Below are 57671 nucleotides of genomic sequence, written 5' to 3'. Positions count from 1 at the left end.
CTTCGTCGCGCCCTTTTCGGAAGAGGCGATGGTGCCGCTCGCAAACCTGGTGGCGCTCGAAGCGATCGAGGATATGGATGAGCGGCTCGCCGCCCTCGATGCGCTGCTGATCGACACCTGCGAAGCATTGTCGGCCCTGCCCCATCTCGTCATCAACGACGACCAGGCGCACCGGCTGAAGATGGGCAATCCGATCCTGGTGCGCGGCCGCGATGCGCCCATTGCCGAAAGCGAAGCCTATGCGACGGCACGCGGCAGGCTGATCGCGATCGGCGAAATCGGCCAGGGCGAGTTTCGACCGAAGCGGGTTTTCGCCTGAGTCCATACCACTGACGATTGTCAAGCGGTATCGATGCGATATCCTTGCCCTTGGGCCATGGCGGCCCGAGGGGAAAACCATGCGTAGAATTGCGAAAGTACTGACGTTCTTTTCGTTGTTCCTGATCGTTGCCGGCGCCCAAGCCACCGAACGATGGGCCGAGCTTCCCGCCTTTCCTTCAATGCCCACGCCGAAGACGAGCGGCATGGCCGATGTCAACGACATCAAGATGTATTACGCCGAATATGGTGAAGGCGATCCGATCCTCTTCATCCATGGCGGTCTTGGAAATGCCGACGTCTGGGGCCATCAGGTGACAGAGTTTGCCAGGGATCATCGGGTCATCGTCGCCGACAGCCGCGGTCATGGCCGTTCGACACGGGGCGGGCGGCCCTTCGGCTACGATCTGATGACCTCGGATTACGTCGCTCTTCTCGACTATCTGAAGGTCGACAAGGTGACGCTTGTGGGATGGTCCGACGGCGGTATCATCGGTATCGACATGGCAATGAACCATCCGGAGAAACTGACCCGCGTCATCGCCCAGGCGGCCAACGTCACGACTGATGGCGTCAAAGCCGACGTCTTGAAGAACAAGACCTTTAGCCACTACATCGACGTCGCAGGCGACCAGTACAGAAAGCTTTCGCCGACGCCGACCGAATACAAAGCATTCTTCAGACAGATCTCCAAGATGTGGGAGACCCAGCCAGCCTGGACAGCCGCCGATCTTGCGAAGATCTCGGTTCCGGTCACGCTTGCGATCGGCGATCACGATGAAGCCGTCAAGCTTGACCATACGGAAATGATGGCAAAGGAGATTCCCGGCGCCAAACTCGTGATTCTGAAAGATGCGAGCCATTTCGCCATGCTGCAGGATCCCGAGGGTTATGATGCGATGATCCGGGACGCCATGGCCAGCCGTTGAAAGCGGCTGCGGGAGTCCCCTCTTTCCATCGCCGCATATTTGGTTTATAGGCAGCGCCAGCGTCAGGTCCGCCTGATCGCATTCACGGCCAAAGCTGGACGGCATCCCGGCTTTTGGCGACTTCTTCTCCTCTCATAGAAAGGAACATCCGATGTCGATCACTGCTGAGCGCAAGGCTGCGCTGATCAAGGAATATGCAACCGCCGAAGGCGATACCGGTTCTCCGGAAGTCCAGGTCGCGATCCTGACCGAACGCATCAACAACCTGACCGAACACTTCAAGGACCACAAGAAGGATAATCATTCCCGCCGTGGCCTGCTGACGATGGTTTCGAGCCGCCGCTCGCTTCTTGACTATCTCAAGAAGAAGGATGAAGGCCGCTATTCCAAGCTGATCACCAGCCTGGGTATCCGCCGCTAAGATTGTCCGGCGGGCGCTTCAAGCGTCCGCCGGCTCTGTTTCGGGACGACGTTCCCGATGAAATGTTCCGCCCGCGCCCTATCTTATGCGGTGGAACGACCGGCAGGCCCGGATGGGCCGGTTCTGCCAAACCAACCGCTGACCTGTCATGGGGCAGGATTGCCGGATGCTTTCGGCCAAAGCTCTCCAAGGCTTTGGCCCAAGTTTCTCAGGAACTCTCACGTTCGGGAAACTGCCGATGAAAAGCCTCCCGTTGTCTTGCCCGTGATACGTCACATTGATTGCGGTCGACTGTGCGCTGCGCCCTGATATCGGCGATGGCGCGTGCTCCCGCATTGAAGGACAAGATATGTTTGATACACACACAGTGGAAATCGAGTGGGCCGGCCGCCCGCTGAAGCTTGAAACCGGCAAGATCGCCCGTCAGGCCGACGGCGCGGTTCTCGCCACCTACGGCGAAACCGTCGTTCTCGCCACCGTTGTCTCGGCCAAGGCGCCGAAGCCCGGCCAGGACTTCTTCCCGCTGACCGTCAACTACCAGGAAAAGACCTACGCGGCCGGCAAGATCCCCGGCGGCTATTTCAAGCGCGAGGGACGTCCGAGCGAAAACGAAACGCTCGTTTCCCGCCTGATCGACCGCCCGATCCGCCCGCTCTTCCCGGAAGGCTACAAGAACGACACGCAGGTCGTCGTCACCGTTATCCAGCACGACCTCGAGAACAATCCTGATATCCTGTCCATGATCGCCTCGTCGGCGGCGCTGACGCTTTCCGGCGTTCCCTTCATGGGCCCGGTCGGCGGCGCACGCGTCGGTTACATCAATGGCGAATATGTTCTCAACCCGCATCTCGACGAGATGGATGAGTCGAGCCTCGACCTCGTCGTCGCCGGCACCTACGACGCCGTGCTGATGGTTGAATCCGAAGCCAAGGAACTGCCCGAAGACGTCATGCTCGGCGCCGTCATGTTCGGCCACAAGGGCTTCCAGCCGGTTCTCGACGCGATCATCAAGCTCGCTGAAGTCGCCGCCAAGGAGCCGCGCGACTTCCAACCGGAAGACTATTCCGCGCTCGAAAGCGAAATGCTCGGGCTTGCCGAAGCCGAACTGCGCGAAGCCTACAAGATCACCCTGAAGGCCGACCGCTACGCCGCCGTCGACGCCGTCAAAACCAAGGTAAAGGCGCATTTCCTCCCCGAGGAAGGCGAAGCCAAGTATACGGCCGAAGAAGTCGGCGCGATCTTCAAGCACCTGCAGGCCAAGATCGTGCGCTGGAACATCCTCGACACCAAGAGCCGCATCGACGGCCGCGACCTTGAAACCGTTCGTCCGATCGTTTCGGAAGTCGGCCTTCTGCCGCGCACGCACGGTTCGGCGCTCTTCACGCGCGGCGAAACGCAGGCAATCGTGGTTGCCACGCTCGGCACCGGCGAAGACGAGCAGTATGTCGACAGTCTGACCGGCATGTACAAGGAGCGCTTCCTGCTCCACTACAACTTCCCTCCCTTCTCGGTTGGTGAGACCGGCCGCATGGGCTCGCCGGGTCGCCGCGAGATCGGCCACGGCAAGCTCGCATGGCGTGCGATCCGTCCGATGCTGCCGTCGGCTGAGCAGTTCCCCTACACGCTGCGCGTCGTTTCCGAGATCACCGAATCCAACGGCTCGTCCTCGATGGCAACCGTCTGCGGCACGTCGCTGGCACTGATGGATGCAGGTGTCCCGCTTGCAAAGCCGGTTGCCGGTATCGCCATGGGCCTGATCCTCGAAGGCGATCGCTTCGCCGTCCTCTCCGACATTCTCGGTGACGAAGATCATCTCGGCGACATGGACTTCAAGGTTGCCGGTACGGCCGATGGCATCACCTCGCTGCAGATGGACATCAAGATCGCCGGCATCACCGAAGAGATCATGAAGGTCGCTCTCGGACAGGCCAAGGGCGGTCGCGCCCACATCCTCGGCGAAATGGCCAAGGCCATCACCGAAAGCCGCGGCCAGCTCGGCGAATTCGCTCCGCGCATCGAAGTCATGAACATTCCGGTCGACAAGATCCGCGAAGTCATCGGCTCCGGCGGCAAGGTCATCCGCGAAATCGTCGAAAAGACCGGCGCGAAGATCAACATCGAGGACGACGGCACCGTCAAGATCGCCTCCTCTTCCGGCAAGGAGATCGAAGCGGCCCGCAAGTGGATCCACTCGATCGTCGCCGAGCCTGAAATCGGCCAGATCTACGAAGGCACTGTTGTCAAGACCGCCGATTTCGGCGCCTTCGTCAACTTCTTCGGTGCCCGCGACGGCCTCGTCCATATCTCGCAGCTCGCTTCCGAACGCGTCGCCAAGACGCAGGACGTCGTCAAGGAAGGCGACAAGGTCTGGGTCAAGCTGCTCGGTTTCGACGAACGCGGCAAGGTTCGCCTGTCGATGAAGGTCGTCGACCAGGCCACCGGCCAGGAGATCCCGAACGAGAAGAAGAAGGAAGAAGCGGCCGAATAAGCCGCGGCTACCAGATTTCATTCCGGGCGCGGGAATCTTCCGCGCCCTTTTTCTATTCTAAATGAGACGAGATCCATGAGCCGCGAGACGCTGAAGACCCTGTTCCACCCCTTTGCCAGCGGCACAGTCCAGACGCCCGGCGAGGGCGAGCGTGTGCTCTTTCTCGGCGCCGAGGCCGGCTTTGCGCTGCCGGAAGGTTTTGCCGCCTCGCTCAGCGCCGTCCAGGGCTTCCGTCCGCTCTATCGGCAGCTGCTGGCGCAGCGGATCGAAGCGACGCCTGAGATTGACGGCGAGGATTATGACGCCACCCTGGTGCTCTGCACCAAGCACAAGGGCGAGAACGAAGCCAATCTGGCCGCCGCGATCGCCCGCACGCGGGCCGGCGGCCTGATCGTCGTGGCCGGTGCCAAGGAAGACGGCATTCAGCCCTTGCGCAAGCGTCTGGAAGGTTTCGGCCTCGCCATCGACCACATGCCAAAATATCACGGCGTCGCCTTCTGGTTCGGCCGGCCAGCCGATGCCGGCGACATCATCTCCAAATTGGCAAAGTCGCCGGTGCGAGTCGACGGTCGCTTCCATGCGGCCGCCGGCATGTTCTCGCACGACCGGATCGATGCCGGATCGGAACTGCTCGCTTCGCGGCTGCCGCAGGACTTTACCGGCGACGCTGCCGATTTCGGCGCCGGATGGGGCTATCTCTCGGTCGAGATGGCGCAGAGATCGCGCGGATTGGCCCGTCTTGACCTCTACGAGGGCAACCACGCCGCTTTGGAGGCAGCGCGGGGTAATCTGGCGGAGAACTGCCCGGACGCGCCGGTGCGCTTTTTCTGGCACGATCTGGCGGGCGAGCCGGTCAAGGACAAATACGATCTCGTCATCATGAACCCGCCCTTCCACGAAGGACATGCCGCAGAGCCGTCGCTCGGCCAGGCGATGATCAAGACCGCCGCCTCTGCCCTTCGCAGCGGCGGCCGGCTGATGCTCGTCGCCAATCGCGGTCTGCCTTATGAGCCGGTTCTGGCAGCGAACTTCAGGGAAAGCGGTGAAACCTGCCGCAATGCCCGTTTCAAGGTACTGTGGGCGAAGAAATAAGGCTCAAGCGGCCTCGATCTCCTTGCGGGCAGCGCTTGCAAGGAAAGCCGAACGGGTAAGGCCGCGCTCCTTTGCGGCTTTGTCGATCGCATCGAGCATGCCTTTGTCGAAAGTGACATTGGCTCTAACGGTGCGCGTCGTATCTTCGATAAAGGGGACCCGCGTCAGAAAAGCGCCTTCAGCCAGCTGCTCGCGGATATCCGGTCTCGAACTGATCTCGTCGTAGGAGGACGGTACCGGCAAGGTTTCATCTTCCGCCCAGAGACGAAGTGCTTCGATGGCGTTTGCGGTAAGATCCTCTTCCTCATCTGCCGCGGAGAATACCGACGGCAGGTCCGGAAAGCTGACGCCGAAGGCGCTATTCCTGTCCTTATGCACGAGCGCAATGAAATACTTCATGATGCCTCACTCATTCCATCCGGCCTGCTTCGCAATCGCAAGCGCAGTGCCGATCGGCAGATCCTTTTTGGGATGCGGAACGATGATGGTCTGATTGCCTCTTCGAAGCTTGTGGTGCGAGCCCTTGATCGAAACCACTTCGAAGCCCTCCCGCTTCAACCTGGCGATAATCTTGTGACTGTTTCGCTCCACACCCTGTCCCCTACCAGTATAGTTCGTCCGGATAAAACAACAAGGCCATGCGTATTAAAATACGCATGGCCTTGTGACATCACCGGGAGTGGGCCTTATTCCACGTCGGCGTTGCGCAAGGTATCCAGCGTCGGCATCGAGGTGATGTTGAAGCCGGCATCGACGAAATGGATTTCGCCGGTGACGCCGGCGGAGAGGTCGGAGAGCAGATAGAGCGCCGAGCTGCCGACCTGATCGATGGTCACGGTCTTGCGCAGCGGCGCATTGCGCTGGTTCCAGGAGAGAATCGCGCGTGCGTCCGAAATGCCGGCGCCGGCAAGCGTGCGGATCGGGCCGGCGGAAATGCCGTTGACGCGGATGCCGCGCGGGCCGTAATCGGCGGCGAGATAACGCACCGAAGCCTCGAGCGCCGCCTTGGCGACACCCATGACATTGTAATTCGGAATGACGCGCGTCGAGCCGTTATAGGTCAGCGTCAGCATCGCGCCACTGCCTTCCATCAGCGGAGCGCAGCGCTTGGCGATCTCGGTGAAGGAGAAGCAGGAGATGACCATGGTGCGGCTGAAATTCTCCCGCGTCGTATCGGCGTAGAGGCCCTTCAGCTCGTTCTTGTCGGAGAAGCCGATGGCATGGACGATAAAATCGAGTTTGCCCCAGCGCTCGCCGAGCGAGTCGACCACAGCATCGACGGACGCAATGTCCTCGACGTCGCAAGGCAGCACGAAATCCGAGCCGACTTCTGCGGCCAGCGGCCTGACGCGCTTGCCGAGCGCATCGCCCTGATAGGTGAAGGCGAGGTCCGCACCCTGTGCGGCGAGAGCTTTTGAAATCCCCCAGGCAATCGAATGGTTGTTTGCGACGCCCATGATGAGGCCGCGCTTACCCTGCATGATTCCAGTCATGTTGTTATCCGTTATAGCGCTGGAAGACGAGCGTGGCGTTCGTCCCGCCGAAGCCGAAGGAATTGGAGAGAGCGATATCGATCTTCGCATCGTCGATACGCTTGCGCACGATCGGCACGCCTTCGAATTCGGGATCGAGCTCGGTGATATGGGCGCTTTCGCCGATGAACCCTTGCTGCATCATCAGCAGGGAATAGATCGATTCCTGCACGCCGGCCGCACCGAGCGAATGGCCGGTCAGCGACTTGGTCGATTGGATATGCGGGATGTTGGTGCCGAATACCTCGCGGATGGCGCCGATTTCCTTGCTGTCGCCGACCGGCGTCGACGTGCCGTGGGTGTTGATATAATCGACATCGCCTTTGACCGTGGAAAGCGCCTGGCGCATGCAGCGGATAGCGCCCTCGCCCGAGGGAGCGACCATGTCGTAACCATCAGAGGTGGCGCCGTAGCCGACGATTTCGGCGTAGATTTTGGCGCCGCGGGCCTTGGCGTGCTCCAGCTCCTCCAGCACCAGCACGCCGGCGCCGCCGGCGATGACGAAACCGTCGCGGTTGACGTCATAGGCGCGCGAGGCGGTATCGGGCGTGTCGTTATATTTGGAGGACATGGCGCCCATGGCGTCGAAGAGATTGGACATCGTCCAGTCGAGATCTTCGTGGCCGCCGGCAAACATCATGTCCTGCTTGCCCCACTGGATCATTTCGGCGGCATTGCCGATGCAATGGGCAGAAGTCGAGCAGGCCGACGAGATCGAATAGTTGACGCCATGGATCTTGAACCAGGTGGCGAGCGTGGCCGAAGCAGTGGAGGACATCGCTTTCGGCACGGCGAAGGGACCGATGCGCTTCGGGCTATTGTTCTTGACGGTGATCTCGGCCGCCTCGATGAGCGTGCGGGTGGACGGTCCGCCGGATCCCATGATGATGCCGGCGCGTTCGTTCTGAGCGTAGTCCTTCTCTTCAAGACCGGAATCGGCGATCGCCTGCTTCATGGCGACATGGTTCCAGGCGCCGCCCTGCGACAGGAAGCGCATGGCACGGCGGTCGACCAGTTCGGCAAGCTCCGCCGGGCCGAGCTTCGGGCTGCCCCAGACCTGGCACTTGAAGCCGTGTTCGGCGAAATCGTTGGAAAAGGAAATGCCCGACTTTGCCTGGCGCAAGGATTCGGTGACTTCGGCCGCGTCGCTTCCGATCGAGGAAACGATACCCAGACCCGTGACAACTACCCGTCTCATCTGATCAAACCTTTGTTGTTTTCGTCAGCCGCTCGAAATGCGGTTTCAGGCGGTCTTGTCTTTCGATAGACCGACGCGAAGGTCGGACGCCTGGTATATGGTCTCGCCGTCCGCCTTCAGCCAGCCGTCGGCCGTGCCGAGCACAAGGCGACCGCGCATCACGCGCTTGAAATCGATGCCGTATTCGATCAGCTTCGTATGCGGCCGGACCATGCCCTTGAATTTCACTTCGCCGGTTGAAAGCGCCATGCCGCGACCTTCCTCGCCGAGCCAACCCAGGAAGAAACCGGTCAACTGCCACATGCCGTCGAGGCCGAGGCAGCCCGGCATGATCGGATTGCCTTCGAAATGGCAGGGAAAGTACCAGTCGTCGGGGCGTACGTCGTATTCGGCCCTGAGATAGCCCTTGTCGAAGGCGCCGCCCGTTTCGGAAATGTCCGTGATGCGGTGAACCATCAGCATGGGCGGCAGCGGCAGCTGCGCATTACCGGGTCCGAACAGCTCGCCATGGGCGCAAGCGATGAGTTCTTCATACGAGAAGCTGGACTGTCTGGTGGTCATAAAATTTCTTTTTCCCCCCGCGTGAAGCCGATGGATGTGAACGTGTAGTCCAAGTTCTTCAGAAAATGAAGCACAAGCAAGGCAGCTTCATTCATCGGTTTGGACCAGGCTTACGCCATTATTTGGTGGTCGCATACAGGAAGGCCAGAGCTGCGACCAGACCTATTTGCATCAAAAGCCCGTTTTTGCCGCGTTTATCAGGCTCTTGTCCCCACTGAACTATTGAAAGGCTCCGATGCAAAAGTTATACCGCTTGAAGAAACATGATTGCTTTATGCAGGAATAATCGGAGTTCGTGTTGATGACGGGTGCACTCCCGATCGCAATAGAGGTAAGGCTGCGCGGCGCGGGCCTGCGCCCCACACGCCAGCGCGTCGCGCTCGGCGACCTCCTGTTTGCCAAGGGCGACCGGCATTTGACCGTCGAGGAACTGCATGAGGAGGCGGTTGCCGCTGGCGTGCCGGTTTCGTTGGCGACCGTCTACAACACGCTGCACCAGTTCACCGAAGCCGGTCTCATCCGCGTTCTCGCCGTCGAGAGCGCCAAGACCTATTTCGACACCAATGTTTCCGACCACCACCATTTCTTCATCGAAGGCCACAACAAGGTGCTCGACATTCCCGTCAGCAACCTGACGATCGGCAATCTGCCGGAGCCGCCCGAAGGTATGGAGATCGCTCACGTCGACGTGGTGATCCGGCTGCGGGCCAAGCAGGGCTGACAGCGCCCAAAAGGCTCACATCACATCGTCGGGATGCCGCCCGGGTTTGTGCTTGTAGATCGGGAAGGTCCAGCCGAACCACAGGGCGCCGCCGCGAACGGCAAAGGCCGCCACGACGCCGCAGCCCGAGGCGAGATAGAGCGGCATTCCCAACGCATTGGCGAGTGTGAACACGCCGGCCCCGATCAGCGCCGCCGTCACATAGATTTCCGGCCGCAACAGCACCGAAGGCTCGTTTGCCATCAGATCGCGCAGGATGCCGCCGAAGGTCGCCGTCAATGTGCCGGTGACGATCGCGATGGTCGGCGAGCCGGTGGCGGCAAGACCCTTGGCGGCACCGAGAACGCAATAGGCGGCAAGACCGATCGCATCCAGCCAGATCAGCAGGCGATAGCGCGATTCCAGCAGATGGGCGGTGAAGAAGACAATGACGCCCATGATGCAGCAGACGAGGATATAGGCAGGGTTCAGCACCCAGAAGACCGGCACACGGCCGAGCACGATGTCACGCACGGTGCCGCCGCCGGTTCCCGTCACCATGGCGAAAAACAGAAAACCGATCAGATCGAGCTGCTTGCGCGAGGCGGCGAGCGCGCCTGTCGCGGCAAACAGCGCAATGCCGGCATAATCGAGATAGACGAGCAAGGACATGCGGACCCCGGAACCGGCGAACAGTTTCCGGAAAGAACCATGGCGGCAAGGGCGGCGCAAGGCGGCGCGGCCATAAAGCATCCGTCTTTATTCGATGCATGTCGTTATCCAAGAACCGCTGCGCGGTTTTGGGTGACACGCATTGGTGCAGAGCCTTTGTCCAAAAGAGGAAAGCCCGTGAAAACGCTGGTGCTCGCCGTTCTCAATATCGTCCTGCTGCTCGCCATGCCGGTTGCCGCGCTTGCCCAGCAATCGCTGATCTCGGACCCCGAGATCTACGAGAAGAAGCATTTCCAGGAACAGTGCAAGGCGGCCGAATTCGCCGACGGCTTCGTTATCAGGCAGGACATCAACAATGACGGACTGATCGACGCCGTGGTCAATGAGGGCCAGCTGACCTGCGACGGGCAGAAGGGGCCGCAATGCAACGACGACGGCTGCACCTATAATTTCTATCTGCAGGTCGCCGAAGGCGGTTATTTCATGATCGCGACGGCACAGATCTACGGCTACGACTTCGTTCGGCGCTTCGGCAACATGGTGCTGGCGATGAAGATGCATCCGCGTTTCTGCGACCGCACCGAAGGCGATCCCTGCATCGTGACCGCGCGTGTGCGCGGCGCGAAATTCGTCACCATCTCGAAGAAATAACTTAGCGCGGATAAAGCTCCGACGTCCGGCCGGCGAGATAGTAGCCGATGAGGCCGTACCATTCGCGGATCGCCGTCGCCATATTCTGGGCATTAAGATTCGGCTGAGTGAAATCCAGGCTCAGCCGAACCTGCCCGTCGGTACGATAGTCGGTCGGCCAGGGCACGATGTCGATGCCGAGCTTGCGGAAGATGCCGACGGAACGCGGCATATGGAAGCCGGAGGTGATCAGCAGGCAACGGGAAAGACCCTGGCCGGCGAGGAATTCCCTGGTGTTGACGGCATTTTCGAAGGTCGTTCGCGATTGCCGCTCCTCGATCAGGCGATCCTTGCCGATGCCGAAGAGCGGGAAGAAACGCTCGGAGGCCGCCGCATCGCCTTCGTAAATGCCCGAGAGTGAGCCGTCGCCGCCCGAGATCAGGATGCGCGACTGCGGAAATTTCTGCGCGAGCCGCAGGGCTTCGATGAAGCGGTCGGCGGCAGGGTTGAATTCAATGCCGTGACGCGCCGTATTCACCTCGTTTTCGAAGGCGCCGCCGAGCACGATCATGCATTGCAGGCTATCAGGGTCGGCTGCGGGTTTGGCGAAGCGCTCCTCGAGATCCTGCATCAGAAGGTTGCCGGCCGTGGTGTAGAGCGTGACGAAGAGGATGACGGCTGAAGCCATCGCGCCGAGGATGCTCAAGGTGCGCCAGCGCAGGAGGCCGGCGGCAAAGGCGAAGAAGACGAAAAAGAATGCCAGCGATAGCGGCTGGGCAAAAATCCAGACAAGCTTCGAAATGATGAACAAGACCTACTCCTTGAGGATGGGCGGCGGTCCTTCCTATCCGATTCGACCGTAACAGGAATGCGACGGGTCTTATCTCTAGCGCAGGGCGCCCGTGTGGTGCGGCGCGAGCTTCTGGTTGAAGCGCCGCTGAAGCGGCCGGGGAATGAACTTGGCGACAAGCGCCAGCGCCATGGCAAAGATGGAGACCAGCCACAAGGCATGGGCACCGGTCAGCCGCGTCAGGACCGCACCGGCGATCGCGCCGAGCATCATGCCGCCCCAGGGCACGAGCTGGATGGTCCATTCGACACGGCGATCGCCGATGATCCAGCGGCCGATGCCGCGGCCGAAACGCGACAGCGCGCCAGTCACATAGGTCAGGCCGATTGGCAGGCCTTCGATATGTTCAACGGCGGCGTTCACCATGCCCATGGAACAAACGATCATATAGAACCGCACCAGCATCAGGCTCTCAGCCGTCGTCATCGAAGCAAGCGCCAGAACGAAGCCGACGCAGCCGAGCACGACGAAGATGCGCCGCTCGGAGACATGGGCGATGACGATGCCGGCCGCATTGCCGAGCACGAAAACCAAAATGGCGGAGATCAGCACCGCCGCGTGATAAAGATTGCCTTGGCTGAGGGCGAGTGCGGCCCGCGTCGTATTCCCCGTCATGAAGGAGACGAAATCGCCGGTCAGCAGCAGCCCGGTCGCATCGGTCATGCCGGCAAGAAATGAAATCGAACCGACAAGGGCGAGCCCGGTCAGGGTTCGTCGTGTACGAATGATACGGCGGCGTCGTGCTCTGGTCATTGGTCGAAGGGTCCTGAAGGCGAATCACTGCGATTCTAAATCCTCTTCGTTGAGGAACTGGCAAAGAGGATTTCACCGAGACGGGGCTTGTACGGCAGGATTTTTTCGATCATAAAACGGCGTCGCTTCAGACCGAAGCTCCGTAAGCGTTTACGTCAATCAACGCGCAACCCGCCGGTCGGCGCTGCGCGATTGTTTCGATCGGCATCTTACGGAGATCAAAATGCCCAAAGGCAAACTCCCCAAACGTTACAACACGATCGTCACGCCGCTCATCCTCTCGCTGCTGATGACCTCAGTCGTCTCGGCGATCAGCATCGTCAGAGCACAAGGCCTGACCGCAGCTGCACTTGCCATGTGGCCATCCGCCTGGGCCCTCTCCTGGGCAATCGCCTTTCCGGTGCTGTTATTGGTGCTGCCGGTGGTGAAACGGGTGACGGCAGCGATCGTGGAGATGTGAGGCGGAAGGTTCCGGCGGGCCGTGGGAGCGGCCTGCCGGAGTTGGCTGAGGTGGTCAGAGTCTTTCGAATGCACAAGCCCATCACGTGATCGAGCTGTTCGGCTTTAACGCGCGCCGGCGCTTATTCGGAATCGGTCTTCCGGTTGGCGAGGCGATTGGGATCCAGGTGCGGCTGGACCAATCTCTTGCGGGCAAAAGCCCTGCCGGAATGCGATTTCAGATATTTTTCGAATTCAAGAGCTATGTGCTTGTCGGGGAAGGCGCAATACCAGAGCAACTTCCACGGTGCGAACTTGGCGGTATGGGCGGATTTGCCGGCGTTGTGAGCCGAAAGGCGCTGTTTCAGATCGGCGGTAGACCCGGTGTATTCCTGATCGGGAAAATCAACGCTGCGGAGAATATAAACGTACCACATCAGCGTTTCAGCCCGTCGTCGCCCTTCGGGCTGTGCCGGGCACTGCTTCGGCCTAACGGTTTCTCGCGGCTGCGCCACGCGAAGCCCGTAAGGGCGAAGCGTGGTGGAGCTAAGCGGGATCGAACCGCTGACCTCTTGCATGCCATGCAAGCGCTCTCCCAGCTGAGCTATAGCCCCATCAAGATGGTCCGGCTCAGGGCCGGTCCTGGGATGCTCCGAAGGCGCGTGCCCTGCGGAGTGGCGGCTTATTACTTCCGGTTTTCGGAGATAGCAAGCCTAAAAAATTCGGCCCGGAGAATTTTTTCCTCGCCGGGCCGAAATGCAGTCGTCAGACTTCGTCTTCGTCGCCGGTGACGCCGATGATGTCGCTCATGTCGTCATCGTCGTCGTCTTCGTCGGGCGTGAGGAAGGTGTCGTCATCGTCGTCGCCTTCGATTTCGACGTCGTCGTCGCCCATATCGGGGATGTCGTCGCCGCCGGCGGCGTCATCGGCATCCTCGAGCGAAACCAGTTCGACTTCGGTGTTTTCGGTATCGACTTCCGCGACCTCGTCTTCTTCGGCAACATCGGCGATCGCCGAGGTTTCCTCGAAAAAGGACAGGGGATAGGACTTGCCGGTATAAGGGGAAACGATCGGATCCCGGTTCAGATCATAAAACTTCTTGCCGGTTTCCGGATCGGTGCGCTTGGTTCCAAGTTCCGCTTTCGCCACTATAAGCCTCGTGAGAATGGCCGAATCCGCGATTCGGCAAAATGCCGTGCAAGCCGGCGTTCCATCGGAATTTATAAGCCGGTCCCCTTAATCGCTGTGGCTTCCCATGTCAAAGCCAAACTTTATCATCTCCGTGCGGCCGTTTTCGCCGGCTGACGGATGACCGCTGACGGCGTTTGTGGTAACGAGCCGCGGCAGTAGAAGAAGCGCGCGAAGGCAGCAGCCGGCAAAACCGAAGCTTCGGAAGAAATGTGCTGCAGTTACAGGGGATTACGCGATGCACGGGTCTGCGCCGCAGGCTGCCGTCAACTTCGAGATCTTCCGGCCGCATTTCGGCAACACGGGCCCCTTCGCCCATCATCGCAGGATTGATTCGCATGGCAACCAAGAGTTTCACCATCGCCATCGACGGCCCGGCGGCGGCCGGCAAGGGGACGCTTTCGCGTCTTATCGCTGAACGATACGGCTTTCACCATCTCGACACGGGGCTCACCTACCGCGCCACGGCCAAGGCGCTGCTCGACGCCGGCTTGCCGCTCGACGACGAGGCGGTGGCGGAAAAGATCGCGCGGGAGGTTGAACTTGCCGGGCTGGATCGCGATATACTTTCCCGACACGAGATCGGCGAAGCCGCCTCGAAGATCGCCGTGATGCCGGCGGTGCGCCGGGCCTTGGTCGAGGCGCAGCGTCGGTTTTCGACGAAAGCGCCGGGGACAGTGCTCGACGGACGCGATATCGGCACCGTCGTCTGCCCGGATGCGCCGGTGAAGCTCTATGTGACGGCGTCGCCGGAGGTGCGCGCCAGACGACGTTACGACGAGATCCTCGGCAAGGGGGCGACGGCGGATTTCGAGGCGATATTCGAGGACGTCAAGCGGCGCGACGAACGCGACATGGGACGGGCCGACAGCCCTTTGAAACCAGCCGATGATGCGCACTTGCTTGATACGTCGGAAATGAGTATAGAAGCCGCGTTTCAAGCCGCTCAATCGATCATCGATGCGGTCTTGAATCGAAATGCCTAAATTCAAGCGATTTTGCGTGCTCAGAAGCATGGATCGCTTTACTGCAGCCTGAAATTCCGTCCAAGCGCCGGATTGCCTTCGTGAAAGAAGGCGGACTGGGTTCAGGCCCGTTCAACGCAAACCAACCGGCGCATACGTGAGCCTTGAAGCTATCGAAGGCCACGCAGGAGATTTTATGTCAGTAGCAACTCCCTCTCGCGAGGATTTCGCGGCCCTTCTCGAAGAGTCCTTTGCCAAGAACGATCTGGCTGAAGGCTATGTCACCAAGGGCATCGTCACGGGCATCGAAAAGGATGTCGCCGTTGTCGACGTCGGCCTCAAGGTCGAAGGCCGCATCGCGCTCAAGGAATTCGGCGCACGCGCCAAGGACGGTTCGCTGAAGGTCGGCGACGAAGTCGAAGTCTATGTCGAGCGCATCGAAAACGCGCTTGGTGAAGCCGTTCTGTCGCGCGAGAAGGCTCGCCGCGAAGAAAGCTGGATCAAGCTCGAAGCCAAGTTCGAAGCCGGCGAGCGCGTCGAAGGCGTGATCTTCAACCAGGTCAAGGGCGGCTTCACCGTCGACCTCGACGGTGCGATCGCCTTCCTGCCGCGTTCGCAGGTCGACATCCGTCCGATCCGCGACGTAACCCCGCTGATGCACAACCCGCAGCCCTTCGAAATCCTCAAGATGGACAAGCGCCGCGGCAACATCGTGGTTTCGCGCCGTACGGTTCTCGAAGAGTCCCGTGCCGAGCAGCGTTCTGAAATCGTTCAGAACCTCGAAGAAGGCCAGGTTGTCGACGGCGTCGTCAAGAACATCACCGATTACGGTGCGTTCGTCGACCTCGGCGGCATCGACGGCCTGCTGCACGTCACCGACATGGCATGGCGCCGTGTGAACCATCCGTCGGAAATCCTGAACATCGGCCAGCAGGTCAAGGTTCAGATCATCCGCATCAACCAGGAAACCCACCGCATCTCGCTCGGCATGAAGCAGCTCGAGTCCGATCCGTGGGATGGCATCCAGGCCAAGTATCCGGAAGGCAAGAAGATTTCCGGTACCGTCACCAACATCACCGACTACGGTGCGTTTGTCGAGCTGGAGCCGGGCATCGAAGGCCTGATCCACATCTCGGAAATGTCCTGGACCAAGAAGAACGTTCACCCCGGCAAGATCCTGTCCACGAGCCAGGAAGTCGAAGTCGTCGTTCTCGAAGTCGATCCGTCCAAGCGCCGTATTTCGCTCGGCCTCAAGCAGACGCTGGAAAATCCGTGGGCAGCATTCGCCCGCAGCCATCCGGCCGGCACTGAAGTCGAAGGCGAAGTCAAGAACAAGACCGAATTCGGCCTGTTCATCGGTCTCGACGGCGATGTCGACGGCATGGTGCACCTCTCCGACCTCGACTGGAACCGTCCGGGCGAACAGGTCATCGAAGAGTACAACAAGGGTGACGTCGTCAAGGCCGTCGTTCTCGACGTCGATGTCGAGAAGGAACGCATCTCGCTCGGCATCAAGCAGCTCGGCAAGGATGCTGTCGGCGAAGCCGCTGCATCGGGCGACCTGCGCAAGAACGCCGTTGTTTCCTGCGAAGTCATCGCGATCAACGATGGCGGTATCGAAGTGAAGCTCGTCAACCACGAGGACATCACTTCCTTCATCCGTCGCGCCGATCTCGCCCGCGACCGCGACGAGCAGCGTCCTGAGCGCTTCTCGGTCGGCCAGGTCGTCGACGCCCGCGTCACCAACTTCTCCAAGAAGGACCGCAAGATCATGCTGTCCATCAAGGCTCTGGAGATTGCGGAAGAGAAGGAAGCCGTCGCTCAGTTCGGTTCGTCCGACTCGGGCGCTTCGCTCGGCGACATTCTCGGCGCGGCTCTGAAGAACCGCGGCGGCGAATAAGCCTCGCTTCCTCTTTGAACTGAAGAACCCGCCGGAGCGATCCGGCGGGTTCTTCATTTTCAGGTGATGAAAACCGCTATTCCCAGCCGACCATGCGCTGATAGAGCGCGTAGACCGGATCGGCTGCCGTGTCCGGCCGATACGCCGACGGCTCGGTGTCGATCATCTTCGGCGTCCTGCGCTCGGGTGCCGCCTCCGCCAATTCAGTATCGGGCTCGGCATCCTCGCCGCCGGATTGCGCCTGCTGCTCGTCCTGCGGCGCACCGTCCTGTTGATGGTGATGCTGGTGGCTCGTTTCATCGGCCTTTTCGTTCGACGGCGTATCCTTGGCGAATTGATAAGGAAGCTGGGCATAGGCAAAGCCCTCCGGCACCCTCGCCGCAAGCGGCGCATAAGAAGCCTCGGCCATCTCGGGAAGCGGCATCGGTTGCGGCTGTGCGGCAATTTCTTTCGGCTGGCGAGCGGCCACAGCCGTGGCCCGGGTTTCCATCTGCGACGGGTGGGGCGCTGCGGACTGTCGAGCATCGGCGGCGGCGAGATCAGCCGGCTGTCTCGTCAAGGTCTCCTTCGCTTCGCTGATGACGGCCTCGTCGAGAATGACATCGACCTCCACCGCCGCCTCGACAGCACCGTCCTCCAGCACGTTTTCCAAGTCCTGCTCACGGATGATGGTGACGATCATCTCGGAGACCTCTTCGGTCATGGAGGCGACGATTCCCGTCCAGTTCCGGGGAATGATTGGATCGGCTTTTTCCGACGTTGCGCGAGGCTGAATGACCGGCGACTCCGTCACCTCGGCCGTGTCGTCACCCGCATCCGGCTCTGCCGACGCCGATTGCCGAGCTTCGACCTTCGGGGCAAGCTCTGCTTTTGTTACCGAAGCGGAGCGAATCCGGTTTTCAGGCGGCGAATTTTCGGGGTCAGCGGCTTCCACGGCTGCGGCGATGACCGCCTCCTCGGTTGTCGGAAGCAGGGCGGTCTCGATCAATTTGCCGGCTGGTTCAGTTCGCTTTTCCGCCGGCTGGCGGATCGTGGCGGGCAGGCTGTCTTCATGCAGCTGGATCTCGGGCCGGGCCTCGGCACGCATCGGCGACGCGTCGTTCTGGCCATAGGAGCGGACGACGGCGCGGGCGGCGAGATCGCGATCCTTGTAACGCACTATTTCCAGATAGGCGATGACACGCGCCGCCTCAGGCCCCGCCGGGTTCTTCAGGGCTTCGGCGATCATCCGGAGCGGCAGGTTGTGACCTTGCTCAGTGAGCTGGCGTTCGACCTCGTCGATTCTGGCGGCCGGCAGCCGCTGAATGGCGTCGGCAAGCCGAGAGGCGAAGGCCAGATTTGTCTCGTCTTCACGGCGATCGAGGGAAATGGAACGGCCGGCCGCATCGATGACATCGAAAAGGGCTTCGACCATGCGCTCGCGCGCCGCAAGGAGCAGGATATTGAGCTTGCCGGCAATGGCGGAATTCAGGTCAGCGGCTTCGACCGGGTTGACGGGCGCGGGGGCAATCACCGAACGGTCAAGACCGCCGGCCACGATCGCCGCAGTCTGGCCTTGAGATGAAAAGCTTGCATTGGACGCTGCACGAACGGGGGTCAACATGGCATGCCCTTTCGTAAAGTGACGATGAAAGCAGGCTCTATGAAAGGACCGCGCTCATCCGGTCCCTTGCATCCCGAGCAGATCCTCCTGTCCGCATGACGCAAACGGCGCCATCGAATGCCTAAAAATTAAATCGAATATTAAGAAACAGAGATTAACGAATCGCTAACGCCGGCGGATCAGTTCATCCGCGACTGCAGACAGTGAAGATTGACGGCAATTCGTTCAGCTGTGAGCGAAGATATCGGCCTCTTCCCAGCCGAGCAGGTCGAGCTTGGCGCGGGTCGGCAGGAATGCGAAGCAGGCCGTGGCATGATCGAACCGGCCGTCGCGGATCAGGCGTGCCGTCAGCTTGTCGCGAAGCGCGTGCAAGTAAAGCACGTCGGAAGCGGCATATTCGAGCTGAGCCGGCGACAGCGTCTCGGCCGCCCAATCGGACGATTGCTGCGCCTTGGAGACATCGACATCGAGCATCTCCTTGAGATTGTCCTTGAGGCCGTGGCGATCGGTGTAGGTCCGGCAGAGGCGCGAGGCAATCTTGGTGCAGAAAACCGGGTTCGTCGTGACGCCGAAGGTATGGAAGAGCACGGCGATATCGAAGCGGCCATAATGAAAGATCTTCTGGTGCGTGGGATCTTCGAGAAGAGCGACGAGATTGGGGGCCTCTTTCTGGCCGGCGGCGATGCGGACGATGTCGGCGGTGCCGTCACCCGGAGAAAGCTGGACGACGCAGAGACGATCCCGCCGCGGCACCAGGCCCAGCGTCTCGGTATCGATCGCGATCGCGCCGGTGTAGCGGGCCGCGTCGGCCGCGGAAATATCGCCTTCGTGATAACGGATGGTGGCGGCCATGAGACTGTCTTTCGTTCGGATATTCTCCACTCGCGCTATAGCGCAAAGGCACGCATTGCGAAACTGCTTCCTGTTGCGGCTGGTTCAGAATGTCGGCGGCGTGTTGATCCATAAAAGCACGGTTTCGCCATCGTGGCGGTTGCGCCAGGAATGGTAGCGGCGGCTTTCGAAATACAGTGAATCGCCCGGACCGAGATCGAAGAACTGGTCGCTGTCGAGCACCAGTTCCAACCGGCCGGACAGGACATGCATGAATTCCTCGCCTTCGTGGCGATAGGCACCCTCGCTGGCGGCGCCTGGCGCCAGCACGAAACGATGGCAATCCATCATTCGGCTGCCTTCGGCAAGCAGCTGCACCATAACCCCGGGGGTCGTTTCCGGCCAGGTGCGCCACTCGCCGGCGCGTATCACTGCCGGCACCTCCTCGCTTTCCTCGCCGGAGAGGCGGGAGACGGTGGTGGCGTAATATTCGGCGAGGTCGTGCAGCGTCTTGAATCCGACGCCCTGCGAGGTGCGCTCCAGCGTCGAGAGCGTCGAAGCGGTGATGCCGATATCGCTCGCCACCTGATCGAGGGTCTTGCCGGCGGCGTGGCGGAGGCTCCGCAGTTTCCGGCCGAGGCCGGAACCCTGGCCGGTTTCGACGCCGTCGGCGGAAGGTTCCTCGCCCTCCAGCGCCTCTCGGATTGCTGCTGGATTGAGACCGCGCTCGACCCGGTACCAGGAGATGCGCTTCAGCCGCGCCACGTCGTCGGCGCTATATTGCCGATGGCCGGTTTCGGAGCGGCCGGGAACCACCAGGCCCTGGCTTTCCCAGAGGCGCAGCGTCGAGGCGGAGACGCCCACCAGCCGCGCGGCCTCCGCCACCTTGTAGCGCACAGGCCCGTTGTCACTCATCCGCCAATACCCCGATTCTTGTCGCGCGAGCATTCATCAAATCGCGTGATGTTTGAAGCAAAAAATGCCGCTTGTTTTCTTGCAGAAAAAATGTAGGAATTCCAGATATCTTACAGAACTTATGCAAGATAATCTCAAAAACCTGCAACACGGGAGCAGATCGATGACCGCGACAAGCCTTACCGACCGGAAGAACGCCGCGATTTCGCGCGGCGTCGGCATGACTACCCAGATCTATGCGGACCGCGCAGAGAATGCCGAAATCTGGGACAAGGAGGGCCGCCGCTATATCGATTTCGCCGCCGGCATCGCCGTGCTCAACACCGGTCACCGCCATCCCAAGGTCATTGCGGCGGTCAAGGATCAACTCGACCGCTTCACCCATACCTGCCATCAGGTGGTGCCCTACGAGAGCTACGTGCATCTCGCCGAACGGCTGAATGCGCTGGTGCCTGGCGACTTCGAGAAGAAGACTATCTTCGTCACGACAGGTGCCGAAGCGGTCGAAAACGCCGTCAAGATCGCCCGCGCCGCCACCGGGCGCTCGGCCGTCATCGCCTTCGGCGGCGGCTTCCACGGCCGCACCTTCATGGGCATGGCGCTGACGGGCAAGGTCGTGCCCTACAAGGTCGGCTTCGGTGCGATGCCGGGCGATGTGTTCCATGTTCCCTTCCCGGTCGAGCTGCACGGCGTCTCCGTCGACCAATCGCTTGCAGCGCTGAAGAAACTCTTCGCCGCCGATGTCGATCCGCAGCGTGTCGCAGCCATCATCCTCGAACCGGTGCAGGGCGAAGGCGGCTTCTATCCGGCGCCTGTAGCCTTCATGAAGGCGCTGCGCGAACTTTGCGACCAGCACGGCATCCTGCTCATCGCCGATGAGGTGCAGACCGGGTTTGCCCGCACCGGCAGAATGTTCGCGATGGATCACCACGAGGTGGCCGCCGACCTGACGACGATGGCGAAGAGCCTCGCCGGCGGCTTTCCGCTTGCTGCCGTCACCGGCCGCGCAGAAGTCATGGACGCGCCGGGACCGGGCGGGCTCGGCGGCACATATGGCGGCAACCCGCTCGGCATCGCCGCCGCCCATGCCGTCCTCGACGTCATCGCGGACGAAGACCTCTGCAACCGCGCCAACCAGCTCGGCGGGCGGCTGAAGCAGCGGCTGGAATCGCTGCGCGAGGGGGTGCCCGAAATTGCCGATATTCGCGGACCCGGCTTCATGAACGCCGTCGAATTCAATGACCGGACGACGGGATTGCCGAGTGCTGACTTCGCCAACAATGTGCGGCTGACAGCGCTCGACAAGGGGCTGATCCTGCTCACCTGCGGCGTCCATGGCAACGTCATCCGCTTCCTCGCGCCGATCACCATTCAGGACGAGGTCTTTGGCGAGGCGCTCGACATTCTCGAGACCTCGATGCTGGAAGCAAGCGCGGGCAAGTGACCGCATCGGAACCGCATTCTACGGCTGCCGGCACCGGCAGCCGCGTTCCCAATGAGGATTTGACATGGCTTTCACCACCGCACTGACGAAACACGTTCCCTTCTCTTCTCCCTTGCTTCGCGACGCCGGCTACATCAACGGCGTCTGGACATCAGGCAATGCTGCTGGAACTTTCGACGTGCTCAACCCGGCAACCGGCGAGCTGCTCGCCTCGCTGCCCGATATGGGCGCTGCCGAGACGCGGAGCGCCATCGATGCGGCCCATGCCGCCCAGCCGGCCTGGGCTGCCCGCCCGGCCAAGGAGCGCAGCCATATCCTGCGGAAATGGTTCGACCTGATGGTCGCCAATGCCGACGAACTCGCGGCGATCCTGACCGCCGAAATGGGCAAGCCTTTCGCAGAAGCGCGCGGTGAGATCCTTTATGCCGCCGCCTATATCGAATGGTATGCGGAAGAGGCCAAGCGCATTTACGGCGAGACGATCCCAGCGCCTTCCAACGATAAACGCATGATCGTCATCAAGCAGCCGGTCGGCGTCGTCGGCACGATCACGCCGTGGAATTTCCCGGCCGCGATGATCGCCCGCAAGATCGCGCCGGCGCTTGCCGTCGGCTGCACTGTCGTGTCGAAGCCGGCCGAGCAGACGCCGCTGACGGCGATTGCCCTTGCCGTGCTCGCCGAACAGGCCGGCGTTCCCGCCGGCGTCTTCAATCTGATCGTCGGGCTCGACGGGCCGGCAATCGGCCGAGAGCTCTGCGGCAATGAGAAAGTGCGCAAGATCAGCTTCACCGGCTCGACCGAGGTCGGCCGTATTCTGATGCGGCAATGCGCCGACCAGATCAAGAAGGTGAGCCTGGAGCTCGGCGGCAACGCGCCGTTCATCGTCTTTGATGATGCCGATCTCGACGCCGCCGTCGAGGGCGCGATCGCCTCCAAATATCGCAATGCCGGGCAGACCTGCGTCTGCGCCAACCGCCTTTATGTCCAGTCAAACGTCTATGACGCCTTTGCCGCCAAGCTCGCCGCCAAAGTCGCCTCGATGTCGGTCGGCGACGGGTTCAAGCCGGGCGTCGAGATCGGGCCGCTGATCGACGAGCAGGGTCTTGCGAAGGTGGAGGACCATGTCGGCGACGCGCTGGCGAAGGGCGCCAAGGTTCTGACCGGCGGCAAACGCATCGACGGCGCCGGCACTTTCTTTGCGCCGACGGTGCTAACCGGCGTGACGCGCGGCATGACGGTGGCGCGCGAGGAAACCTTTGGGCCGGTGGCGCCGCTCTTCCGCTTCGAGACGGCCGAGGACGTCCTCGCTCAGGCCAACGACACCGAATTCGGCCTTGCCGCCTATTTCTATGCCGGCGACCTGAAGAAGGTCTGGCGGGTGGCGGAGGCGCTGGAATACGGCATGATCGGCATCAATACCGGGCTGATGTCGTCCGAGACGGCGCCGTTCGGCGGTATCAAGCAATCCGGCCTCGGCCGCGAGGGTTCGCGCCATGGCGCCGACGATTACCTGGAAATGAAATATCTCTGCATCGGCGGCGTCTGATTCGTCGCCCTGACAGGACAAGCACGCGGCATTGCGCCGCGTGCTTTTAATAATGCGGCGGACGGGTGATGGCCGGGGCTTCCAGCGACTGCTCCTCCAGCGACAGGAAGCGTTCTGTCAACCGATCAAGCTTGATGCGCATCTGCTCCACGATCTTCCATTGTTCGGCGAGCTGATCGGAAAGCTCCTCGATCGTCTTTGCCTGATAGGCCAGCGTTTCCTCCAGCCGGGTGATACGGGTGGTCTCGTCGGACATTAGAGCCTTTCCGGGTTAGATTGCAGCATTCTGCCGGAGCAGGTTTTCGTCAGGGCAAAGGCGATTGGCGACGGGCATACCTCTTGGTACGTCCGAGCCGATCGCCTTTGATCCTGGCGGAAAGATGCCCGGCCCTTCGGGTTGGCTGAAACGGGCCGGCTGATCGACCGGCCGGCTTGGCCGTAGAGCTTTGCTACGACGCGCGCCGGCCGGTCGACCATCCGACTCCGTTTGAGCCAACAGAATGCTACAATCTAACCCGGAAAAGCTCTAGATCCTCCTTTGCCGGCACCGGCAGAACAGATGACTTTCCAAAGCGGAAATAGGCCACCGCGTCAATGCTTTCGAGGGCGGGCGCGCCCACGCGCGAAACCGAACCGTTTGGTTACTAAAAGGCCTTGCCGTGCCTGATGTTGTGGGGTAGGCCCTAATCCATCAGGGAGGAATACTGATGGATGCAGGCAACGGCTTTCTTCATCCGGACCGGCTCTTTCCGGCCGACCCGGCGACACGGACCATCGCGCGAGACCTCTACGAGACGGTGCGCAATCTTCCGATCGTCAGCCCGCACGGGCACACCGAACCGTCCTGGTTCGCCGACGACAAGCCCTTTGAAGACGCGGCTTCGCTGCTGGTCATTCCCGATCACTATCTCTTCCGCATGCTGCACAGCGTCGGCGTCACCTTGGACGAGCTCGGTGTTCCCAGGCTCGACGGCAATCCGGTGGCTGAGGGGCGGGCGATCTGGCGGACCTTTGCCAAGCATTACCATCTCTTCCGCGGAACACCCTCGAGCCTCTGGGTCGACCACGCCATGTCGGCCGTACTCGGCTGCACCGAGCCGCTGACGGCGGATAATGCCGATGCGCTCTACGATCACATCAATGCCCAACTCGCTCGTCCCGAATTCCGCCCGCGAGCGCTGCATCAGCGATTCGGCATCGAAACGATCGCGACGACTGAAGGTGCGCTCGACCCGCTTGTCCATCACCAGAAGATGGCGGCAGAGGGCTGGATCGGCAAGGTGCGCACCACCTACCGGCCGGACAGCGTCACCGATCCTGATGCCGTCGGCTTCCGCGACAATCTCGTCAAGTTCGGTGAGATCACCGGCATCGACGTGACGAACTGGGACGGCCTGATCGAGGCGCATCGGCGCCGGCGCGCCTATTTCCGCCAGTTCGGCGCGACTGCGACCGATCACGGCGTGCCGAGTGCCTTCACCGCCGATCTGCCGCTTGCCGAAAAGCAGGCGCTGCTCGACAAGGCATTGAAAGGCCCGCTTTCGGCTGCCGATGCCGAGCTTTTCCGCGGCCAAATGATGACCGAGATGGCCGGGCTTTCGGCCGAGGACGGCATGGTGATGCAGATCCATGCCGGCTCACGGCGCAATACCGACAGCGGACTCTTTGCCACCCGCGGCCCCAATATGGGCGCCGATATCCCGACGCGCACCGACTGGGTCGGCGGCCTCAATGCGCTGCTTTCCAAATATGGCCATGCGCCAGGCCTGCACATCCTGCTCTTCACGCTCGACGAGACGACCTATGCCCGGGAACTCGCGCCGATGGCCGGCCATTGGGCCTGCCTGATGATCGGCCCGCCTTGGTGGTTCCATGACAGCCCGCTTGGCATCCGCCGCTATCTCGACCAGGTCGTCGAGACGGCCGGTTTCGCCAATATGGCGGGTTTCAACGACGACACGCGCGCGCTGCTGTCGATCCCGGCCCGCCACGACGTCTGGCGCCGCGAAGTCTGCCGCTTCCTCGCTGGGCTCGTCGCTGAGCACCGGATTTCCGGGAAGGAAGCCGAGATCGTGGCGAGCGAACTCTCCTATGGCAATGCGAAGAAGGCCTATAAGCTGTGAACGAACGACTGCAGACCCTTTCCGGCCTCGCCCCGACGGCGAAGCTCCCCGCCTATAACCGGAATGCACTGAAAGCCGGCATCCTGCATCTCGGCCCCGGCGCCTTCTTCCGAGCCCATTTCGCGCCCTTCACGGATGGCGCGCTCGCAGCCGCCGACGGCGACTGGGGCATCGAGGTGGCGAGCCTGCGCACGCCCGATGTCGCGGACAATCTCTCCGCCCAGAACGGGCTCTATACGGTGCTGATCCGCGACACGTCAGGCACGACGGCCGAAGTGATCGGTTCGATCCTGAAGGCGCATGTGGCGCCGCGCGATCCCGCCGGGCTGCTGGCGCGGCTCGAGGACCCCGCCATCCGCATCGTCAGTATGACGGTGACGGAAAAGGCCTACGGGTTCGATCCCGCAACCGGCGGTCTCGACCTCAAACATCCCGATATCGTCGCCGACCTCGCCAACCGACATGCGCCGCGCGGCGTCATCGGCTATCTTGTCGCAGGCCTTGCGCGCCGCCGGCAGAAGGGCATCGCACCCTTTACGCCGCTGAGCTGCGACAACCTGCCGAGCAACGGCGCCGTGCTGAAGCGCCTCGTGCTGGAATTCACCTCCCGCATCGATGCCGAGCTGCATCACTGGATCGAAGCGAATGTGCCCTTCCCTTCGACGATGGTCGACCGCATCACGCCCGCCAGCACCGAAGCGACCTATGCCGATGCCGAGCGGTTGACGGGCCGCACCGACTTGGCGGCGATCGAGACGGAGCCTTTCACGCAGTGGGTCATCGAAGACCATTTCGCCAATGGCCGTCCGGCCTGGGACAAGGTGCGCGGCGCGCTGATGGTCGAGGAAGTATCGGCCTACGAAAAAATGAAGCTCAGGATGCTGAACGGCGCCCATTCGCTGCTTGCCTATCTCGGTTATATCGGCGGCTATGAATTTATCCGCGACGTGATGGATGATACCGGTCTGGCAGCACTCGCCTACCGCCATATGCACGCGGCGGCGCGTACCCTCGATGCGGTGCCCGGCATCAATCTCGATGATTACGCCAATGAATTGATAGCACGCTTTGCAAATAAGGCGATCGCGCACCGCACCTACCAGATCGCCATGGACGGCACGCAGAAACTGCCGCAGCGGCTGCTGGAGCCGGCCTGCGAGGCGCTGGCGCATGGCGACCGGGCGGAGACCTATGCGATCGCCGTCGCGGCCTGGATGCGCTATGCGCTCGGCGAGCACGGCAATGGCGATCGCTATGAGCTGCGCGATCCCCGCGCTGCTGAGATCGCCGCGCTGATTGCCGACGTCCCGCGCACCGGCCCGGCGATCTCGGCGGCTCTCTTCACCCTGCCCGGCCTTTTCCCGTCGGCTTTGACAGGGCATCGGGCCTGGACGCAGGATGTCTCGGATAAGCTCGAGATCCTGATCCAGGACGACCGGCTGCCGTTGTTTTGAGCGCTTGAAGGCTTTTCGGCAAAGGGGGTGTCCCACGGCACGCCCTCTCTTTGCGTCGCTTCATGTCAGGCCTTCACGCGCGCCATCTCCGGATCATAGAGCGGCGCCAGCGACACCTTGCAGGGGATGCGCTGCCTCGCGACGTCGAGCTCATAGGTGCCGGAGAGGACGAAATCCTCCGTCACGCCTTCCGGGTTGCGAACGTAACCGTAGCCGATCGCCTTCCCAAGCGTATAACCGAAGCCGCCGCTCGAGAGCCAGCCGACACGTTTGCCGTCGCGATAGATGGTTTCGCGGCCGAGCAACACGGTATCGGGATCGTCAGGAATGAAGCAGGCGAGGCGCTTCTTCACACCTTCCTTGAGCTGCCGTTCGATCGCTTCGCGGCCGCGGAAGGGGATGTTCTTGCGGCTCTTCACCGCCCAGCCGAGGCCGGCTTCGACAGGCGTATGATCGGGACCGATATCGGATCCCCAGGCGCGATATCCCTTTTCCAGGCGGCAGCTCTCGATGGCGCGATAGCCGGCATTGACAAGGCCGAATTCGCCGCCTGATGCCATCAGCACGTCATAGACCGTCGTCGCATATTCGACCGGGACATGCAGCTCGTAGCCGAGTTCGCCGACATAGGTGATGCGCAGCGCCCGCACCGGGCAGCCCGATATGCCGGTGGTCCTGACCTGGCCGAAGGGGAAGGCCGCGTTCGAAACGTCGCTGCCAGTTACCTTCTCCAATACGGCGCGGGAATTCGGCCCCATCAGCGACAGAACGGAATAGGCGGAGGTGACGTCGACCAGTTCGGCATGCATCTCGGCCGGAATATTGCGGGCTATCCAATCGAGGTCGTGGGTGGCAAAACCCGTGCCGGTGACGAGGTAATATTCGTTCTCGGCGATACGGGCGACCGTCAGATCGCATTCGATGCCGCCTTTGTCGTTCAGCATCTGGGTGTAGACGAGCGATCCCACAGGCCTTGCGACATCGTTGGAAGCGATCCAGGAGAGTGCTGCCTCGGCATCCCTGCCCTTCAGCACGAATTTGGCAAAGGAGGTCTGGTCGAAGATGACCGCCGCTTCGCGCACCGCCTTGTGTTCGCGGCCGACGGCCTCGAACCAGTTCTGTCTGGTATAGCTGTAGACATCCTTCGGCTCTTCGTTGGCAAAGAGATCGGCAAACCAGTTCGGCCGCTCCCAGCCGAGCTTCTCGCCGAAGCAGGCGCCCTGCGCCTTCAGCCGATCGTAGAGCGGCGATTTGCGGCAGGGGCGGCCGCTCGAATGCTCCTCGAACGGCCAGGCCATAGTGTAGTGTTTGCCATAGGCTTCGAGCGTGCGGGTGCGCACCCAGTCGGTATCGAAATGCGGGCGGCCGAAACGGCGGATGTCGACCGGCCAGAGATCATAGGGCGGCTCTCCCTTCGTCACCCATTCGGCAAGCGCCATCCCGGCGCCGCCGGCAGACGCGATGCCAAAGGCGTTGAAGCCGGCGCCGACGAAGAAATTTTTGAGTTCCGGCACCTCGCCAAGAATGAAGTTGCCGTCAGGCGTGAAGCTTTCCGGGCCGTTCAGCAGCTGCTTGACGCCGACATTCTCCAGCGCCGGAACGCGGCCGAGCGCCTGTTCCATGATCTGTTCGAAATGGTCGAAATTGCTGTCCAGCAGCGTGTAGTGGAAGTCTTTCGGTATCCCGTCTTTCGCCCAGGCAATCGGGTTCGGCTCATAGCCGCCCATGACGATGCCGCCGACCTCTTCCTTGTAATAGGTCAGGCGATCGGGATCGCGCAGCGTCGGCAAGTTGGAGGGCACGCCGAAGGATTCGGTGATGATGTATTGATGCTCGACGGAGACCAGCGGCACGTTAATGCCGAAGCGGGCTGCAAAGGCGCGCGTCCATTGGCCGGCGCAGACGACGACGCGCTCGCATTCGATGCGTCCCTCGGCGGTCACAACGGCGCGGATTCGTCCCTTGTCGATCTCGAGGTCGAGGACTTCGGTGTCCTCGAAGATCGAAACGCCTGATATGCGGGCGCCTTTGGCGAGCGCCTGGGTGATGTCGGAGGGATTGGCCTGGCCGTCCGTGGGAAGGAAGGCGGCGCCGACGAGATCGTCAATCGTCATCAGCGGCCAGAGATCGAAAGCCTCCTGCGGCGTCAGCAGCTGCATTTCGAGGCCGAAGGACTGGGCGGTGGTCGCCTGGCGCTTCACTTCCGTCCAGCGCTCCTCGTTGCAGGCAAGGCGCAGGCCGCCATTCATTTTCCAGCCGGTGCCGAGGCCGGTTTCCGCCTCCAGCCGCTTGTAGAGATCGACGGAGTAACCGAGCAGCTGGGTGATGTTGGCGCTCGTGCGCAGCTGGCCGACGAGGCCGGCAGCATGAAAGGTGGTGCCGGAGGTCAGCTTCTTGCGTTCGAGCAGGACGGTATCGGTCCAGCCGAGCTTGCCGAGATGATAAGCTGTCGAGCAGCCGATGATGCCGCCGCCGATGACCACGGCCTTTGCAGTTTTCGGTAATTGTCTCGTCATTTATTGATCCCGTTCAAAGGCTTGATAGGCGCGCTCGAAACGCGCGAGATTCTCGGCCGTGTAGGCGGCATAGTCGAAATCGATGGTGGAATGGACTTCCGAAATCATGCTCCAGAGCGTCTCGCGGAGCAGCGAGGCGCATTTCATCGCGGCGTATCGCCTGATGAGATCATCGGCTGGCGGCCGGCCGAAATAGATTTCCAACATCATCCGCTCGGCGGCTTCCGGCAGTTCGCTGTTGGAGGCCAATCCGCCCAGGTCGAAAAGCGGCGTGTTGAAACCCGCATAATCCCAATCGATCAGCCAAAGCCGCTTGCCGTCATCGAGAAAATTGGCTGCCAGCAAGTCGTTGTGGCCGAAGGCGATGTCGAAGGGCCCTGCCGCTTCTTCCAGCGTCTCGGCCCTGGCGAGGAGTTTCGCAAGCAAGGGAAGGTGGGCGCTGCCCGCCGCCCTCAGGCTGGCGGCATAATCGCGGATGACGTGGAAGACCCAGAAGATCATCGCCGGGCCGCGGAAATGCCGGGCGATGTTGTGGTGACAGGCACGCACCAGCGGGACCACCCGGGCAAGCATGTCAGGCGCCCTGATGTCCTCCGGCGAAAGCGCCCTCGCCTCGATATATTCGAGCACCAATACGCCGGGCGAATGATGGATGACGGCCGGCGATATGCCTGCTGCATGGGCGGCATAACTTGCAGCAAGCTCATTCTGCCTGATGATGTGATGGATCGGAATATCGGAGCCGAGCCTGACCACGCAGCGTGCGACAGCGTCGCTGACCAGATAGTTCCTGTTGGTGATGCCGCCTGTTATCGGCGCTATTTCGATCGAGCCCTGCCAGATGCCAAGCGCATGAATCCTATCCTCAGGCGTCATGCCAACCCCTCCTTGCGGCCCCTTCCGAAATGATGGGACAGAGCAGGATCGGCTGTCAAGCAGCGGCGGCAGCGCTGCGCGTCCTTCCGGACTCGCGGGAGCGCTCCCGGAGAGTCAGATCGTTTTGCCGGCGCCGTCGAATACTTGGCAGCGGGCGGGATCGAAGAAGGTCTTCACATTGGTGCCGCGCTCGACCTTCTGCTGACCGTCGAGGGCAATCGTCAGGAGCTGGCCATCCGGCGTCGTGGTATAGAGCATGGTGGCGCCGCCGAGATTTTCGACGAGGTCGACATTGACCATCGAGAGCGTGATCGCACCCTCCGCAAGAGACAGATGTTCGGGGCGAATGCCGAAAGTGACTTCCTGGCCGACCTCGCCTTTCAGCCGGCGCGGCAGGCGGACGGAGTTGCCGCAGACGTGAATGCTGGTTTCGGCCTCGCCGACGTTTTCGATGCGGGCCTTGAGGAAGTTCATCTTCGGACTGCCGATGAAACCGGCGACGAAGCGGTTGGCCGGGTTGTTGTAGAGATCGAGCGGCGCCCCCACCTGCTCGATCCGGCCCGAATTCAAGACGACGATCTTGTCGGCCATCGTCATGGCCTCGACCTGGTCATGGGTAACGTAGATCATCGTGTTGCCGAGCTGCCGATGCAGGCGGGAGATCTCGACACGCATCTGCACGCGCAGTTCGGCATCGAGGTTGGACAGCGGTTCGTCGAACAGGAAGATGCGCGGTTCGCGCACGATGGCGCGGCCGATCGCCACGCGCTGGCGCTGGCCGCCGGAGAGCGCCTTCGGCTTGCGCTCCAGCAGCTTCTCGATCTGCAGGATTTCGGCGGCGCGTTTCACCTTCGGCTGGATCTCGGCCTTCTTGTAACCCGCCGTCTCCAGACCGAAGGCGAGGTTCTTGTAAACGGACATATGGGGATAGAGCGCGTAGGACTGGAAGACCATGGCGATGCCGCGCTTGGCCGGCGCCACCTCGTTCATGCGCTCGCTGTCGAGCAGCAGCGCACCGCCCGAAATCTCCTCGAGGCCGGCGATCATGCGCAGAAGCGTGGATTTTCCGCAGCCCGAGGGGCCGACGAAAACGACGAATTCGCCGGGATCGATCGTCAGGTCGATGCCATGGATCACATCCATTGCGCCGTAGCGCTTCTCGACCTTCTGAAGAACGACACTGGTTGCCATCTTCTCAAAACCCCTCTCTTTTACAGGTTACTTCGTTCTTGCGCGCCAATCGGCGTATTTCGGACTGTCGGGACCGACCGGCAGCGGCACTTCGGCGCCGCTGTCCGATGACTGGTAGATGGCCGTGACGAGTTCCAGCGCGCGGCGCGCATCCGTCGTGGTCACCGGCAGGTGCCCTGTGCCGCTGAGAAAGGCGTGGAACTGACCCATCTGGGTGGTGAAGCGCGGCGCGACCGGCTGCCAGTCGCCGACCACGCGATCGATCTTTTCCCGGACGTCGTCATTGGCGGCGATGATCTTCCAGGGATCCTTGCCCGGCGTATAGGGTTCGTGCGTGCTTTCGAAAGTGACATTTTCGAAGTGCAGTCTTAGCCGGCTGATCTGTTCCTGCGAACCGAGCGTGCAGGACAACGAGACGAAGGCGCCGTTTTCCATCAGCAGGCTGGCGGAAGCGCAGTCCTCGACCTCGATATCGTTGACACGGGTGGCCACCCGACCGAAAACCCGTGCCGCCGGGCCCATCAGATGCATCAGCATATCATGGAGATGCAGCGCATGGGTGACGAGCACGCCGCCAAGCTCCGTCGCCCATTTGCCCCGCCAGGGCACGGCGTAATATTCGGGCTTGCGCAGCCAGAAGGTTTCGACGGAAGCCGTATAGGGCTTGCCGGCAATGCCGGCATCGATAATCCGTTTGGCCTTCTGGATGCCGTCGCCGTAGCGGTACTGGAAGATCGGCATCAGCACGCCTTTGGCGGTCTTTTCCGCTTCCATGATCGTATCGACCCCGGAAAGGGAGCCCGTCAGCGGCTTTTCGCAAACGACATGTTTGCCGGCACCGAGAGCAGCGACCACCTGCTCCAGATGAATGCCGGGAGGAGTGCAGATATCGATGATGTCGATCGTGTCGTCGGCCAGCAGCTCCGTAAAGGAGGTGGTGCGGCGTTCGATGCCGAACTCGTCGCCGACTGCCGCCAGGCGTTCTTCGTTCAGATCGCAGATCGCCGCCACCTTGAACTTATCGGAATGCGGCAGATAGCCTTCGACGATATGCGAACGGCCGATGCCGCAGCCGACGATCGCGACGGTCTTGATGCTCATGTTGCTCTTTTCCATTACTGCCATCAGCGTTTCATGCCGGTCGTGGCGATGCCCTCGATCAGCAGGCGTTGGAAGAACAGGAAGAAGAAGAAGACCGGCACCAGCGTCAGGGTCGACATGGCGAACAAGCCACCCCAGTCCGACGCGCTGGTCGAATCCACGAAGGTGCGCAGGCCGAGCTGGATCGTATAGGTGTTCATGTCGTTCAGGTAGATCAGAGGTCCGAAGAAATCGTCCCAGGTCCAGATGAAGGAGAAGATGGCGGCTGTTGCCAGCACCGGCAGCGACAGCGGCAGCATGATCTTCCAATAGATCCGCCAGGCGCTGCAGCCGTCCATCATCGCCGCCTCATCGAGTTCGCGCGGGATGCCGCGGAAGAACTGCACCATCAGAAAGATGAAGAAGGCATCACTTGCCAGGAACTTCGGCACGACGAGCGGCAGGATGGTGTTGACCCAGCCAAGGTTGAGGAAGAGCACATATTGCGGGATCAGCGTGACGTGATAGGGGATCATCAGCGTGCCGAGCATGATCGCGAACCAGAAGTTCCGGCCGGCAAAACGCAGCCGCGCAAAGGCGAAGGCCGTCAGCGAGCAGGCGATGACATTGCCCGTCACGACCAGCAGCGAGATGACGAGCGAATTCCAGAAGAACCGGCCGAAGCTGACGTCGAGGCCGACCCACCCGCGTGCATAAGACGAGAAATCGATCGACGACGGAATGAGCGAGGTCGACGAGAAGATCTCGGTTTCCGGCCTGACCGATGCCGAAACCATCCACAGCAGCGGATAGACCATGAGAAGCGAAGCGGCGATCAGCAGGGCGTGGACAATGAGCGACCCGGGCAGGCTGCGTTTGGTGATGTCCGATGGCGGCCTGGCCGCGGTGACGGAAGCGGTCATCTCAGTCATCGTAGTGCACCCAATAACGCGAGCTTAGGAAAGAGAAGGCGGTGAAGATCGCGATGATCACCACCAGGATCCAGGCAAGCGCCGAGGCATAGCCCATACGGAAATTGCCGAAGGCCTCCTGATAGAGGTAGAGCGTGTAGAACAGGGTCGAGTTGATCGGGCCGCCCGTACCGCCCGATATGATGAAGGCGGGCGTGAAGGCCTTGAAGGCTTCAATCGTCTGGACGACGGCGTTGAAGAAGATCACCGGTGTGAGAAGCGGCAGCGTGATCTTGTAGAACTGCCGGAATTTCGAGGCGCCGTCGAGGCTGGCGGCCTCATACATATCCTGCGGGATCTGGCGCAGGCCGGCGAGGAAGATGATCATCGGCGAACCGAACTGCCAGACGGACAGCGCCACCAGCGTATAGATCGAATAATTCGGATGCGAGATCCAGCTCGGCCCCTCGATGCCGATCTGGGCGAGGGCGGCGTTGACGAGGCCGTCGCTGGCGAAGAGCTGGCGCCAGAGCACGGCGATGGCAACGCTGCCGCCGAGCAGCGATGGCAGATAGAAGATGGCACGGTAGATGGGCAGACCGCGCAGGCCGCGGTTCAGCGCCATGGCGACCAGCAGAGCGAAGGTCAGCTTGAACGGCACCGAAAAGACGACATAGGTCAGGGTGACGTGCATCGCGGCGGAGAATTTCGGATCCGCCGTGGCGATGCGCACGTAATTCGCCATTCCTACCCACCGCGGCGACTGCAGCATGTCGAAGTCGGTGAAGGAGAGGTAGAGCGAAATCAGGGCCGGCCCGAGCGTCAGCCCGAAAAAGCCGATGAGCCACGGAAGGAGGAAGAGATAGCCGGGAGCATTGGCATTCCAGAGACGCCTGAAGCGTCCTTCGGCCACGGCCCCCTGATATCTTTCCACTGGTATGGCCCCTGCGGGCGTGCGCATCGCATTGCTCATACGGCATCAGCCTCGTGCGAGAATCTGCGTAATTTCAGTGACAAGCTGCTTGCCGCCGTCGGAAGGAGACAGTTGTCCGAAACCGACCTGTTCGGCAATGTTGCGCAGCATCAACTCACCTTCGCCGGCACCGGCCGGCGGCGGCGGCGGCAATTTGCCGGCGAGATCGCCAAGGCCGCTGACATAGGCCAAGGCAACCTTGCCGTTGTCGTCGAGCTTCGCCGCGACGACCTCACGCATGGCGGCCGATTCCGGAATGCCGCGCTCGACATCCAGGAGCAGCACAGCCTCGGGGTTCTTGACGAAGAAGTTGATGTAATCAACCGCCAGATCGATCGACTTCGACTGCGCCGAGACCGAGAAGAACATCGAAGGCTTGCGATAATGGCCGCCCTTCGAGTCAGGCTTGATGCGCATGTAGTTGGTGAGCGCCAGCTTGTCCTTGTTCATGGCCTGATAGGCGACGAACTGGTTGGAATGGGCAAAACCGGCGGCAGCCTTGCCGAGCGACACCGTGTTGGTTTCGATATCGTTCTTGTCGAGAGCCTGGATATCGGCAGGGACGCAGGCGCCGGCCGCACGGAACTTGGCCCACATGTCGTACCATTCCGATGCGTCGTCCACACCGAAACCGATCTTGCCGTCGGCGGTATAGAGCGCCTTGCCGCGCTGGCGCAGCCAGTTTTCGAACAGCGGTTCACCGCCGCTGCCGTCGGCGAGGCCGAACATGCCCTTGCGCTTGCCCGCCTTCGTGATTTCCGCACCCATGCGGGCGAATTCATCCCAGGTGGTCGCCTGCGTCGGCAGATCGACGCCGGCCTCTTTGAAAGCCGCTGTGTTCAGCACCGTTGCAGCCGAATTGGCGCCCAGGCTGACGCCATAGAGGTGGCCGTCGACGCTGCCGCCTTCGATCTGCGCCTTGTCGAAATCGTCGAGATTGAGCTTGGCCGGCATATAGGATTCAAGCGGTGCGAGCGCGCCGCGCCGGGCGTATTGAACAATGTAGCGATAGTCCATCTGAATGACGTCGGGCGCGTTGCGGCCCGCGACCTGGGTCGCCAGACGCGGCCAGTAATCGCCCCAGCCGAGGAATTCGCCGGTGATCGAGGTGCCCGGGTTCTTCGTCTGATAGAGCTGCGACACCTTGTTGGTGCGGTCGGCGCGCGGCTGCGAGCCCCACCACAGGAGACGCAAGCGCGTTTCCTGTGCCAAGGCGCTGGTTCCGAGCGCCGAAAGCGACAGAAGCGCTGCGCTTCCTGCAACGAAATTACGTCTGCTAACACGTAGAGTCATTTTTTCCTCCTCCAAAGGGAAGCGCCTCCACACGCTTCCGATTTAGTTTTGCTTGCGCAAATAACTAATTGGTTACAAGCTACGGGCAAAGCGGCAAGCCTGTCAAGCGGTGTCGGTCAGAGCATGATGTCGAAAGCGTTAGAGGTTCTCGGCGACTCATGCTTTCAGCATTCCGTTCCAGCGCGCCGCCCTTCCAAATTCGGTTTTTACAATTTCGCGCCGAAGGCTTATGAGCGCAACACGTGAAGACAGGGGTGGAGCGATGCACGACAGCGGGGAAAACAGAGAAAAGAAGCCGGCCCGGCGACCTTCGACGGAGCGGACGGCCCAACGCGATCCGGAGCGGACACGCGCCGCGATCCTCGAAGCGGCAACCCGCGAATTCGCCGAGAACGGCATGGGTGGCGCCCGTGTCGACGCCATCGCCGAACGTGCCGGCACCAACAAACGCATGCTCTACCACTATTTCGGTGACAAGGAGCAGCTCTACCTCAAGGTGCTCGAAGAGGCCTATGTCGGCATCCGCACAGCTGAGCGCGCGCTGCATATCGGCGATCGCAGCCCGGAGGAAGGCATCGGCGAACTGGCGCTCTTCACCTGGCGTTATTTCCTCCAGCATCCGGAATTCCTGAGCCTGCTCGGCACCGAAAACCTGCACCGCGCCCGGTGGCTGCGTCAGTCCATCCGGCTCAAGGAACTGCATTCGCATCTGATCGGCGAGCTTTCCCAAGTGCTCGAGCAGGGCAAGAAGCAGGGTGTTTTCATCGAGACCGCCGATCCCCTGCATGTCTATCTGACGATCGCCTCGCTCGGCTATTTCTATCTTTCCAACCAGTATACGCTTTCGACGATCTTCGGCCGCGACCTGATCGAGCCGGCCAATCTCAATGCCTGGGAGAGGCATATCGTCCACGTCACCCTCGCCTCGATCAAGCGCTGAATAGCGAAAGCAGGATTTGACTATTGACAGGCTCGCCGCTCTTCTGCCATCAAGTAACCGTTTAGTTACCGGCTTGGGAGGGCCGGGCCAGGACGCCCGCTCCCGCAGAAGAAGATTGCAGGGAGGAAAACATGGCACGCTTGGGGATCATCTTGCACGGCGTCACCGGCCGCATGGGTTACAACCAGCACTTGGTGCGCTCAATCCTGGCCTTCCGCGACCAGGGCGGCATCACGCTGAAATCGGGTGAAAAACTCGAGATCGACCCGATCATCGTCGGCCGCAATGGCGCCAAGATGGAAGAGCTGGCGAAGAAGCATAACATCAAGCGCTGGTCGACCGATCTCGATGCCACTCTCGCCAATCCCGACGACACGATCTTCTTCGATGCCGGCACGACGCTGATGCGCGCCGAGCTCCTGTCCAAGGCGCTCGACGCCGGCAAGCACGTCTATTGCGAAAAGCCGATTTCCGACGATCTGCAGGTGGCGATCGACCTTGCCCGCAAGGCGCGCCGCTCCGGCCTCAAGCACGGCGTCGTGCAGGACAAGCTCTTCCTGCCCGGCCTGCGCAAGCTGGCGCTGCTGAGAGATTCCGGCTTCTTCGGCAAGATTCTCTCGGTGCGCGGCGAATTCGGCTACTGGGTCTTCGAAGGCGATTGGGGCGTGCCGGCCCAGCGTCCTTCCTGGAACTACCGCAAGGGTGACGGCGGCGGCATCATCCTCGATATGCTCTGCCACTGGCGCTACGTGCTCGACAACCTGTTCGGCGAAGTCAAGGCTGTCTCCTGCCTCGGCGCCACGCATATTCCGCGGCGCATCGACGAGCAGGGCAAGCCTTATGATTGCGACACGGACGATGCGGCCTATGCGACTTTCGAGCTCGAAGGTGGCGCAATCGCGCAGATCAACTCTTCCTGGGCGGTGCGCGTGCGCCGCGACGATCTCGTCACCTTCCAGGTCGACGGCACCCATGGTTCGGCCGTCGCCGGCCTGACGAAATGCTGGAGCCAGCACCGCGTCAACACGCCGAAGCCGGTGTGGAACCCCGACCAGCCGCAGACGATCGACTTCTACAAGACCTGGGACGAGGTTCCGGATACGCAGGCCTTCGACAACGGCTTTAAGGCGCAGTGGGAAATGTTCATCCGCCATGTCGTCGAAGATGCGCCGTGGCCCTATGGGCTGGAGGCCGGCGCCAAGGGTGTGCAGCTTGCCGAGCTCGGGCTGAAATCCTGGGCCGAACGCCGCTGGCTCGATGTCCCCGCACTGGAGTTCTGAGCCGTGACAACGATCAATCTCCCCCTCGACGGCAAGATCGTTCCCTATACGCTGACCGGTACGCCGATCGAACTAAAGAAGCGCGACCCCAAGGCCTTTCCGCGCATCGCCTTCGCCGCCGCCCATGTGGTCGCCGATCCGCTTGCCGACAATGATCCGTGGCTGACGCCGGCGATCGACTGGGAGCGGACGCTCGCCTTCCGCCACCGGCTCTGGGATCTCGGCCTCGGCGTCGCCGAAGCGATGGATACGGCGCAGCGCGGCATGGGCCTCGGCTGGCCGGAGGCGCGCGACCTCATCCGCCGGGCGCTTGCCGAAGCGGCCGGCCGTAAGGACGCCTTGATTGCCTGCGGCGCCGGCACTGATCATCTGTCGCCCGGTCCCGACGTGACCGTCGATACGATCATCAAGGCCTATGAAGAGCAGATCGAAACGGTGGAGGCGGCCGGCGGCCGAATCATCCTGATGGCAAGCCGAGCGCTTGCCGTGGCGGCAAAGGGGCCGGACGACTATATCAGGGTCTATGACCGCATTCTTCGCCAGGTAAAAGAACCCGTCATCATCCACTGGCTCGGAGAAATGTTCGACCCGGCGCTCGAGGGATACTGGGGCAATGGCGACCACCTCAAGGCAATGGAAACCTGCCTTGGCGTGATCGAAGCCAATGCCTCAAAGGTCGACGGCATCAAAATCTCGCTGCTTTCCAAAGAGAAGGAAGTGGCGATGCGCCGGCGGCTGCCGAGATCCGTGCGCATGTATACCGGCGACGATTGCAACTATGCCGAACTGATCGCCGGCGACGAAGAAGGTCATTCGGACGCGCTGCTCGGCATCTTCGATGCAATCGCGCCGGCGGCTTCGGCTGCGCTCGACGCGCTCGGCCGCAAGAGCAACCACGAATTCTTCGGCCTGCTCGAGCCGACCGTGCCGCTGTCGCGCCACATCTTCAAAGCGCCGACCCGTTTTTATAAGACCGGCGTCGTCTTCCTCGCCTATCTCAACGGCCTGCAGGACCATTTCGTCATGGTCGGCGGCCAGCAGAGCACCCGCTCGCTGGCGCATCTGGCCGAACTCTTCCGCCTGGCCGACAAGGCGCGGGTTCTGGCCGATCCGGAACTCGCAACAGCGCGCATGAAACAGGTGCTTGCCGTCCACGGCGTCAACTGAAACACGACACCGCACGGGAGAAGAATGACATGCAGGTCGAAGGACTTTCGATCAATCTGGCGACGATCCGCGAGCAATGCGGCTTTGCCGAAGCTGTCGATATCTGCCTGAAGCACGGCATTACCTCGGTCGCTCCCTGGCGCGACCAGGTTGCCAAGGCCGGTCTCGACGAGGCGGTGCGAATCGTCAAGTCGAACGGCATCAAGCTGACCGGCCTTTGCCGTGGCGGCTTCTTTCCGGCGGCAAACGAGGCCGACTGGCAGAAGAACCTCGATGACAACAGGCGTGCGATCGACGAGGCGGCCGCCTTTTCCGCCGATTGCCTCGTGCTGGTGGTCGGTGGTTTGCCGGGTGCTTCGAAGGATATCGTCGCGGCTCGTCAGATGGTATTCGACGGCATTGCCGCCGTGCTGCCGCATGCGCAGGCCGCCGGCGTGAAGCTCGCCATCGAGCCGCTGCACCCGATGTATGCCGCCGACCGCGCCTGCGTGAACACGCTCGGCCAGGCGCTCGACATGTGCAATGAGCTCGGCGAGGATGTCGGCGTGGCGATCGACGTCTACCATGTCTGGTGGGATCCCGATCTCCCCAACCAGATTGCCCGCGCCGGCCGCATGAACCGCATCTTCGCCCATCACATCTGCGACTGGCTGGCGCCGACGAAGGACATGCTGCTCGACCGCGGCATGATGGGCGATGGCGTCATCGACCTCAAGGGCATAAGACGGATGATCGAAGCCGCCGGTTTCTTCGGCGCGCAGGAAGTGGAGATCTTTTCGGCCGAAAACTGGTGGAAGCGTCCGGCCGACGAGGTGATCGCCACTTGCGTCGAGCGCTTCCGGAGCTGCTGCCAGATCTGATTCTAGAGCATTTCCGTTTTTCTTCGAAACACGAAAATGCTCTATCTCTTTGTCTTTACGCAATTCCGGACGCAAAAACCGCTGCACACTTTTGCTGGAATTGCTCTGAAATCCAATTGTTTCATCACGTATGAAAGAGGAGTCATTCGATGGAGAAACGCCGTTTTGCCCTGATCGGCACCGGTAACCGCGGCACCACCATGTGGGGCAAGGACCTGCTTGCCGGCTGGCGCGAACATGTCGATCTCACAGCCATCGTCGAAAAGAACTCGCTTCGCGGCGAGCGCGCCCGCAACATGATCGGCAGCAATGCGCCGCTCTATGCAAACATCGATTCCATGCTTGCCGAGCAGAGGCCGGATCTCGCCATCGTCTGCACGCCTGACCATACGCATGACGATATCATCGTGCGGGCGCTGGAATCCGGCATCGACGTCATCACCGAAAAGCCGATGACCACCTCGGTGGAGAAAATTCGCCGGATTCTCGACGCCGAAAAGCGTACCGGTCGCCGGGTCGACGTCTCCTTCAACTATCGCTATGCGCCGACGGCCGCGAAGATCAAGGAACTGCTCAATGCCGGCGAGATCGGCCGTGTGACCTCGGTCGACTTCCACTGGTATCTCAACACCAAGCACGGCGCCGATTATTTCCGCCGCTGGCATGCCTACACGGAAAATTCCGGCAGCCTGTTCGTCCACAAGGCCACCCACCATTTCGATCTGCTGAACTGGTATCTCGACAGCGATCCCGAGGCCGTCACCTCCTTCGCCGATCTGCAGAATTACGGTCGCAAGGGCCCGTTCCGCGGGCCTCGCTGCAAGCTCTGTCCGCATGCGCAGGAATGCGACTATTATCTCGATATCGAAAAGGATCCGTTCCTCGATCAGCTCTACGAAGATCCTTCGAAGATCGACGGTTATTTCCGCGATGGCTGCGTCTTTCGCGAAGATATCGACATCCCCGACACGATGGTCGTGTCCCTCCGCTACCGCAACAACGTCCATGTCTCCTATTCGCTGAACACCTTCCAGCCGATCGAGGGCCATCACCTCGCCTTCAACGGTACGAAGGGACGCATCGAGCTTCGCCAGTATGAGGCTCAGCCCTGGGAGGTGCCGAGGGAAGACACCATCCTTCTCATCCGCAATTTCCCGAATGGGAAGGAGGCGGTGGAGCGCATTGTCGTGCCGCATTTCACCGGCGGCCATTACGGCGGCGACGACCGGATGCGCAACATGATCTTCAAGCCTGACATGGAAGATCGGCTCGGCCAGCGCGCCGGCACACGGGCGGGCGCCATGTCCGTGCTCTGCGGCATTGCCGCGCTGACGAGCTCGCGCACCGGCAAGGTGGTCGATATCGCCGAACTCATGCCCGAACTTGCCAATGACGGTTCGCCTAATTCGTTGAGAACACCACGCTGACCGCATGGCCAGCGCGATCGCGCGCGTCAGGCGATGTTTTCGAGATCCTGCCGGCGGATCTGGTAGAGCAACGGCCGGCCGGTCACAAAACGCTCAACCTCGTCCGCCGCCATCTCCCCGAGACGCGCCCGTTCCAGGCCGATGGCGCCGGCAATATGGGGTGTCAGGAAAACGTTCGGCAGATCGTAGAACACCGAACCCACCTCCGGAATTTCCGGATCGGTCACATCGATGACCGCATCGATGCGGCCGGTCTTCAGCTCCGAAAGCAGGGCTGCCTCATCAATGAGGATGCCGCGCGCGGTGTTGATAAGCGTTGCCCCGTCCTTCATCAGCGACAGTCTTCGCGCATCGATCATATGCTGCGTCGACGGCAGTGACGGCGCGTGCAGGGAAACGATATCGGCTCGGCCCATCAATTCGTCGAGATCGACCTTTTCCGCTCCCAATCCGGCGGCCTCGACGGCATGGAGCATGGGATCGAACAGCAGCAGCCTGTAATCGAAGGGTTTCAGGAGCTCGATCACGCGCCTGCCGATGCGCGAGGCGCCGACGATGCCGAGGGTGCGGCCATAATTGCCGATCGCTTCGCGCTGCATCGGATAGGTCCGATCGCGATTGCGGTCGCCGACGTAGAGGTCGCGGAAACGGAAGGCGCGTTTGCCGGCGAAGAGGATCGCAGCGAGCGTGAATTCGGCAACCGGCACGGCATTGGCCTCGGCCGCGTGGCTGACCGCTATGCCGGCTTCGAAGATGGCGTCGTCAATGATGCCCTTCACCGTCCCCGCCGCATGGACGACGAGACGAAGCCGCGGCGCGGCCGCGGGAATCTCAGGCCCGACATAGGGCACACCCCAGCCGGTGATCAGGATCTCCGCTTCTGAAAGCAGGCGTCTTGCCCGCGCGTCGTCCAGCCGCTGCAGCGGCTCGGGATCGAGCAGGCGCCCGATCGTATCGAGCCGGCGCAGGATCTCATCGGGCAGGACATGCTCCGTGCGCGACGGCTCCATGGCAAGGACGATGGCCGGGCGGCTCATGGCATCTGACCCGGCGCTTCGATGGCGCTGACGGTTACACCCTTTTCCCGCGCCAGGGCCTCCAGCGCCGCAATATCAGGCGCTTTCGGCGGTCGCGTCCAGGCCGACGAGACGGCAGCCGGATCGTCGAGCGCCAGCACCGCCGTCACCAGGATGGTCTCACCGGCCGGAATCTGCCCCCGCAGTTGCGGCACGATGGTCTTCGCGACGATCACATTGGTGTTGGGCTGGGCCTTCTGCGCGAGTCCGACACGTTTGACCGAAGAGCCGAGATCGAGAATGCCGGTGAAGTCGGCTTCGCCGATGGCATAGGCTGCCCCCTCCGAGGCCGACAGCCTATCCTGCTCGAAGTCGCGGCGGCCGATGGCAAAGCCGCCTTCGGCAATCCGCAGCGGCCGGCCCGACCTGATCCGGTGGAGGCGGATATGCCAGGGGGCGGCGGGCACGAGCCAGGTTTCGACTTCGGTATCGGGAAAGGGCGACCATTTCGAATGAAGCACATCACCCGCGAGCCGGGCCTCCTCATTCGTTTCACGCACGCGGTAGTGCAGGCCGTCATCGCTGAAGGCCAGCATGGAATCGAAGGCGGCCAGCGCAAAACCGCGTTCGTCGGATTCGACGCTGAAGCCGTATCGGCTCGAATATGCGAATTTCGCGTATTTCTCGGTGCCGAAACGCATCTGCAGGTTTTCCTGGCCGGAAGATAGGGCCACGACATCGCCGCCTGCCCGCATGAGGACCATGCCGGGATGGCGCTGGGGAACGACCTCGGGCGTGGGCTCCGGCGCCTTCTCGCTGGCGCTCCAGAAGGGATGATCTGCCGCGATCGCCAGCGGCAGGAAGGCCTTCAGGGCCCAATAAGGCGAGCCGGCGGAATTGTAGCTTTCCGACATCAGCAGGTTCGGGTAGCCGAAACCGATCGAGAGAGCGCCGTCGCGATCGGCGATCGGCTTGTCCCTCCACCAGCGCAGATGCTGCAGGCAGAGATGCTTGACCTCACCCCAGGGCAAAGCCTCGACATCGGCAAAGGCGAGCGCCGACCAGAAGCCGGCGCAGGCAAAACGGTAGGTCAGGCTGCGGCCGAAGGGAATCGTCGCGCCGTCGGCGGCAAACCAGTGGCGGAAATCCCGGGCGAAGAGGATGGCGCGCTCGCGATAGCGTTTCGCATAATCGTCATCGACGAGCTTCGAATAGATCAGCCCATAGAAATGCATGGCAAAGGGAATGTAGTGGTCGATACGACGCACGTTTCCGTCGCGATACCAGCCGTCGCCGATATAGAAGCCTTCGAGCTCCTGTAGATATTGCCGCGTCAGGCGGCGGTCGAAATCGACGCCGAGACGATCCAGCGCGATATCGACGAAGATGCGGAAAAATTTCCAGTTGTTGTCGGCATAGTCGAACTGCCTGGCATGTTTGAGATAGGCGACGACATTGCTGCGGGCGCGCGCATCGAGCGGCTCCCAGATCTTTTCCGGCACCAGCGCCAGGGCAAAACCAAGGGCAGCAAGCTCGACCATCCGCTGATCCCGGCCATTGACCGTTCCCCAATATTCGGGATGGGCGGGGTCGGTGCCGTTTGCGAGACCTTCGGCAAATCGATACCAGTGGGCGAAGTCGCCACCGCCGGCGCCAAAAGGCGCCAATCCCCAGAGCGGGCGGGCAAAACCCTCGAGATCGGCGGCCGCCCGATCGAAGTGGGCGGCGGCGCCATTGAGCCTGACGCGGGCATTGCCCTGTGAAAAGCAGGGAAGCAGCGGATCGAAGAGAGCGAGCAGAGCGCGGCTCATATCGGCGCGGGTTTCAAGCGAATTGCCGGCAAGTGGATTGGCGCTGGCGGGCTCGTAAGTCATCGGCACCTCTTACGGTTTCTCGGCATTGGCAACGCTCCCTCCCGGAACGGGAACGACCGCCTGGCAGATGTGGCGCGCAGCCGCAGTCCTGTTACGGAAACGGGACAACATCAGCGACACGGCCTCGCGCCCGAGGGCAGCCCGGTCGACCCGCATGGTGGAAAGCCGCGGATTGGTCATCAATGCGCAGGGCAGATCATCAAAACCGATTATCGCGAAATCCTCCGGCACCCGCAGGCCGGCCTCGGTGACGGCTTCGAGAACGCCGACGGCAATGAAATCATTCATGCAGAACGCCGCGGTGAAGCCGGCATTTTCGGCAAGGACTGCCGCGGTGCGTTCGTGGGCCTCGCGGCTGGCGCTACCCTGGAGCGCCAGCGAAACGAAGCGCCCCTCGGCACCGGGGACGGCGGCGATCGCCGCCTCGAAGCCACGAATGCGCTCCCGAATCGTATGGCGGTGAGAGCCGCTCAGATGCAGGATGCGGCGATGGCCGGCCCTCGTCAGCCGGCTGGCCGCCTCGAAGGCCCCGAAGAAATTAGCCGGCGAAACACCATCGAACTGCATCCTGGGATCAGTGCCGTTGACGAGCACAGTCGGTATCGTGGTGGCCTGCAGCCAGTCGCGCAAGCTTTCGTTGGGGTCGATGCCGACGAGAAAAAGACCCGCGGCCCCCGCAGCCTGCATATAATCGCGCACGGCATCCGGCGTGATCCGATCCTCGCGGACCAGCCGAATTTCGAAAGGCATGCCAGCTTCGGCGGCGCCGGTGCGCAAGCCGTCGACAATCGCTTCATAGAAGACGCTGAGCCCGCCGGTGACGCCGTCGCTGGCAATCAGCGCCAGGCCACCGGCAACGGCTTCGGCAGCAGGCTTGACGGGATAACCGTGCTCGGCCGCCACCTTCAATATCTGCCGCCGGACGGTTTCGCTGATCCCCGGTTCGTTGGCGAGCACGCGCGACACCGTCGAGACGGAGACGCCCGCTAATGTGGCTATGTCGGCCTGCCGCAGCCGTCTGACTTTTTCATCGCTCATAGACAAACATTATGCAAATAATGCAAATTTGCAATACCGGAGTTATTTCTTGCAATAAATTCTTTTTTGCGTAACCTGTCACGGGAAAATGCCCGACAACGCCATGGAGGATGGCAGCGGACATATTGGGACAAGGGAGGATATCATGCAGGTCAATCGCCGTTCATTTCTGATGGGTTCTGCCGGTGCAGCCGCCGGCCTTGCCTTTGGCGCCGGAAGCGCCATCCCGGCCTTTGCCGAAGACACGCAGCTCCGAGCCATGTGGTGGGGGTCGAACGACCGCGCCAAGCGGACGCTCGATGTCGCCAAACTCTACCAGTCGAAAACACCCGGCGTGACGATCGTCGGTGAATCGCTTTCGGGCGACGGCTACTGGACGAAGCTCGCCACGCAGATGGCCGGCCGCTCGATCGCTGACGTCTTTCAGCTCGAGCCGGGGACGATCTCCGATTATTCCAAGCGCGGCGCCTGCATGCCGCTCGACGAATTCGTCCCCTCGACGTTGAAGGTTCAGTCCTTCGGCGCCGACGTGCTGAAACTGACCACCATCGACGGGAAACTCTATGGTGTCGGCCTCGGCCTCAACTCTTTCTCTATGTTCTTCGACACGGTGGAATTCGCAAAGGCAGGCATTCCGCTGCCGACACCCGACCTGACATGGGATGAATATGCCAAACTGGCGGTGGAACTCTCCAAGTCCTCGGGCAAGGCAGGCGGCCCTTATGCGGCCCGCTACGCCTATGTCTTCGATGCCTGGCTGCGCCAGCGCGGCAAAAGCCTCTTTGCGAAGGAAACGGTCGGGCTCGGTTTCACGGCCGACGATGCCACGGAGTGGTTCGACTATTGGGAGAAGCTGCGCAAGGCGGGAGGCACGGTTGCTGCCGACGTCCAGACGCTCGATCAGAACACCATTGACACCAACGCCCTCGGTCTCGGCAAATCGGTGATCGGCATGGCCTATTCCAACCAGATGATCGGTTATCAGCTGATCATCAAGAACAAAATCGGCATCACCATGCTGCCGCGGGAAAAGAAGGGCGGGCCGTCGGGCCACTACTACCGCCCTGCGCTGATCTGGAGCGTCGGCGCCACGACGAAGAACGGCGAAGCGGCCGCCAAATTTATCGACTTCTTCGTCAACGACATCGAAGCCGGCAAGATTCTCGGCGTCGAGCGCGGCGTACCGATGTCGCCAGCCGTGCGTGAAGCCATTCTGCCGCAGCTGAACCCGACGGAGCAGGAAACAGTCAAATACGTCAACATGCTCAAGGATCAGGTCGGCGAATATCCGCCGCCGGTGCCGATGGGTGCAACCCAATTCGACCAGCGCGTGCTGCGCCCGATCTGCGACGAACTCGCCTTCGAACGGACCTCGCCCGCCGATGCGGCGACCCGGCTCGTCGAAGAGGGTAAGGCAACGCTCAAGGGATGATCGCTTGCCTTATATGAGAGGAGAGGGCCGCCAACCCCAACGGGCCTCTCCCTCGCAACATCAGTTGGCCGCCAAGCTCTCGACCACGCGCCAGTCAGGCCGGCCGAGATTGAACGGCCAGGCATGCACCTCGCGGTCATTGAAATAGACGACTTCCCGAAGGTTCGGAAAGGCGCTCTGTTTCAAAGTCGCGGTTTCGATCCAGGGCCTCATATAGGCGTCGCCGCCTTCGTAGCCGAGCTCTGCGACCCAGATAGGCTTTCCATAGCCGGCGACGAGATCATAACCCTGCTTCAGCGCTTCCGAGAAGGTCCGGTGCTTGTTGTAAGCAAGTTCATCGTAGCGCTCCAGCCCGAAAACCGAGACACCGATGAGATCGACATAATCGTCGCCGGGATAGTAATCCTGCAGGCCGGACACACCCTTCGGCGACCACATTAGCTCGGTGCCGGGCGCCTCTTCGCGAACGATGTCCATCATTCGTCTGTAGGCGGTAATATAGTCTTGCGGGTTCCAGCCGGCCCACGAAAACCGCCCGGATTTGTCCTCCATCTCCTGTCCCCAGCGGATGACGACGGGACTTTTCAGCTGCGATATCATCTGCGCGATCGCACGCATGTTGACATCATAGTCGCCACGGAGAAGCTTTGCGCGAAGCTGGCCCGAAGGCAGCCGCGTATCGACGTCCCAGGACCAGGGCTCCACCGTTATCAGCAGGTTGCGGCCCCTGGCCAGCGCATAGGCATCCGCAACGCGCAGCGTCTCCAGGTCAACGTCTTCCCACGGCAGGAACAGGGCTTCGGTCGAAACATTGGCCTGGGCGCCGAAATCTCCATGCGGGTCGTAGGCGCCGAACTTGATGCCGTCGGCATGGACGACGGGGCGTTTGTCGGTGATCGTCCGCGCGCTCGCCGTCAGGTTCGGCGCAATGCCCGCATATTGCACCTCACTTCGGCCCGGAAGCTCCGCGGCGCACAACAGCAGCAGCGCGATCGCGGCGGTCGAGAGGTGATTTTTCGTCAGCTTCTTCATGGCTCACCCTCCTTTTCGGGCTATTTCCTGATTCAGCAGGAGCTGCTTCAGTTCATAGGCCCTGGCGCTGACGGTATCCGTGGAGACGAGCTTGCGGAATTCGTCATCCTGGCGCAGCGAAGAATGGCGGAAGACGTACCAATCGCCGTCCGGCTGACGGCGCTGGTAGATCGTGTTGCCGATCTTGCGGTGACCGAAACAGGTGCTGGCACGCGCTGCTCCCTCGGCATTCGTCCAGGTCGCGCGCATGCAGAGCTGGCCGAGATCGTCGACCACCCATTTGCCTTCGGCGAAGGACTGCTTGCCCTTGTCATTGGTCCAGGCCACGAACCGCCGGCCTTCATCGAAGAAACGGCCGCCGCCGGTGCCCCAGGTCCAGGTCTTGTCACCGTAGATGCGATAGAGTTCATAGGCGCTGAGCGGCGTCGGCGGCGTCTTGGCGGCCTCGGCAGCGTGCGTCATCACAGGCAGACACAGGCTGAGAGCCAGGGCTGCGCCATACAGTCTCGATCCGATGCTCATTATATGCTCCTCCTCGACACGTCCCGGTGGCCGGTTCAAACACCCTGTTGGTCCCGCCTGGTGTTTCCGAATCCATTCCACCTGAGACGAAACTTCACGATCCTGGTCTTGCCGAGCCCGGCCCCGGCGACGGCAAATTGCGATTGGCTGAAACTGACAAACGTCTGGCCATGGGAAAGGGCTTCGAGGCCGCGCAGACCGTGATTACTCGCCTGCATGCCGCCGGTGACACAAATCGCCAAACCCATGGCTGTGGCGAACCAAAGCCCGCGCGATTGCGGCAGCAGCGGCAGGCCGTTCTCGATCGCATGGCGGATGACGATCAGCACCGTCAGCGACATATAGATTGCAAGGTTCATCGCTGCGAAGAGATAAAAGCCCTGAGCGGCAGCGGCCTCGCCCGCGAACACCATGGTCGCGGCGCAAACCCCCGCGAGAGCAAGATAGGGCGCAACGACGCGCAGCGGCAAAGATCGCTGCTGCCTTCCCTTCGGAGTGATGCGAAAGTCGACGAAAGAACCCGCGATATGGTCGCGAATGGCCGCCAGGCTGCCGGCCAGCGACCATGGCCAGCGCAGAAAGATGAAGGCCAGCCCTTCCCAGCCAAACAGTTTCGCATCGTGCGGCCGGAAGGTTCCCGTGGCCCGCCAGAAGAAAGCAAAGAGCGTCAGCACGATCGATATTGGCGCGCAATGCAGCAGAAAATCCGGATAGGTCACGTTGACGAAGACCTGGCCCGTCAGCAAGGCGGCAATCGGCAGCAGGAACATCACTGCCATGACGGCGGAAAAGAGCGGATACCACAGCTGCGAAAAGACGAACTGAAATTTCAGCCGCCACGGCAGATGGATGAGATAACGGCGGGAGTATTGCAGCAGGATGGTGACGAGGCTGCGCGACCACTGGAATTCCTGCACGGCGAGATCGACGAAATTCGCCGGGCCGTCGCCGTGAGCGATCGCATCGACCGCGTGGACACCGCGCCAGCCGCCGGCGTTCATCATCAGCGTCGTCGAATGATCTTCGGCAAGCTCGGGGCCAAGGCCGCCGATCTGGCGAAGGGCTGATGTGCGGACCGCATAGTGGGAGCCGATGCACAGCGGCGCCCAGCCATTGTTGTAACCGGTTTGCAGCGAGCCGTGCAGACTTGCCTCCGCGTAGAGCCTGCCGCGCGCGACCCAACTCGCCGCGGCATTCGCATCACAGATGCTGGGAGCGGAAACATAGCCGACGCCAGGATCGGCGAAGGGGCGCAGGACTTCACGGAGATAGGTCAGTGTCGGCACATGATCGGCATCGAACTGGGCGACGAAATCGTAACGCTCATAGCCGAAATGGTCGTAGAAATAGGCGAGATTACCTTCCTTGCACCGCGTCCGGCGCGGCCAGGTCGTACGGTGATACTCCGCCACGCCCTTTCGCGTCGATATCAGCACGCCGTGCTCGGCGCACCAGCGTCTGGTTTCCGCGGAAGGATCCTCATCGGCCAGCCAGACATCGAACTCGACACCGGTCTGATCGAGCATGGCCTGAAGCGTGGCGCGGACGACGGCAAAGGGTTCGGACGGCGCCTTGGTGACGACCATCGCCACGCGCCCTTCCGGCAGCCGGGCGCGCGAACCGATCGTTCTGGCATCGAGGAAGATCAGGATGAAATAGGCGGGGACAAGCGTGATCCAGGCAAGCACGAGGGTGATGAGCACGAAGGCTGACCAGGAAATGATATGGGCGGATTGACACCACCAGCTCCAGAAATAGCCGAGCGCCGCCAGCCAGCAAAGGATGCCAAAACCATAGGCGACACGCTTCCGACCGGTGAAAACCGGGTTGAATGCGTCGGCGGCTTTCGCCGTCCTGATCCGGTGATCAATCCCCGAAACCAGGCTCATGCCGTCATCTCCAGCCCGAAGGTGGGTCCGGCCGTGCGGATGATCGTGTCGATATCCGAAAGAGCCGGCACGAAGCCGAGCTCTGCCTTGGCCCGTGCCGTATTGGCAAATAGGATCGGCGGATCGCCGGGGCGGCGGGCGCGATAACGGACGGGGACTTCGCGGCCGCTGGCGCGATAGACCGCGTCGAGGATTTCGCGCACTGACGTCCCGCGGCCGGAACCGAGATTGACGCTGAGCGAGGCGCCGTCTGCGATCAGGTGGTTGACGGCGGCCAAATGTGCCTGCGCGAGATCGCTGACATGGATATAGTCGCGAACGCAGGTTCCGTCCTCGGTCGAATAGTCGGTGCCGAAGATATCGAGCCGATCCAGCCTGCCGGCGGCGGCGAGGAGGGCGCGAGGAATGAGATGTGTCTCGGGCTCGTGACGCTCGGCAAGCTCGCCATCCGGATCGGCGCCGGCCGCGTTGAAATAACGCAGGGCGGCGAAGCGGATACCATAGGCGGCGGCAAAATCCTCGAGCGCCATCTCGAAGATCAGCTTGGTGCGGCCATAAGGATTGACCGGTTGCTGTAGACTTTCCTCCCGTACCGGCAACGAGGCGGGAACGCCATAGGTGGCGCAGCTGCTCGAAAAGACGATCTTGTCGATGTCCTGGTCGAGACAGGCCTCGAGCAGCGTGAGACTGCCGACGACATTGTTGCGGTAATATTTCCTCGGCATGTCGACGGATTCGCCGACATAGGCGTTGGCGCCGCAATGGATGACGCAATCCGGCGAAAATTCGGCCATCGTCCGGCGTAGCGCGGCTGCGTCGCCGAGCTCACCGCGGACGAGCGGGCCCCAGCGGACACTGTCGGCATGTCCGGTCGAGAGGTTGTCGTAGGTAACCGGGATCATCCCGGCGCGCGACAGCGCTTTGCAGATATGACTGCCGATGAAACCGGCGCCGCCGGTGACGAGAATATAGCGGGGCATCTCATACAACCTCCGCCTGCTCCGTCCCGGCAAGCAGGCCGTCGAAATATTCGACGGTGCGCGCCAGGCCGGCTTCGAGCTCGATATGAGGCTGCCATGCCAGCTCCGTCTTTGCCCGGGAGATGTCCGGCCGCCGCTGGCGGGGATCGTCGACGACAGCCGGCAGGTGAACGATGCGGGAACGCGAATTGGTGAGGTCCCGGATGATCTCCGCCAGGTGTCGAACGGTGAACTCGCCCGGGTTGCCGAGATTGATCGGACCGTGGCATGCGCTGCCGGCTGCCGAGAAACGCAGAAAACCTTCGATGAGATCATCGACATAGCAGAAAGAGCGGGTCTGCTGGCCGTCGCCGTAGATCGTCAGGTCGGCGTTGCGCAGGGCCTGCACGATGAAGTTGGAGACCACCCGGCCGTCATCCAGGCGCATGCGGGGGCCGTAGGTGTTGAAGATGCGGCCGACCTTGATGTCGACGCCGTGGGTCCGGTGATAATCGAAGAACAGGGTTTCGGCGCTGCGTTTTCCCTCGTCGTAACAGGCTCGCGGCCCGATGGAGTTGACATTGCCGCAATAGGACTCGCGCTGCGGGCTCTGGGTCGGATCGCCATAGACTTCCGACGTCGACGACTGAACGACGATCGCGCCGGTCTTGCGCGCACAATCCAAGGTGTTGACGGCGCCGAGCACATTGGTGAGCAAGGTGCCCACCGGATCCCGTTGATAATCGGGGGGAGAGGCAGGAGAGGCGAAGTTGAAGATCAGCGACGCTTCGATATCGAAGGACTGGCGGACATCGTGCTCGATGATGCGAAAGCGGGGATTCGACGCGAGATGCTCGACATTTGCGCGGCGGCCGGTGGAAAAGTTGTCGAGGCATATGACGCTGTGGCCGCGCAGCAGAAGCCTTTCGCAGAGATGCGAGCCAAGAAAGCCGGCTCCGCCATTTACAAGAGCGGTGCCCAGATTCTTGAGCACCGCTATGTTCTTTACTTCAGAACAGCCTTCGCCGGGAACGAAACTACGCATTACAAACTCCTCCCCACGTTTTAGTCTTTTGTATTATTAAGGCGCCTTACACCTCCACTACCCGGATGGATATTCATGCAACTGAGTACCCATACAGGAATAATTTCGAGGTTATTCTTCCGATAACTCATTTACTATTGAAATGATAAGACGATTGTTATAGAGGTCAACTTTAAAAACATAAAATATCCCAAATAATTACGCCGTTGTTCTTTTGGGTAACAAATGATTAATCATTTAACCTATTTTTTCACGTAATACGGGAATCACGGCGTTGCTCAAACTTTGCTCAATAAAGATCGGATAGAAGAGGAGAGGTCGGCCGCGCAGGGCTGCGCGACCGGCCTTGCATCCGGAAGCGTCATATGCGAGGGATTTGGGCATGTTCAAAAATCGCGCCGCAGCCCGGCCGAAAGGCTGGCGTCCATTTCATTTTGCGACGCTTGCCGGGGGAGCGACGCTTCTTGCGATCGGAGCAACGGCTTGTGCGGTCGTTGACGACGACATGGCCGCCATCGCGAAAAAGAATGTTGTTGTCGTCGAGACGCCATCCGTTTCGAAGGCTTACACCTACCCGGAAAATCGAACCGCTCGGCCTGCTGCGGCACGAGCCCGCATCGTCGCCTATCACGGGTCCGCGCGCTATATCTGCTCTCCAAGCGGCTTCGGACAGAAGTCGCGCTGCTTTGCGCGTCCCTCGATCTGAAGCAAAAGCGCCGCTGCATATTTCTTAAATCGGAATCGATTTAAGGATAGAACCATGCGTAACTCAAAGTGAGACAACGCTGTTGCACGCAAGGGGCGCGGCGCTGTCGATCAGTTGCGCCAACGGCTGGACATGTCGTCATCGCCGACCGGATGATCATTGAAGAAGCGGGACGCTGCTTCCGTGCGGTTTCGGACGTTCATCTTCTTATAGATGTTGCGGACGTGAACCTTCACCGTATTTTCGGAAAGGTGCAGCTTGTCGGCTATAATCTTGTTCTGCGTCCCCTTGCAGATGAGATCCAGGATCTGAACCTCCCGAGTCGTCAAGGCGGAGATGCTGTCGCGTCTCAGCTTGAGCGCATTGTTGCGGGCGGCATCAACCGATTTCGTCTGATAAAGTGAGGCCTCCAACTGGGTGCCCTTATTGGTGAGGCGGTTGAGAAGCGCCGAGGGAAAATGCTCCCCGCCCTTCATCAGCAGATCCACCGCCGCCATGAAAACATCAAGTCGGAGGTTAAGCGGCAGAACGCCGTCGATGATTCTTGCCTCCACCAAGCGGCTGACATAGGGCTCCATCATGTCGATGGCCTCGACGACAAGTCCGATCGAGGTTTCCGGGTGATTTTCCCTGACCGCCTGCAACGCTTCTTGCAGCTCAGGTGCGGGTATATGGTAAAATAAAACGAGCTTTATATCGCTGGTATCCTTTTCCAGCATCGGATTTGCGTTCGTTATGCTTGGCACATCGCAATTGGGAAATTTCTTTGCCAGCGCTTCCACCATGCATTCTGAAAACAGATCAGCCTTGGCTACTACAAGGATAGTATCTCCGGATGGGCTAGACTTTCTTGCCTGGTCCGCATTCTCCATTCCTGAGCCTGTCATGAACATATACGCCTCCCCTAGCGGTACACTTTACTCAAACATGAAGCGATGGCAGGTATAAGATAGTATGAAATGCCGGTCCTATTGTGTCATCGCCTTTTTCTTTAGACATTTCTTAATTATGTTAATACGGATTGAGAAGGAAGGAAATGGCCCAAAGTGATTAGTTTTAGGGAGCGAGAAACAATAAGATACTACGTGTCGGTTGTATTTTTACTGATCCTTATACTTCAAGGTTATATTTGTCCCCACTATAGATAATTCAGTAAATGTAATATTTCAGTACAAATTGTAATATTTTTTGTCATCTTCGCCTGAAGATTATGAGGCATGCGAAATGCTCGCGGGTTGTTCAACCCCGCGGCGGTTGGCGGAAGTCTCGCATTCCAGCTGCTCGTGCCCAGCCGCGATCCCTGCAAGGCCAGCGCTGCTCTCGAACGTGTCCGGTCGTTCGCCGAGGCCGAGCATCGCAAGGCTGATATCATGCCGGAGACCCTCGTGCGCTGGACAGGGGGCGCCTGCAAGGTGAAGAAAGGCGGCCGACCGGGCGCATCATCACCATGCTCTTTGATTTTGAGCTGCAATCGCTGCTAAAAGAGGCGTGAGCCTATTTTGCACTCCTCAGTGAGACGTCATGCAGATCGATGCGGACAGGGCGGAACGGGAACGGCTTCTGGCCATTCTCGATTTCTGGCATAAAATCGAGTTTTTCATACCTTATGATCTCTCCAGTCGCCTTGTCCTCGGCGAAGGACGGACCGTTTTCTGGCTGCGTGCAGAGACGCTCTTGCAGGACAGCGCTGCACTCGGCCGTCCTGTCATACCCGAGGAGAAGCAGATCACCGGCTTTACCTTGTTCCTCGGCGTTTTCAGCAAATCCGAGATCGCCGACATCCGCAGGCACTTCGACAGCGCTGCGCTCGACATTGCCGAGTATGAGGATGCCGAACGGAGCGATCTCGATGGCGATACCTGCTTTGCCAGCCTGCAGCTTACTCCGCTCGGACAGCCGATGTTCGAAACATTTTCCGTCTCGACGCTTCCGTGGGCCCTCGGACGGGTACGGAAAACCGGTCTCTCCTCGCTCAGCCATGAGGCATTTGCAGACGGCAAGCGGCAGCTGTCGGAATTGCTTCAAAACTTTCAGGCGCAGCGACAGCTGGGATCTTCATCCTTCGAGGCGGCCACCGATCAGCCGATCGATGCCGGCGAAATCCTGGCGCTGCATGAATTGCTCTGCGATTGGGCGGGTTTTGCCTCACGCCAGGAAAAGCCCATCGCCGCCGTTGAAATACGCTACCGCGACAGGGCGGAAAGACCCGAGCTCATCTCGTTGCCGCCTCAACAGGAGGACCATGCACCCAATGCCGACGAGGAAGACGAAAGTGCCAGCCTTGATGAAGACATTGGCATTCTGAACAGCTTCTTTATCGAGGATATCGAACGGGCGATGATCTGCGTCAAGCAGGGCAATGTCCCGGAGCCGCTCCGGCGGTACCTCAACCCGCCGGCAGATGAAAATCGGGTCGACCTTTATTCAGAGGAAGGACGCCGGGCGATCATTCGGGCGCTGCATCCCGGCAATCTCAACCGTGGACGTTGGCTGAGCGAGCCTCACCTTGCAATGAGCCTCATGCAACAGTTCGCGATCAATTCGGCGATCGGCGGCCTGTCAGAAACGGGATTGTTCTCGGTCAACGGCCCACCGGGCACCGGAAAGACGACCCTGCTGCGCGACATGTTCGCCGACAATATCGTTCGGCGCGCCCGGGTGCTCTCCTCCTTGACGGCGGCGCGCGATGCCTTTGACGGCTCGCCACGCCGTGTCGGTTTTACGGATCGGAGCACCGCCTCCATATCGGCGCTGATCCCGGCTCTTGCCGGGTTCGAAATGGTCGTCGCCTCGTCCAACAATGCCGCCGTGGAGAATATTTCGCGCGACCTTCCCAAGCAGAGCTCGATCGCGAGGAAGTCTTGCTTTCAATATCTGCAGACGGTCGCGCACAAGATCGCCTGCCAGAAAGACAATGGGGCCGTCGTCAAGCTCTCCGACAGCGACCGCCCATGGGGGTTGATCGCCTGTGCGCTCGGCAATTCCAGGAACCGCCGAGCCTTCAAGGAACGTTTCGCCTTCATGGAGATCGCCGAAAGACCGAAGCCCGGCTGGTCGGGCGCCGCAAAGCCGCAGAGCATCTGGGAATGGTTGAAGAGCTATGAGGGTCCAAGCTTTGCCGAAGCGGCATCGGCTTTTCATGCTGCCGACGAGATGGTTCGCGAAAAGATCGGCCAATATGCGCGCTATGCCGATCTTCGCGATGAAATAGCGCCCGTTTCGCAGAATGTATTCTGCCGCGAAGCGCTCGAGAGGGTGGCTGCCGCCGCGGACGAAGTTTTGCATGCGCAGAACAGATGCGACATGCTGGCGACCGAAATGCGCCGCATCGCCGACGATTTGTCTTATCTGAAGGAGGAGGAACAACTGCTCGATCGCAGCGCTCCTGCGCGATGGAAGAGGGTGCTCTCGACCAACCCGGCCCGGCAGCATCGGCAAGACGTCGTCGTCAATGCGCGAAAGCAGCTGGAACTGCGCAAGGCGCTGACCGAATGCGAAGATCGGCTTGCGAAAACCGATAAACCCACGCTGGAACGGGCTTTGCGAGAGCATGACCGGGCCGAACGGGCACTGCGGTCACGGCGGAAAATCTGGTCTGCGAAAAAAGAGGAACTCGAGCGGCTGGGGGAAATTCTCGATCATCCCGCCGCACCGGAGCGTCTCGCCGATCTCGATAAGGATCAGGTGCAGATCGACGGTCTCTGGCATCAGGACGAACTGGCGGCTCTGCGTTCGGCATTGCTGGAAGCGGCGCTGACGCTGCACGAAGCTTGGTTGGCCGATGTCGGCAGGAAGGGCGGAGGTTTTGGCGGAAACATCGTTGCCATCACCAAGCTGCTTTCCAACAACAATCCCGTCGATGACAAGCACATTGCATTGATCTGGCAGAGCCTTTTCATGATCATTCCGGTCGTGTCGACGACGTTCGCGTCTTTTGCCAAGCAGTTCCGCGGGCTCGGGCCCGGCTCGATCGGCTGGGTCTTCATCGATGAAGCCGGCCAGGCCGTGCCGCAGGCGGCGGTCGGGGCCTTGTTGCGGGCACGTCGCGTCATGGTGATCGGCGATCCCTTGCAGATCGAACCGGTTTTTACGCTTCCCAGCGCGCTGATTTCAGGCGCTTCGGCTCTTTCACCCCACACGGCGGCAGGCCAATACTCGCCGAACAGGGCGTCTGTGCAGATGCTGGCCGATGCCGCCAATCGCTACGGAACGACACTTCAGGGACAGATGGGCTTTGGATCGGCAGCCCGCTCAGAGTGCATCGACGCTGCATCGATCCGATGTTCAGCCTTGCCAATCAGATCGCCTATCAGAACAACATGATCTTCGGGCTGCAAGAGCGCCAACCGGCCGGCGACGCATCGCCCTTCTATGGCGACAGTGCCTGGATCGACGTTAAGGGCAAGGTATCGGGCAAACAGGCCGTCGCCGAGCAGACCGACTTCATCGTCGACCTCCTCGCCGCGACTTATCGGCGAGACGGTGCATTGCCAGACATCTACCTCATCTCGCCGTTCAAGGAGATCAAGACCAGTTTGAGACGGGCTCTTTCCCATGCGGTCTGGATCGACCAAGACGGATATGCGCACGGATCTCCAGCGAAACTGCAGAAATGGCTTCAGGAACGGGTCGGCACGGTCCATACCTTCCAGGGCAAGGAAGAAGATATCGTTTTCATGGTCCTCGGCGCCGATGCCGAACATCGCGGAGCGGCCGGCTGGGCCGCATCCAAGCCAAACCTGTTGAACGTGGCGCTGACACGCGCCAAGCGCCGTTTCTACATCGTCGGCGACCGCACGCTCTGGCAAACACTTCCCTACTTCAGGGAGGCTGCAAATGCATTGCAGACGATTCGGCCCGCGGAATTCCTGGCCCGCAACGAGCTGAACGTGAGGGATCGGACTCCGGCGCCGTTCGCTGAACGTATGTTTTGAGGTCCCGGAAAAACAAAAGCCCGCCAATATGGCGGGCTTTTGGGAAGATTTGGTTGCGGGGGCAGGATTTGAACCTGCGGCCTTCAGGTTATGAGCCTGACGAGCTACCGGGCTGCTCCACCCCGCGTTATTATTTTACAGCAGAAAGGGCCGCTTGCG

The 57671-nt window shown here is 61.1% G+C and carries 51 protein-coding genes, 2 tRNA genes and 1 pseudogene (1 of these 54 running past the window's edge); 22 read left to right on the top strand and 32 right to left on the bottom strand.

All coding sequences use genetic code 11. The annotated features are described in order from the left end of the window. The 5 genes from truB to QWJ46_RS24020 form a co-directional block, all read left to right on the top strand. A protein-coding gene (gene truB / locus QWJ46_RS24040; RefSeq protein ID WP_302754247.1) for a tRNA pseudouridine(55) synthase TruB crosses the window boundary here: on the top strand, positions 1–319 show its 3' portion. Its footprint begins 614 nt before the window's first position; the window shows 319 of its 933 coding nt (coding positions 615–933); the start codon falls outside the window, past its left edge; the stop codon is at positions 317–319. Between the two features lie 79 nt (positions 320–398). Further along, entirely contained in the window at positions 399–1247 is an 849-nt protein-coding gene (locus QWJ46_RS24035; protein ID WP_302754246.1) for an alpha/beta fold hydrolase, read from the top strand. 151 nt (positions 1248–1398) lie between these two features. Next, entirely contained in the window at positions 1399–1668 is a 270-nt protein-coding gene (rpsO, locus tag QWJ46_RS24030) for a 30S ribosomal protein S15 (RefSeq protein WP_064693303.1), read from the top strand. Positions 1669–2017: 349 nt separating this feature from the next. Next, positions 2018–4156, top strand: a complete 2139-nt coding sequence (gene pnp / locus QWJ46_RS24025; protein ID WP_064693302.1) for a polyribonucleotide nucleotidyltransferase — start codon at positions 2018–2020, stop codon at positions 4154–4156. A gap of 75 nt (positions 4157–4231) precedes the next feature. Then, positions 4232–5248, top strand: coding sequence for a class I SAM-dependent methyltransferase (locus tag QWJ46_RS24020; RefSeq protein WP_302754245.1), 1017 nt, complete (start codon positions 4232–4234; stop codon positions 5246–5248). 3 nt (positions 5249–5251) lie between these two features. On the opposite strand, the gene QWJ46_RS24015 is transcribed toward QWJ46_RS24020, so the two are convergent. The 5 genes from QWJ46_RS24015 to fabA all read right to left on the bottom strand — a co-directional run bounded on the left by QWJ46_RS24015 (position 5252) and on the right by fabA (position 8539). Continuing rightward, positions 5252–5647 (bottom strand): type II toxin-antitoxin system HicB family antitoxin, encoded by a 396-nt coding sequence (locus QWJ46_RS24015; RefSeq protein ID WP_302754244.1) that lies wholly within the window; start codon positions 5645–5647, stop codon positions 5252–5254. A gap of 6 nt (positions 5648–5653) precedes the next feature. After that, complete coding sequence (locus QWJ46_RS24010) at positions 5654–5839, bottom strand: type II toxin-antitoxin system HicA family toxin (protein WP_184459828.1); 186 nt, start codon at positions 5837–5839, stop codon at positions 5654–5656. Positions 5840–5934: 95 nt separating this feature from the next. Beyond that, positions 5935–6741, bottom strand: coding sequence for an enoyl-ACP reductase FabI (gene fabI, locus QWJ46_RS24005; RefSeq protein ID WP_302754243.1), 807 nt, complete (start codon positions 6739–6741; stop codon positions 5935–5937). A gap of 4 nt (positions 6742–6745) precedes the next feature. Further along, on the bottom strand, positions 6746–7978 hold the full coding sequence (fabB, locus tag QWJ46_RS24000) for a beta-ketoacyl-ACP synthase I (protein WP_302754242.1): 1233 nt from the start codon (positions 7976–7978) through the stop codon (positions 6746–6748). A 45-nt stretch (positions 7979–8023) separates the two neighbouring features. Further along, positions 8024–8539: a 3-hydroxyacyl-[acyl-carrier-protein] dehydratase FabA gene (gene fabA, locus QWJ46_RS23995; RefSeq protein ID WP_020920068.1), complete on the bottom strand. Its 516-nt coding sequence runs from the start codon at positions 8537–8539 to the stop codon at positions 8024–8026. Between the two features lie 301 nt (positions 8540–8840). Between fabA and irrA the strand changes: the two genes are divergently transcribed. After that, a complete protein-coding gene (irrA, locus tag QWJ46_RS23990; protein ID WP_064800210.1) occupies positions 8841–9260 on the top strand; it encodes an iron response transcriptional regulator IrrA in 420 nt (139 codons plus the stop codon). Between the two features lie 15 nt (positions 9261–9275). Here the strand turns inward: irrA and QWJ46_RS23985 are convergent, their stop codons facing one another. Continuing rightward, positions 9276–9911 carry a trimeric intracellular cation channel family protein gene (locus QWJ46_RS23985; RefSeq protein WP_064805816.1) on the bottom strand — a complete coding sequence of 212 codons (636 nt, stop codon included), beginning with the start codon at positions 9909–9911 and terminating at the stop codon, positions 9276–9278. Between the two features lie 177 nt (positions 9912–10088). Here QWJ46_RS23985 and QWJ46_RS23980 point away from each other — a divergent pair, with 177 nt between their 5' ends. Beyond that, positions 10089–10562 carry a hypothetical protein gene (locus QWJ46_RS23980; protein ID WP_184459825.1) on the top strand — a complete coding sequence of 158 codons (474 nt, stop codon included), beginning with the start codon at positions 10089–10091 and terminating at the stop codon, positions 10560–10562. Between the two features lies 1 nt (position 10563). On the opposite strand, the gene QWJ46_RS23975 is transcribed toward QWJ46_RS23980, so the two are convergent. Next, entirely contained in the window at positions 10564–11352 is a 789-nt protein-coding gene (locus QWJ46_RS23975; protein ID WP_302754241.1) for a YdcF family protein, read from the bottom strand. 75 nt (positions 11353–11427) lie between these two features. Continuing rightward, positions 11428–12144 (bottom strand): YoaK family protein, encoded by a 717-nt coding sequence (locus QWJ46_RS23970; protein ID WP_302754240.1) that lies wholly within the window; start codon positions 12142–12144, stop codon positions 11428–11430. A gap of 223 nt (positions 12145–12367) precedes the next feature. Here QWJ46_RS23970 and QWJ46_RS23965 point away from each other — a divergent pair, with 223 nt between their 5' ends. Further along, positions 12368–12604, top strand: a complete 237-nt coding sequence (locus QWJ46_RS23965; RefSeq protein WP_184459822.1) for a DUF2798 domain-containing protein — start codon at positions 12368–12370, stop codon at positions 12602–12604. Between the two features lie 121 nt (positions 12605–12725). On the opposite strand, the gene QWJ46_RS23960 is transcribed toward QWJ46_RS23965, so the two are convergent. The 3 genes from QWJ46_RS23960 to QWJ46_RS23950 form a co-directional block, all read right to left on the bottom strand. Beyond that, positions 12726–13019 (bottom strand): GIY-YIG nuclease family protein, encoded by a 294-nt coding sequence (locus QWJ46_RS23960; protein ID WP_302754239.1) that lies wholly within the window; start codon positions 13017–13019, stop codon positions 12726–12728. Positions 13020–13120: 101 nt separating this feature from the next. Continuing rightward, positions 13121–13196, bottom strand: a tRNA-Ala gene (locus tag QWJ46_RS23955). 151 nt (positions 13197–13347) lie between these two features. Further along, on the bottom strand, positions 13348–13731 hold the full coding sequence (locus QWJ46_RS23950) for a TIGR02300 family protein (protein WP_038686030.1): 384 nt from the start codon (positions 13729–13731) through the stop codon (positions 13348–13350). 377 nt (positions 13732–14108) lie between these two features. On the opposite strand from QWJ46_RS23950, the gene cmk reads away from it, so the two are divergent. Both cmk and rpsA read left to right on the top strand, forming a co-directional pair. After that, complete coding sequence (gene cmk / locus QWJ46_RS23945; RefSeq protein ID WP_184459820.1) at positions 14109–14756, top strand: (d)CMP kinase; 648 nt, start codon at positions 14109–14111, stop codon at positions 14754–14756. A gap of 175 nt (positions 14757–14931) precedes the next feature. After that, entirely contained in the window at positions 14932–16635 is a 1704-nt protein-coding gene (rpsA, locus tag QWJ46_RS23940) for a 30S ribosomal protein S1 (RefSeq protein ID WP_064800204.1), read from the top strand. A gap of 76 nt (positions 16636–16711) precedes the next feature. Here rpsA and QWJ46_RS23935 read toward each other — a convergent pair whose 3' ends face one another. The 3 genes from QWJ46_RS23935 to QWJ46_RS23925 form a co-directional block, all read right to left on the bottom strand. Then, the gene (locus QWJ46_RS23935) at positions 16712–18238 is read right to left on the bottom strand and encodes a hypothetical protein (protein WP_302754238.1); all 1527 of its coding nucleotides are present in this window, start codon (positions 18236–18238) and stop codon (positions 16712–16714) included. Between the two features lie 225 nt (positions 18239–18463). Further along, the gene (locus tag QWJ46_RS23930; protein ID WP_302754237.1) at positions 18464–19090 is read right to left on the bottom strand and encodes a ribonuclease D; all 627 of its coding nucleotides are present in this window, start codon (positions 19088–19090) and stop codon (positions 18464–18466) included. A gap of 84 nt (positions 19091–19174) precedes the next feature. Further along, positions 19175–19984 (bottom strand): MerR family transcriptional regulator, encoded by an 810-nt coding sequence (locus tag QWJ46_RS23925; protein ID WP_302754236.1) that lies wholly within the window; start codon positions 19982–19984, stop codon positions 19175–19177. A gap of 163 nt (positions 19985–20147) precedes the next feature. On the opposite strand from QWJ46_RS23925, the gene QWJ46_RS23920 reads away from it, so the two are divergent. Continuing rightward, positions 20148–21428 (top strand): 4-aminobutyrate--2-oxoglutarate transaminase, encoded by a 1281-nt coding sequence (locus QWJ46_RS23920; RefSeq protein ID WP_302754235.1) that lies wholly within the window; start codon positions 20148–20150, stop codon positions 21426–21428. Between the two features lie 64 nt (positions 21429–21492). After that, the gene (locus QWJ46_RS23915; protein ID WP_302754234.1) at positions 21493–22974 is read left to right on the top strand and encodes an NAD-dependent succinate-semialdehyde dehydrogenase; all 1482 of its coding nucleotides are present in this window, start codon (positions 21493–21495) and stop codon (positions 22972–22974) included. A gap of 46 nt (positions 22975–23020) precedes the next feature. Here the strand turns inward: QWJ46_RS23915 and QWJ46_RS23910 are convergent, their stop codons facing one another. Further along, entirely contained in the window at positions 23021–23230 is a 210-nt protein-coding gene (locus QWJ46_RS23910; protein WP_302754233.1) for a SlyX family protein, read from the bottom strand. A gap of 451 nt (positions 23231–23681) precedes the next feature. On the opposite strand from QWJ46_RS23910, the gene uxaC reads away from it, so the two are divergent. Together uxaC and QWJ46_RS23900 are read left to right on the top strand one after the other, a co-directional pair. Further along, entirely contained in the window at positions 23682–25097 is a 1416-nt protein-coding gene (uxaC, locus tag QWJ46_RS23905; protein ID WP_302754232.1) for a glucuronate isomerase, read from the top strand. Beyond that, positions 25094–26551 carry a mannitol dehydrogenase family protein gene (locus QWJ46_RS23900; protein WP_302754231.1) on the top strand — a complete coding sequence of 486 codons (1458 nt, stop codon included), beginning with the start codon at positions 25094–25096 and terminating at the stop codon, positions 26549–26551. The genes uxaC and QWJ46_RS23900 overlap by 4 nt, the downstream gene beginning before the upstream one ends. 65 nt (positions 26552–26616) lie before the next feature. Here the strand turns inward: QWJ46_RS23900 and QWJ46_RS23895 are convergent, their stop codons facing one another. The 7 genes from QWJ46_RS23895 to QWJ46_RS23865 form a co-directional block, all read right to left on the bottom strand. Then, entirely contained in the window at positions 26617–29067 is a 2451-nt protein-coding gene (locus QWJ46_RS23895; protein WP_302754230.1) for an FAD-dependent oxidoreductase, read from the bottom strand. Continuing rightward, positions 29068–29943, bottom strand: coding sequence for a choline kinase family protein (locus QWJ46_RS23890; RefSeq protein WP_302754229.1), 876 nt, complete (start codon positions 29941–29943; stop codon positions 29068–29070). A gap of 114 nt (positions 29944–30057) precedes the next feature. Further along, the gene (locus QWJ46_RS23885) at positions 30058–31134 is read right to left on the bottom strand and encodes an ABC transporter ATP-binding protein (RefSeq protein WP_302754228.1); all 1077 of its coding nucleotides are present in this window, start codon (positions 31132–31134) and stop codon (positions 30058–30060) included. Positions 31135–31161: 27 nt separating this feature from the next. Continuing rightward, the gene (locus QWJ46_RS23880; protein WP_302754227.1) at positions 31162–32259 is read right to left on the bottom strand and encodes a Gfo/Idh/MocA family protein; all 1098 of its coding nucleotides are present in this window, start codon (positions 32257–32259) and stop codon (positions 31162–31164) included. After that, on the bottom strand, positions 32259–33146 hold the full coding sequence (locus tag QWJ46_RS23875; protein WP_088396864.1) for a carbohydrate ABC transporter permease: 888 nt from the start codon (positions 33144–33146) through the stop codon (positions 32259–32261). Before QWJ46_RS23875 ends, QWJ46_RS23880 begins: the two co-directional genes overlap by 1 nt. Further along, complete coding sequence (locus QWJ46_RS23870; protein ID WP_302754226.1) at positions 33139–34098, bottom strand: carbohydrate ABC transporter permease; 960 nt, start codon at positions 34096–34098, stop codon at positions 33139–33141. The genes QWJ46_RS23875 and QWJ46_RS23870 overlap by 8 nt, the downstream gene beginning before the upstream one ends. A gap of 6 nt (positions 34099–34104) precedes the next feature. Further along, positions 34105–35391 (bottom strand): ABC transporter substrate-binding protein, encoded by a 1287-nt coding sequence (locus tag QWJ46_RS23865; protein WP_302754225.1) that lies wholly within the window; start codon positions 35389–35391, stop codon positions 34105–34107. 262 nt (positions 35392–35653) lie between these two features. Between QWJ46_RS23865 and QWJ46_RS23860 the strand changes: the two genes are divergently transcribed. The 5 genes from QWJ46_RS23860 to QWJ46_RS23840 all read left to right on the top strand — a co-directional run bounded on the left by QWJ46_RS23860 (position 35654) and on the right by QWJ46_RS23840 (position 41065). Further along, on the top strand, positions 35654–36331 hold the full coding sequence (locus QWJ46_RS23860; RefSeq protein ID WP_184459831.1) for a TetR/AcrR family transcriptional regulator: 678 nt from the start codon (positions 35654–35656) through the stop codon (positions 36329–36331). Positions 36332–36462: 131 nt separating this feature from the next. Continuing rightward, a complete protein-coding gene (locus QWJ46_RS23855; protein ID WP_302754224.1) occupies positions 36463–37611 on the top strand; it encodes a Gfo/Idh/MocA family protein in 1149 nt (382 codons plus the stop codon). Between the two features lie 3 nt (positions 37612–37614). Continuing rightward, positions 37615–38778, top strand: coding sequence for a dihydrodipicolinate synthase family protein (locus QWJ46_RS23850; protein ID WP_302754223.1), 1164 nt, complete (start codon positions 37615–37617; stop codon positions 38776–38778). A 29-nt stretch (positions 38779–38807) separates the two neighbouring features. Continuing rightward, positions 38808–39638, top strand: coding sequence for a sugar phosphate isomerase/epimerase (locus QWJ46_RS23845; protein ID WP_302754222.1), 831 nt, complete (start codon positions 38808–38810; stop codon positions 39636–39638). A gap of 149 nt (positions 39639–39787) precedes the next feature. Further along, entirely contained in the window at positions 39788–41065 is a 1278-nt protein-coding gene (locus tag QWJ46_RS23840; protein WP_302754221.1) for a Gfo/Idh/MocA family protein, read from the top strand. Positions 41066–41091: 26 nt separating this feature from the next. On the opposite strand, the gene QWJ46_RS23835 is transcribed toward QWJ46_RS23840, so the two are convergent. Genes QWJ46_RS23835 through QWJ46_RS23825 form a run of 3 tightly spaced genes read right to left on the bottom strand, consistent with a single transcriptional unit; the run spans position 41092 to position 44993 of the window. Further along, the gene (locus tag QWJ46_RS23835) at positions 41092–42102 is read right to left on the bottom strand and encodes a hydroxyacid dehydrogenase (protein ID WP_302754220.1); all 1011 of its coding nucleotides are present in this window, start codon (positions 42100–42102) and stop codon (positions 41092–41094) included. Next, entirely contained in the window at positions 42099–43955 is a 1857-nt protein-coding gene (locus QWJ46_RS23830) for a DUF2264 domain-containing protein (RefSeq protein WP_184459802.1), read from the bottom strand. The genes QWJ46_RS23835 and QWJ46_RS23830 overlap by 4 nt, the downstream gene beginning before the upstream one ends. 9 nt (positions 43956–43964) lie before the next feature. Then, positions 43965–44993, bottom strand: coding sequence for a LacI family DNA-binding transcriptional regulator (locus tag QWJ46_RS23825; RefSeq protein WP_184459801.1), 1029 nt, complete (start codon positions 44991–44993; stop codon positions 43965–43967). A 145-nt stretch (positions 44994–45138) separates the two neighbouring features. On the opposite strand from QWJ46_RS23825, the gene QWJ46_RS23820 reads away from it, so the two are divergent. Then, positions 45139–46425 carry an ABC transporter substrate-binding protein gene (locus tag QWJ46_RS23820; protein ID WP_184459800.1) on the top strand — a complete coding sequence of 429 codons (1287 nt, stop codon included), beginning with the start codon at positions 45139–45141 and terminating at the stop codon, positions 46423–46425. A 60-nt stretch (positions 46426–46485) separates the two neighbouring features. Here QWJ46_RS23820 and QWJ46_RS23815 read toward each other — a convergent pair whose 3' ends face one another. Genes QWJ46_RS23815 through QWJ46_RS23795 form a run of 5 tightly spaced genes read right to left on the bottom strand, consistent with a single transcriptional unit; the run spans position 46486 to position 51872 of the window. Beyond that, on the bottom strand, positions 46486–47457 hold the full coding sequence (locus tag QWJ46_RS23815; RefSeq protein WP_184459799.1) for a glycoside hydrolase family 26 protein: 972 nt from the start codon (positions 47455–47457) through the stop codon (positions 46486–46488). Between the two features lie 3 nt (positions 47458–47460). After that, the gene (locus QWJ46_RS23810; RefSeq protein ID WP_184459798.1) at positions 47461–47979 is read right to left on the bottom strand and encodes a DUF995 domain-containing protein; all 519 of its coding nucleotides are present in this window, start codon (positions 47977–47979) and stop codon (positions 47461–47463) included. A gap of 35 nt (positions 47980–48014) precedes the next feature. Continuing rightward, positions 48015–49868 carry a glycosyltransferase family 2 protein gene (locus QWJ46_RS23805; protein ID WP_302754219.1) on the bottom strand — a complete coding sequence of 618 codons (1854 nt, stop codon included), beginning with the start codon at positions 49866–49868 and terminating at the stop codon, positions 48015–48017. Further along, entirely contained in the window at positions 49865–50848 is a 984-nt protein-coding gene (galE, locus tag QWJ46_RS23800; protein WP_302754218.1) for a UDP-glucose 4-epimerase GalE, read from the bottom strand. Before galE ends, QWJ46_RS23805 begins: the two co-directional genes overlap by 4 nt. A 1-nt stretch (position 50849) precedes the next feature. After that, on the bottom strand, positions 50850–51872 hold the full coding sequence (locus QWJ46_RS23795) for a UDP-glucuronic acid decarboxylase family protein (protein WP_302754217.1): 1023 nt from the start codon (positions 51870–51872) through the stop codon (positions 50850–50852). Positions 51873–52254: 382 nt separating this feature from the next. Here QWJ46_RS23795 and QWJ46_RS23790 point away from each other — a divergent pair, with 382 nt between their 5' ends. After that, positions 52255–52578, top strand: coding sequence for a hypothetical protein (locus QWJ46_RS23790; protein ID WP_184459794.1), 324 nt, complete (start codon positions 52255–52257; stop codon positions 52576–52578). 110 nt (positions 52579–52688) lie between these two features. On the opposite strand, the gene QWJ46_RS23785 is transcribed toward QWJ46_RS23790, so the two are convergent. Next, positions 52689–53471, bottom strand: coding sequence for a response regulator transcription factor (locus QWJ46_RS23785; protein WP_184459793.1), 783 nt, complete (start codon positions 53469–53471; stop codon positions 52689–52691). A 628-nt stretch (positions 53472–54099) separates the two neighbouring features. On the opposite strand from QWJ46_RS23785, the pseudogene QWJ46_RS23780 reads away from it, so the two are divergent. Beyond that, positions 54100–57512 (top strand): annotated as a pseudogene (locus QWJ46_RS23780) (DEAD/DEAH box helicase). A 50-nt stretch (positions 57513–57562) separates the two neighbouring features. Here QWJ46_RS23780 and QWJ46_RS23775 read toward each other — a convergent pair. Beyond that, a tRNA-Met gene (locus QWJ46_RS23775) sits at positions 57563–57639 on the bottom strand. Positions 57640–57671: the final 32 nt, after the last annotated feature.

The organism is Rhizobium sp. CBN3 (assembly GCF_030518245.1).
In the GTDB taxonomy this organism is placed as follows: Bacteria; Pseudomonadota; Alphaproteobacteria; order Rhizobiales; family Rhizobiaceae; genus Rhizobium; species Rhizobium aethiopicum_A.
Note: the sequence above shows the minus strand (reverse complement) of the source record. Positions and strands in the feature narration are given on the sequence as shown.

Bases quoted from the DNA above. Each gene is read 5' to 3' on its own strand.
- QWJ46_RS23805 (WP_302754219.1), bottom strand. From the start codon at position 49,868: ATGAGCCTGGTTTCGGGGATTGATCACCGGATCAGGACGGCGAAAGCC.
- QWJ46_RS23875 (WP_088396864.1), bottom strand. From the start codon at position 33,146: ATGACTGAGATGACCGCTTCCGTCACCGCGGCCAGGCCGCCATCGGAC.
- QWJ46_RS23815 (WP_184459799.1), bottom strand. From the start codon at position 47,457: ATGAAGAAGCTGACGAAAAATCACCTCTCGACCGCCGCGATCGCGCTG.
- rpsA (WP_064800204.1), top strand. From the start codon at position 14,932: ATGTCAGTAGCAACTCCCTCTCGCGAGGATTTCGCGGCCCTTCTCGAA.
- QWJ46_RS23820 (WP_184459800.1), top strand. From the start codon at position 45,139: ATGCAGGTCAATCGCCGTTCATTTCTGATGGGTTCTGCCGGTGCAGCC.
- pnp (WP_064693302.1), top strand. From the start codon at position 2,018: ATGTTTGATACACACACAGTGGAAATCGAGTGGGCCGGCCGCCCGCTG.
- QWJ46_RS23890 (WP_302754229.1), bottom strand. From the start codon at position 29,943: ATGACGCCTGAGGATAGGATTCATGCGCTTGGCATCTGGCAGGGCTCG.
- QWJ46_RS23985 (WP_064805816.1), bottom strand. From the start codon at position 9,911: ATGTCCTTGCTCGTCTATCTCGATTATGCCGGCATTGCGCTGTTTGCC.
- QWJ46_RS23880 (WP_302754227.1), bottom strand. From the start codon at position 32,259: ATGGCAGTAATGGAAAAGAGCAACATGAGCATCAAGACCGTCGCGATC.
- QWJ46_RS23830 (WP_184459802.1), bottom strand. From the start codon at position 43,955: ATGACTTACGAGCCCGCCAGCGCCAATCCACTTGCCGGCAATTCGCTT.
- QWJ46_RS23885 (WP_302754228.1), bottom strand. From the start codon at position 31,134: ATGGCAACCAGTGTCGTTCTTCAGAAGGTCGAGAAGCGCTACGGCGCA.
- galE (WP_302754218.1), bottom strand. From the start codon at position 50,848: ATGCCCCGCTATATTCTCGTCACCGGCGGCGCCGGTTTCATCGGCAGT.
- QWJ46_RS23840 (WP_302754221.1), top strand. From the start codon at position 39,788: ATGGAGAAACGCCGTTTTGCCCTGATCGGCACCGGTAACCGCGGCACC.
- QWJ46_RS23895 (WP_302754230.1), bottom strand. From the start codon at position 29,067: ATGACGAGACAATTACCGAAAACTGCAAAGGCCGTGGTCATCGGCGGC.
- QWJ46_RS23925 (WP_302754236.1), bottom strand. From the start codon at position 19,984: ATGAGTGACAACGGGCCTGTGCGCTACAAGGTGGCGGAGGCCGCGCGG.
- uxaC (WP_302754232.1), top strand. From the start codon at position 23,682: ATGGATGCAGGCAACGGCTTTCTTCATCCGGACCGGCTCTTTCCGGCC.
- fabB (WP_302754242.1), bottom strand. From the start codon at position 7,978: ATGAGACGGGTAGTTGTCACGGGTCTGGGTATCGTTTCCTCGATCGGA.
- QWJ46_RS23960 (WP_302754239.1), bottom strand. From the start codon at position 13,019: ATGTGGTACGTTTATATTCTCCGCAGCGTTGATTTTCCCGATCAGGAA.
- QWJ46_RS23860 (WP_184459831.1), top strand. From the start codon at position 35,654: ATGCACGACAGCGGGGAAAACAGAGAAAAGAAGCCGGCCCGGCGACCT.
- QWJ46_RS23935 (WP_302754238.1), bottom strand. From the start codon at position 18,238: ATGTTGACCCCCGTTCGTGCAGCGTCCAATGCAAGCTTTTCATCTCAA.
- rpsO (WP_064693303.1), top strand. From the start codon at position 1,399: ATGTCGATCACTGCTGAGCGCAAGGCTGCGCTGATCAAGGAATATGCA.
- QWJ46_RS23965 (WP_184459822.1), top strand. From the start codon at position 12,368: ATGCCCAAAGGCAAACTCCCCAAACGTTACAACACGATCGTCACGCCG.
- QWJ46_RS23970 (WP_302754240.1), bottom strand. From the start codon at position 12,144: ATGACCAGAGCACGACGCCGCCGTATCATTCGTACACGACGAACCCTG.
- QWJ46_RS23855 (WP_302754224.1), top strand. From the start codon at position 36,463: ATGGCACGCTTGGGGATCATCTTGCACGGCGTCACCGGCCGCATGGGT.
- QWJ46_RS23790 (WP_184459794.1), top strand. From the start codon at position 52,255: ATGTTCAAAAATCGCGCCGCAGCCCGGCCGAAAGGCTGGCGTCCATTT.
- irrA (WP_064800210.1), top strand. From the start codon at position 8,841: ATGACGGGTGCACTCCCGATCGCAATAGAGGTAAGGCTGCGCGGCGCG.
- QWJ46_RS24020 (WP_302754245.1), top strand. From the start codon at position 4,232: ATGAGCCGCGAGACGCTGAAGACCCTGTTCCACCCCTTTGCCAGCGGC.
- QWJ46_RS23785 (WP_184459793.1), bottom strand. From the start codon at position 53,471: ATGTTCATGACAGGCTCAGGAATGGAGAATGCGGACCAGGCAAGAAAG.
- QWJ46_RS23870 (WP_302754226.1), bottom strand. From the start codon at position 34,098: ATGAGCAATGCGATGCGCACGCCCGCAGGGGCCATACCAGTGGAAAGA.
- QWJ46_RS23810 (WP_184459798.1), bottom strand. From the start codon at position 47,979: ATGAGCATCGGATCGAGACTGTATGGCGCAGCCCTGGCTCTCAGCCTG.
- QWJ46_RS23930 (WP_302754237.1), bottom strand. From the start codon at position 19,090: ATGGCCGCCACCATCCGTTATCACGAAGGCGATATTTCCGCGGCCGAC.
- QWJ46_RS23910 (WP_302754233.1), bottom strand. From the start codon at position 23,230: ATGTCCGACGAGACCACCCGTATCACCCGGCTGGAGGAAACGCTGGCC.
- QWJ46_RS23920 (WP_302754235.1), top strand. From the start codon at position 20,148: ATGACCGCGACAAGCCTTACCGACCGGAAGAACGCCGCGATTTCGCGC.
- QWJ46_RS24015 (WP_302754244.1), bottom strand. From the start codon at position 5,647: ATGAAGTATTTCATTGCGCTCGTGCATAAGGACAGGAATAGCGCCTTC.
- QWJ46_RS23845 (WP_302754222.1), top strand. From the start codon at position 38,808: ATGCAGGTCGAAGGACTTTCGATCAATCTGGCGACGATCCGCGAGCAA.
- QWJ46_RS23865 (WP_302754225.1), bottom strand. From the start codon at position 35,391: ATGACTCTACGTGTTAGCAGACGTAATTTCGTTGCAGGAAGCGCAGCG.
- fabA (WP_020920068.1), bottom strand. From the start codon at position 8,539: ATGACCACCAGACAGTCCAGCTTCTCGTATGAAGAACTCATCGCTTGC.
- QWJ46_RS23825 (WP_184459801.1), bottom strand. From the start codon at position 44,993: ATGAGCGATGAAAAAGTCAGACGGCTGCGGCAGGCCGACATAGCCACA.
- cmk (WP_184459820.1), top strand. From the start codon at position 14,109: ATGGCAACCAAGAGTTTCACCATCGCCATCGACGGCCCGGCGGCGGCC.
- QWJ46_RS23915 (WP_302754234.1), top strand. From the start codon at position 21,493: ATGGCTTTCACCACCGCACTGACGAAACACGTTCCCTTCTCTTCTCCC.
- fabI (WP_302754243.1), bottom strand. From the start codon at position 6,741: ATGACTGGAATCATGCAGGGTAAGCGCGGCCTCATCATGGGCGTCGCA.
- QWJ46_RS23835 (WP_302754220.1), bottom strand. From the start codon at position 42,102: ATGAGCCGCCCGGCCATCGTCCTTGCCATGGAGCCGTCGCGCACGGAG.
- QWJ46_RS24035 (WP_302754246.1), top strand. From the start codon at position 399: ATGCGTAGAATTGCGAAAGTACTGACGTTCTTTTCGTTGTTCCTGATC.
- QWJ46_RS23795 (WP_302754217.1), bottom strand. From the start codon at position 51,872: ATGCGTAGTTTCGTTCCCGGCGAAGGCTGTTCTGAAGTAAAGAACATA.